At 28.4% G+C, this 57,671-nt stretch carries 53 protein-coding genes (1 of these 53 running past the window's edge); 5 read left to right on the forward strand and 48 right to left on the reverse strand.

The annotated features are described in order from the left end of the window. Positions 1–113 precede the first annotated feature (113 nt). From I2E98_RS07855 to I2E98_RS07960, 22 genes are all read right to left on the reverse strand, one after another. A complete protein-coding gene (locus I2E98_RS07855; protein WP_195468400.1) occupies positions 114–2,213 on the reverse strand; it encodes a polyribonucleotide nucleotidyltransferase in 2,100 nt (699 codons plus the stop codon). 84 nt (positions 2,214–2,297) lie between these two features. Further along, the gene (gene rpsO / locus I2E98_RS07860) at positions 2,298–2,561 is read right to left on the reverse strand and encodes a 30S ribosomal protein S15 (RefSeq protein ID WP_133014141.1); all 264 of its coding nucleotides are present in this window, start codon (positions 2,559–2,561) and stop codon (positions 2,298–2,300) included. Positions 2,562–2,726: 165 nt separating this feature from the next. Next, complete coding sequence (locus I2E98_RS07865; protein WP_195468401.1) at positions 2,727–3,665, reverse strand: bifunctional riboflavin kinase/FAD synthetase; 939 nt, start codon at positions 3,663–3,665, stop codon at positions 2,727–2,729. A gap of 11 nt (positions 3,666–3,676) precedes the next feature. Then, positions 3,677–4,555, reverse strand: coding sequence for a tRNA pseudouridine(55) synthase TruB (truB, locus tag I2E98_RS07870; RefSeq protein ID WP_195468402.1), 879 nt, complete (start codon positions 4,553–4,555; stop codon positions 3,677–3,679). Positions 4,556–4,558: 3 nt separating this feature from the next. Next, positions 4,559–5,530 carry a bifunctional oligoribonuclease/PAP phosphatase NrnA gene (locus I2E98_RS07875; protein WP_195468403.1) on the reverse strand — a complete coding sequence of 324 codons (972 nt, stop codon included), beginning with the start codon at positions 5,528–5,530 and terminating at the stop codon, positions 4,559–4,561. A gap of 1 nt (position 5,531) precedes the next feature. Further along, entirely contained in the window at positions 5,532–5,882 is a 351-nt protein-coding gene (gene rbfA / locus I2E98_RS07880; RefSeq protein ID WP_195468404.1) for a 30S ribosome-binding factor RbfA, read from the reverse strand. A 12-nt stretch (positions 5,883–5,894) separates the two neighbouring features. Beyond that, positions 5,895–7,955, reverse strand: a complete 2,061-nt coding sequence (gene infB, locus I2E98_RS07885; protein WP_195468405.1) for a translation initiation factor IF-2 — start codon at positions 7,953–7,955, stop codon at positions 5,895–5,897. Between the two features lie 15 nt (positions 7,956–7,970). Beyond that, the gene (locus I2E98_RS07890; RefSeq protein ID WP_195468406.1) at positions 7,971–8,285 is read right to left on the reverse strand and encodes a ribosomal L7Ae/L30e/S12e/Gadd45 family protein; all 315 of its coding nucleotides are present in this window, start codon (positions 8,283–8,285) and stop codon (positions 7,971–7,973) included. Then, on the reverse strand, positions 8,278–8,544 hold the full coding sequence (locus I2E98_RS07895) for a YlxR family protein (protein ID WP_133014148.1): 267 nt from the start codon (positions 8,542–8,544) through the stop codon (positions 8,278–8,280). The genes I2E98_RS07890 and I2E98_RS07895 overlap by 8 nt, the downstream gene beginning before the upstream one ends. A gap of 13 nt (positions 8,545–8,557) precedes the next feature. Next, the gene (gene nusA, locus I2E98_RS07900) at positions 8,558–9,616 is read right to left on the reverse strand and encodes a transcription termination factor NusA (protein WP_195468407.1); all 1,059 of its coding nucleotides are present in this window, start codon (positions 9,614–9,616) and stop codon (positions 8,558–8,560) included. Positions 9,617–9,633: 17 nt separating this feature from the next. Then, a complete protein-coding gene (gene rimP / locus I2E98_RS07905; RefSeq protein ID WP_195468408.1) occupies positions 9,634–10,092 on the reverse strand; it encodes a ribosome maturation factor RimP in 459 nt (152 codons plus the stop codon). Between the two features lie 265 nt (positions 10,093–10,357). After that, positions 10,358–11,542 carry a pyridoxal phosphate-dependent aminotransferase gene (locus I2E98_RS07910; protein WP_195468409.1) on the reverse strand — a complete coding sequence of 395 codons (1,185 nt, stop codon included), beginning with the start codon at positions 11,540–11,542 and terminating at the stop codon, positions 10,358–10,360. A gap of 24 nt (positions 11,543–11,566) precedes the next feature. Beyond that, positions 11,567–13,000, reverse strand: a complete 1,434-nt coding sequence (gene lexA / locus I2E98_RS07915) for a transcriptional repressor LexA (RefSeq protein WP_243251028.1) — start codon at positions 12,998–13,000, stop codon at positions 11,567–11,569. Between the two features lie 241 nt (positions 13,001–13,241). Continuing rightward, complete coding sequence (gene gltA, locus I2E98_RS07920; protein ID WP_195468411.1) at positions 13,242–14,639, reverse strand: NADPH-dependent glutamate synthase; 1,398 nt, start codon at positions 14,637–14,639, stop codon at positions 13,242–13,244. Beyond that, positions 14,639–15,529, reverse strand: coding sequence for a sulfide/dihydroorotate dehydrogenase-like FAD/NAD-binding protein (locus I2E98_RS07925; RefSeq protein ID WP_195468412.1), 891 nt, complete (start codon positions 15,527–15,529; stop codon positions 14,639–14,641). The genes gltA and I2E98_RS07925 overlap by 1 nt, the downstream gene beginning before the upstream one ends. A 135-nt stretch (positions 15,530–15,664) precedes the next feature. Next, positions 15,665–16,831, reverse strand: coding sequence for an iron-containing alcohol dehydrogenase (locus I2E98_RS07930; RefSeq protein ID WP_148323087.1), 1,167 nt, complete (start codon positions 16,829–16,831; stop codon positions 15,665–15,667). A 187-nt stretch (positions 16,832–17,018) separates the two neighbouring features. Then, the gene (locus tag I2E98_RS07935) at positions 17,019–17,990 is read right to left on the reverse strand and encodes a bifunctional oligoribonuclease/PAP phosphatase NrnA (RefSeq protein WP_195468413.1); all 972 of its coding nucleotides are present in this window, start codon (positions 17,988–17,990) and stop codon (positions 17,019–17,021) included. A 100-nt stretch (positions 17,991–18,090) separates the two neighbouring features. After that, a complete protein-coding gene (locus I2E98_RS07940) occupies positions 18,091–19,428 on the reverse strand; it encodes an ABC transporter substrate-binding protein (RefSeq protein ID WP_195468414.1) in 1,338 nt (445 codons plus the stop codon). A 183-nt stretch (positions 19,429–19,611) separates the two neighbouring features. After that, positions 19,612–20,439: a carbohydrate ABC transporter permease gene (locus I2E98_RS07945; RefSeq protein WP_195468415.1), complete on the reverse strand. Its 828-nt coding sequence runs from the start codon at positions 20,437–20,439 to the stop codon at positions 19,612–19,614. A gap of 11 nt (positions 20,440–20,450) precedes the next feature. Further along, positions 20,451–21,323 (reverse strand): sugar ABC transporter permease, encoded by an 873-nt coding sequence (locus I2E98_RS07950; protein ID WP_195468416.1) that lies wholly within the window; start codon positions 21,321–21,323, stop codon positions 20,451–20,453. Beyond that, on the reverse strand, positions 21,317–22,360 hold the full coding sequence (locus I2E98_RS07955; RefSeq protein ID WP_195468417.1) for an ABC transporter ATP-binding protein: 1,044 nt from the start codon (positions 22,358–22,360) through the stop codon (positions 21,317–21,319). Before I2E98_RS07955 ends, I2E98_RS07950 begins: the two co-directional genes overlap by 7 nt. A gap of 413 nt (positions 22,361–22,773) precedes the next feature. After that, positions 22,774–22,923 (reverse strand): hypothetical protein, encoded by a 150-nt coding sequence (locus I2E98_RS07960; protein WP_166484650.1) that lies wholly within the window; start codon positions 22,921–22,923, stop codon positions 22,774–22,776. Between the two features lie 161 nt (positions 22,924–23,084). Here I2E98_RS07960 and plsY point away from each other — a divergent pair, with 161 nt between their 5' ends. From plsY to I2E98_RS07980, 4 genes are all read left to right on the forward strand, one after another. Continuing rightward, a complete protein-coding gene (plsY, locus tag I2E98_RS07965) occupies positions 23,085–23,675 on the forward strand; it encodes a glycerol-3-phosphate 1-O-acyltransferase PlsY (protein WP_148323084.1) in 591 nt (196 codons plus the stop codon). 56 nt (positions 23,676–23,731) lie between these two features. Beyond that, the gene (locus I2E98_RS07970; protein WP_195468418.1) at positions 23,732–24,019 is read left to right on the forward strand and encodes a DUF1294 domain-containing protein; all 288 of its coding nucleotides are present in this window, start codon (positions 23,732–23,734) and stop codon (positions 24,017–24,019) included. Between the two features lie 230 nt (positions 24,020–24,249). Next, positions 24,250–24,672, forward strand: a complete 423-nt coding sequence (locus I2E98_RS07975; RefSeq protein WP_195468419.1) for a hypothetical protein — start codon at positions 24,250–24,252, stop codon at positions 24,670–24,672. Between the two features lie 84 nt (positions 24,673–24,756). Continuing rightward, on the forward strand, positions 24,757–24,906 hold the full coding sequence (locus I2E98_RS07980; RefSeq protein ID WP_195468420.1) for a hypothetical protein: 150 nt from the start codon (positions 24,757–24,759) through the stop codon (positions 24,904–24,906). A 38-nt stretch (positions 24,907–24,944) separates the two neighbouring features. Here the strand turns inward: I2E98_RS07980 and I2E98_RS07985 are convergent, their stop codons facing one another. The 4 genes from I2E98_RS07985 to I2E98_RS08000 form a co-directional block, all read right to left on the reverse strand. Then, positions 24,945–25,748: a class I SAM-dependent methyltransferase gene (locus I2E98_RS07985; RefSeq protein ID WP_195468421.1), complete on the reverse strand. Its 804-nt coding sequence runs from the start codon at positions 25,746–25,748 to the stop codon at positions 24,945–24,947. Positions 25,749–25,838: 90 nt separating this feature from the next. Further along, positions 25,839–26,750, reverse strand: a complete 912-nt coding sequence (locus I2E98_RS07990) for an AEC family transporter (RefSeq protein ID WP_195468422.1) — start codon at positions 26,748–26,750, stop codon at positions 25,839–25,841. A 96-nt stretch (positions 26,751–26,846) separates the two neighbouring features. Beyond that, on the reverse strand, positions 26,847–31,193 hold the full coding sequence (locus I2E98_RS07995; RefSeq protein ID WP_195468423.1) for a PolC-type DNA polymerase III: 4,347 nt from the start codon (positions 31,191–31,193) through the stop codon (positions 26,847–26,849). A gap of 171 nt (positions 31,194–31,364) precedes the next feature. Continuing rightward, positions 31,365–32,714: a hypothetical protein gene (locus I2E98_RS08000; RefSeq protein WP_195468424.1), complete on the reverse strand. Its 1,350-nt coding sequence runs from the start codon at positions 32,712–32,714 to the stop codon at positions 31,365–31,367. Between the two features lie 197 nt (positions 32,715–32,911). Here I2E98_RS08000 and I2E98_RS08005 point away from each other — a divergent pair, with 197 nt between their 5' ends. Beyond that, positions 32,912–34,294, forward strand: a complete 1,383-nt coding sequence (locus I2E98_RS08005; RefSeq protein ID WP_195468425.1) for a (p)ppGpp synthetase — start codon at positions 32,912–32,914, stop codon at positions 34,292–34,294. 77 nt (positions 34,295–34,371) lie between these two features. On the opposite strand, the gene I2E98_RS08010 is transcribed toward I2E98_RS08005, so the two are convergent. From I2E98_RS08010 to I2E98_RS08115, 22 genes are all read right to left on the reverse strand, one after another. After that, positions 34,372–35,304, reverse strand: coding sequence for a hypothetical protein (locus I2E98_RS08010; RefSeq protein WP_195468426.1), 933 nt, complete (start codon positions 35,302–35,304; stop codon positions 34,372–34,374). 139 nt (positions 35,305–35,443) lie between these two features. Further along, positions 35,444–36,388, reverse strand: a complete 945-nt coding sequence (locus I2E98_RS08015) for a ribonuclease Z (protein WP_195468427.1) — start codon at positions 36,386–36,388, stop codon at positions 35,444–35,446. A 28-nt stretch (positions 36,389–36,416) separates the two neighbouring features. Next, positions 36,417–37,157 carry an NERD domain-containing protein gene (locus I2E98_RS08020; protein WP_195468428.1) on the reverse strand — a complete coding sequence of 247 codons (741 nt, stop codon included), beginning with the start codon at positions 37,155–37,157 and terminating at the stop codon, positions 36,417–36,419. 154 nt (positions 37,158–37,311) lie between these two features. Next, entirely contained in the window at positions 37,312–38,016 is a 705-nt protein-coding gene (locus I2E98_RS08025; RefSeq protein WP_207737586.1) for a GNAT family N-acetyltransferase, read from the reverse strand. A gap of 123 nt (positions 38,017–38,139) precedes the next feature. Then, a complete protein-coding gene (fliB, locus tag I2E98_RS08030; RefSeq protein ID WP_195468429.1) occupies positions 38,140–39,285 on the reverse strand; it encodes a flagellin lysine-N-methylase in 1,146 nt (381 codons plus the stop codon). Positions 39,286–39,493: 208 nt separating this feature from the next. After that, entirely contained in the window at positions 39,494–40,738 is a 1,245-nt protein-coding gene (locus I2E98_RS08035) for a hemolysin family protein (protein ID WP_195468430.1), read from the reverse strand. Between the two features lie 145 nt (positions 40,739–40,883). Then, positions 40,884–42,149, reverse strand: a complete 1,266-nt coding sequence (locus I2E98_RS08040; RefSeq protein ID WP_195468431.1) for a cytosine deaminase — start codon at positions 42,147–42,149, stop codon at positions 40,884–40,886. A gap of 12 nt (positions 42,150–42,161) precedes the next feature. Then, positions 42,162–43,415 (reverse strand): cytosine permease, encoded by a 1,254-nt coding sequence (gene codB, locus I2E98_RS08045; protein ID WP_195468432.1) that lies wholly within the window; start codon positions 43,413–43,415, stop codon positions 42,162–42,164. Positions 43,416–43,730: 315 nt separating this feature from the next. Beyond that, positions 43,731–44,780 carry a flavodoxin-dependent (E)-4-hydroxy-3-methylbut-2-enyl-diphosphate synthase gene (gene ispG, locus I2E98_RS08050; protein WP_195468433.1) on the reverse strand — a complete coding sequence of 350 codons (1,050 nt, stop codon included), beginning with the start codon at positions 44,778–44,780 and terminating at the stop codon, positions 43,731–43,733. A gap of 10 nt (positions 44,781–44,790) precedes the next feature. Then, entirely contained in the window at positions 44,791–45,810 is a 1,020-nt protein-coding gene (gene rseP, locus I2E98_RS08055) for an RIP metalloprotease RseP (protein ID WP_195468434.1), read from the reverse strand. Continuing rightward, positions 45,811–46,983: a 1-deoxy-D-xylulose-5-phosphate reductoisomerase gene (locus I2E98_RS08060; protein WP_195468435.1), complete on the reverse strand. Its 1,173-nt coding sequence runs from the start codon at positions 46,981–46,983 to the stop codon at positions 45,811–45,813. A gap of 9 nt (positions 46,984–46,992) precedes the next feature. Beyond that, complete coding sequence (locus tag I2E98_RS08065; RefSeq protein WP_195468436.1) at positions 46,993–47,973, reverse strand: AI-2E family transporter; 981 nt, start codon at positions 47,971–47,973, stop codon at positions 46,993–46,995. 133 nt (positions 47,974–48,106) lie between these two features. Continuing rightward, positions 48,107–48,901, reverse strand: coding sequence for a phosphatidate cytidylyltransferase (locus I2E98_RS08070; protein ID WP_195468437.1), 795 nt, complete (start codon positions 48,899–48,901; stop codon positions 48,107–48,109). 18 nt (positions 48,902–48,919) lie between these two features. After that, on the reverse strand, positions 48,920–49,678 hold the full coding sequence (locus I2E98_RS08075; protein WP_195468438.1) for an isoprenyl transferase: 759 nt from the start codon (positions 49,676–49,678) through the stop codon (positions 48,920–48,922). A gap of 201 nt (positions 49,679–49,879) precedes the next feature. Next, positions 49,880–50,437 (reverse strand): ribosome recycling factor, encoded by a 558-nt coding sequence (gene frr / locus I2E98_RS08080; RefSeq protein WP_195468439.1) that lies wholly within the window; start codon positions 50,435–50,437, stop codon positions 49,880–49,882. 13 nt (positions 50,438–50,450) lie between these two features. Next, on the reverse strand, positions 50,451–51,161 hold the full coding sequence (pyrH, locus tag I2E98_RS08085) for a UMP kinase (protein ID WP_195468440.1): 711 nt from the start codon (positions 51,159–51,161) through the stop codon (positions 50,451–50,453). Between the two features lie 69 nt (positions 51,162–51,230). Next, entirely contained in the window at positions 51,231–52,145 is a 915-nt protein-coding gene (gene tsf / locus I2E98_RS08090; protein ID WP_133014183.1) for a translation elongation factor Ts, read from the reverse strand. Positions 52,146–52,231: 86 nt separating this feature from the next. After that, positions 52,232–52,933 carry a 30S ribosomal protein S2 gene (gene rpsB / locus I2E98_RS08095; RefSeq protein WP_195468441.1) on the reverse strand — a complete coding sequence of 234 codons (702 nt, stop codon included), beginning with the start codon at positions 52,931–52,933 and terminating at the stop codon, positions 52,232–52,234. 371 nt (positions 52,934–53,304) lie between these two features. Then, positions 53,305–54,081: a GTP-sensing pleiotropic transcriptional regulator CodY gene (gene codY, locus I2E98_RS08100; RefSeq protein WP_195468442.1), complete on the reverse strand. Its 777-nt coding sequence runs from the start codon at positions 54,079–54,081 to the stop codon at positions 53,305–53,307. 161 nt (positions 54,082–54,242) lie between these two features. Beyond that, positions 54,243–56,342, reverse strand: coding sequence for a type I DNA topoisomerase (topA, locus tag I2E98_RS08105; protein ID WP_195468443.1), 2,100 nt, complete (start codon positions 56,340–56,342; stop codon positions 54,243–54,245). Between the two features lie 48 nt (positions 56,343–56,390). Continuing rightward, complete coding sequence (gene dprA, locus I2E98_RS08110; protein WP_195468444.1) at positions 56,391–57,446, reverse strand: DNA-processing protein DprA; 1,056 nt, start codon at positions 57,444–57,446, stop codon at positions 56,391–56,393. 14 nt (positions 57,447–57,460) lie between these two features. Beyond that, positions 57,461–57,671, reverse strand: partial view of a YifB family Mg chelatase-like AAA ATPase gene (locus I2E98_RS08115; protein WP_195468445.1) — the 3' portion only. Its footprint extends 1,313 nt past the window's final position; the window shows 211 of its 1,524 coding nt (coding positions 1,314–1,524); its start codon lies off the right edge, out of view; it ends in the stop codon at positions 57,461–57,463.

Consider the following 57,671-nt stretch of genomic DNA (forward strand, 5'->3'; position numbering starts at 1 on the left):
ACAAAAAATGGCTGAAAGCTAGATTTTATCTAACTTTCAGCCATTGAAATTTTTATACTTTCCTATACATTAAAAAAAAGAGAATTATTTTAAATTCTCTTTTAACATTTTTATTATTCAGTTACTTCATCTTGTGGAAGAGCATCTTTTCTTGAAAGGTTAATTCTTCCTTGAGAGTCTATTTCAGTTACTTTAACTAAAATTTCATCTCCAACAGATACAACATCCTCAACCTTTTCTACTCTCTTCTTATCTAATTTAGAAATATGACAAAGTCCTTCTTTATTAGGTAAGATTTCAATAAATGCACCAAATGCAGCTATTTTAGTTACCTTTCCTAAGTAAACTTCACCTGCTTGAACTTCCTTAGTTAATCCTTCAATAATTCTAATAGCTTCATTTACTCCATCATGATCTGGTGAAGAAACAAATACTGTACCATCTTCTTTAATATCAATCTTAACACCTGTATCAGCTATTATCTTATTAATAACTTTACCACCTGCTCCAATAACATCTCTTATCTTTTCTGGATCGATAGAAATAGTTGATGTTTTTGGTGCAAATTTAGATACTTCTGATTTTGGTGCTGGTATACACTCGTTAATTTTATCTAAAATGTGTAATCTAGCTTTTCTTGCATTTTTAATTGCTTTTTCAATTACATTAAAGCTTAATCCCTTAATCTTAGTATCAACTTGAATTGAAGTTATACCTTCAGTTGTACCAGCTACTTTAAAGTCCATATCTCCAAAGAAATCTTCGATTCCTTGTATATCAGTTAAAACTTCTTCTTCGCTTAAATCTTCTGATGTTATAAGACCCATTGCAATACCTGCTGCTGGTCTCTTAATTGGAACACCTGCATCTAATAATGCTAATGTAGATCCACAAACAGAAGCTTGAGAAGTCGAACCATTTGAGCTTAATACTTCTGAAACTAATCTAATTGTATATGGGAATTCTTCTTCTGAAGGAATAAGTGGTTCTAAAGCTCTTTCTGCTAAAGCTCCATGACCTATTTCTCTTCTACCTGGACCTCTTAATGGTTTAACTTCACCAACAGAGTAAGCAGGGAAGTTATAGTGATGCATATATCTCTTAGATTCTGTTTCACCTATACCATCTATAATTTGAATGTCTCCAACAGCTCCTAAAGTAGCTACAGTCATAACTTGAGTTAATCCTCTTGTAAATAAACCTGTTCCATGAGTTCTTGGAAGTAAATCTACTTCACATGAAATCTTTCTTATTTCGTCAAAAGCTCTTCCATCTGGTCTTCTAGAATGGTTTAAAAGCATATCTCTAACTACTTCTTTTTGCATGTTATAAACTATTTCTTTAGAATCTGCAAATGTATCTGGGTACTTCTCTGCAAATTCTTCAGTTATTTTATCGTTTACTGCATCCATTGCTGCATTTCTTTCATCTTTATCAGTAATCCACATAGCTTCTTTGATCATTTCACCAGCGAACTCTTGAATATCCTTTGTAAGTTCTGCATCTGGTTTATAAAGAACAGGTTCATCCTTTTCTTTTCCGAACTTAGCCATTGCTTCTTCTTGGAATGCAACTATATCCTGACACTTTTCAAAACCATATTCAATTGCTTTAATCATTGTATCTTCTGGTATTTCATTTCCACCAGCTTCAATCATCATAACTCTTTCTTTAGTTGCACAAACAGTTAATTGAAGAATACTTTCTTCTCTTTCTTTTGAAGTAGGGTTTAAAACAAAATTTCCATCGATTAATCCAACTTGCACTGCTGCAACTGGAGTTGTAAAAGGAATACTTGATAGAGATAATGCCATTGATGCTGCATTAATTGCTAGAATTTCTGGTAAGTTATCTTGTTCTACAGATACAACTGTACAAACCACTTGAACATCATTTCTATATCCCTTAGGGAATAATGGTCTTAATGGTCTATCTACAGCTCTTCCGAAAAGAATTGCATTTTCTGAAGGTCTACCTTCTCTTTTTATAAATCCACCTGGTATTTTACCAACTGCGTATAATCTTTCTTCATATTCAACACTTAATGGGAAGAAATCTATTCCTTCTCTTGGTTTTTCTGAAGCATTAACATTTGTTAATATTACTGTATCTCCATAGCTCATAAAAATAGCTGCATTTGATAACATTCCAACTCTACCAAACTCAACCTTCATATTTCTACCAGCTATATTTCTTTCTAGTATATTAGTCATTTAATAACCTCCCTTCAGGTTTTACGGTTCTACTAATTTAATTTTTTTAAAATAATAGAGCGGATAAAACCCGCTCTATAAAGACTATCTTCTTAAGCCTAATTGTGCTATTATAGCTCTGTATCTTTCGATATCTTGTTCAGCTAAGTAATTTAAAAGACCTCTTCTTTGTCCAACCATCATTAAAAGCCCTCTTCTTGAGTGGTGGTCTTTTTTGTGAACTTTTAAGTGTCCAGTTAATGAGTTGATTCTTTCAGTTAAAAGAGCGATTTGAACTTCTGGTGAACCAGTGTCTCCTTCGTGTCTTCCGTATTGTTTGATTAATTCTTGCTTTCTTATTGCGTCCATAATGACACCTCCAATTAATTTATCCCCTATTTCCAGGAAAAGAGAAATCACCCTCAAATCTTAGAAGTAGGTTCTTCATGAAATATTATAGCAAAGTAAGTCTATCTTGTAAACATAATTTATAATTTTAAATTTTTTTAGATTTTATCATCTAATAATAAAAAATTATATATTATTTTGACCTATGACTTCACTACTTTTCTCTGCAAATTTTTTATCTTTTTTTAATTGTTCAATCAATTCATTAAGATTATTAAATTTTATTTCATCTCTTATTCTATCAATAAAATAAATATTAATTTCTTTTCCATATATATCATTACTAAAATCTAATATATAGGTTTCTACAGTTAATTCTTGCCCATCTACAGTAGGATTATTCCCTACAGAAGTAATTCCTTTAAAAATTTTTTCATTAATTTTTACATTAGTATAGTAAACCCCTTTTTTAGGAATAACTTTTTCTTTATCAATCTCTAAATTGGCAGTTGGAAAACCTATAGTTCTTCCTAGCTTTTTACCATCTATTACTTTTCCAGAAAGCATATATGGTCTAGATAACATATTAAATGCTTTTCTTACATTTCCTTCTATTAACTCTTTCCTAATTGTTGTAGAACTTATTATTTCACCTTGAATTTTACAAGGTTCCATTACATATAATTTATACTTATATTCTTCCTCGAACTTTTTTAAAAGCTCAATATCACCTAAATTTTTATAACCAAATTTAAAATTAAATCCTACGACAATTCCTTTTACATTGTAAGTTTTACATAACCATTTAATAAAGTCATCTGGCATCATTTTCATTATTTTTTCATCAAAATCTTTAAATGCCAGTATATCTATACCTTCTTTTTGTAAAACTTCAATCTTTTCTTCGTTAGTCATAATCAATTCTATTTTGTTATTAATATTTATAAATGTTCTAGGATGATTTTTAAAAGTAAAAACAACTGATTTACCACCATTTTTCGCCGCTAAATTTTTAACTTTTCTCACTAATGACAAGTGTCCTAAATGCAATCCATCAAAGCTACCAAGAGCTATATAATTATTTCTACTTTCTTCATCAAAAGCCTTGTTATCATATATTAGCATTATTTTTTCTCCTATGTGATTAGTAACTTCTCTATTTTAAAGCCAGCATTATTTCTTTCACCTAGGCCTATAAAATTATTATTTTCATCATACACTCTATATAATCTATTATTAATAATCTTATCTTTAGTAAATCTATTATCAGCAACTCTTACTCCATTTATAAGAAGTTTTACATACTTTCCATGGACTGTAATTGCTTCATATTTGCTTAATGCTTCTTCCATTGTTACGATATAGTTACCTATATTTCCTTCTGTTAAATCATTAATATTAATTGACTTTTCTTGTGAAAATACAGAAGTTTTTGATCTATTTAGTTCTGTCATAGTTCCAAAAACTCCTAGCTTTTCTCCTATATCATAACATAGACTTCTTATATAAGTACCTTTAGAACATGTAACTTTCATAGAAACATAAGGGTTATTTATTTTAATATCTTCAATATTATAGATTTTTATTAATCTACCTTCTCTTTCTACTTCTATCCCTTTTCTAGCTAACTCATAAAGTCTAACTCCATTTTGCTTTAAAGCAGAATACATAGGTGGAACTTGAGAATATTCTCCTATAAACTCTCTAATTACATCTAATATATCTTCATTCCTTAAATTAGAAGTGTCCTTCTCTTCTAAAATTTCTCCCTCTAAATCATAAGTAGTTGTCCTAATTCCCAACTTAAAAGTAACTTCATATACCTTCTCTGAATCCATGATATAATCTATTATTTTAGTTGCTCTCCCAATGCATACGGGCAATACTCCTGTGGCTTCTGGATCTAATGTTCCAGTATGTCCAACCTTTCCTGTTTTAGCTACTTTTTTTACTACTCTAACAACATCAAAAGATGACATTCCTTTTGGTTTAAAGATATTTAAAATACCATTCATATCTTACAACTCTTTCTGTATTTCATTTAATATTTCGTATTTAGCTTCTTCCATTGACATATTTTTAATTTTTATACCAGAAGCTCTTATATGACCACCGCCACCAAAAACTTCTGCTATTTTTCTTACATCAACATAACTCTTAGCTCTTAAGCTAGCTTTAACACCATCTTCAACTTCTTTTAATAATAATGTTACTTCAACACCTTTAATTTGAAGTCCATAAGAAATTATATCTGATGTATCTCCTATATCAATTCCTAAATCTGCTGTAAAATTTTTATCTATTTCTAATAAAGCAACTTTTCCATTTAAAATAAGTTGCATATTACTCAATGCTTTTCCAATTAGCTTTATTCTGCTAAAATCCTTATTATCAAAAAGACTTTGATAAATAAAAGTATTATCTACACCTATTTTCTTCAATGTTGCAGATATCTTATGTGTTCTTTCTGTTACGTTAGAATGTCTATATGCACCTGTATCCGTTACTATTGAAGTATACATACAAGTTCCTATATCTTTTATAACGCTATTTTCTTTTTCAAAACTTATTCCCATTAAATTTAACAGTTCAAATACTATTTCTGCTGTTGCAGCTGCATTTGAATCTATATAATTAACATCACCGTATTTATCATTTGAAAGATGATGATCTATATTTACTATTGTGCCAGTGAACTCTTTTAAATTTGCACTTACTCTCTCTAAATTTCCACAATCAAGCACTACTACAATATCTGTTTCGTCTACAGGCTCTGTAATTTCTCCTGTAATTTCATCTGATCCTTTTAAAAACTTTAAATTTTCTGATAAAGTATCTTTTGATATTATGTAACAATCCTTGTTTAAACTCTTTAAAGCGTTAAAAAGTGCAAGAACACTACCTACTGCATCACCATCAGGTGATACATGGTAGGTAATGCCTATTTTTTTACTTTCTAATATAAACTTTGCAATTTGACTTAATGTCATATTACTTTTCTTTTACCTTTTGAATTAATTCTTCAATATGCATTCCATAATTGATTGAATCATCAATTTCAAATATTATTTGAGGATTGTATCTTAAATTAATTCTTTGACCTATTTCTTTTCTAATATATCCACTAGCATTTTTTAGAGCAATAAATGTATTGTTCTTTTCTTCATCATCTTTTCCAAATATACTTACAAATACCTTTGCATATCTTAAATCTTTAGTTACTTTTACATCAGTAACTGATACCATGGCAGTAAGTCTTGGATCCTTTATTTCATTTCTTATTATATTACTAATTTCTCTTTTTACTTCTTCGTTTATTCTTCCGCCTCTATAGTTAGCCATTTAAAACACCTCTTAAAGCTCTTTTCTTTTAATAGCTTCCATTGTAAATGATTCTATAATATCGCCTTCTTTAAGATCGTTGAACTTTTCAACACTTAAACCACATTCATATCCTTTAGCTACTTCTTTAGCATCATCTTTGAATCTCTTTAATGAAGCTAATGTTGATTCGAATATTACGATACCATCTCTAATTACTCTAACTTCAGAATTTCTTACAATTTTACCATCTATAACATAACAACCTGCTATAGTTCCTACATTTGAAATCTTATATGTCATTCTTACTTCTGCTTTACCATTTATAACTTCTTTATATTCTGGTTCAAGCATACCAATCATAGCAGATTTAACATCTTCAATTGCATCATATATTATTCTATATGTTTTTATTTCAATGTTTTCTTTTTCTGATTGAACTGTTGCATTTGAATCTGGTCTTACGTTAAATCCAATAACTAAAGCATTTGAAGCTGCAGCAAGTGTAACGTCTGTTTCTGTTATAGCACCAACAGCACCATGTATTACTCTAACCTTAACATCATCAGTAGATAATTTCTCTAAAGATTGTCTTATTGCTTCAACAGAACCTTGAACGTCCGCTTTAACAACTATAGCTAATTCTTTAACCTTTCCTTCTTGGATTTGACTGTATAAATCTTCTAAAGATACTCTATTAGAAGCTTGGTGACTATCAGCTTTAATCTTTTGCTTTCTAACTTCAGCCATATTTCTTGCAGTCTTTTCATCTTTACAAACTATAAATCTATCACCAGCAGCTGGCACTTCAGAAAGCCCTAATATTTCAACTGGAATAGATGGTCCAGCACTCTTTATTTTCTTTCCTCTATCATCAAACATAGCTCTTATTCTACCGTAAGTAGAACCAACTAAGATAGAATCACCTACATTTAAAGTACCATTTTGAATAAGTAGTGATGCAACAGCTCCTCTACCCTTATCTAATTTAGCTTCAATTACAGTACCCTTAGCTTTTCTATTTGGATCTGCTTGTAACTCTTGCATTTCAGCTGTTAATAGAACCATTTCTAATAAACTTTCTAAATTTTCACCAGTCTTAGCTGAAACTGGAACACAAATAGTATCTCCACCCCAGTCTTCTGAAACTAATCCATGCTCAGTTAATTCTTGTTTAACTCTATCAACATTTGCACCTGGTCTATCAATTTTATTTATTGCAACGATCATAGGAACCTCTGCTGCTTTACAGTGGTTAATTGCTTCCTTTGTTTGTGGCATTATACCATCATCTGCAGCAACAACTAATATAACTATATCAGTAACTTGTGCTCCTCTAGCTCTCATTGCAGTGAAAGCTTCATGTCCTGGAGTATCTAAGAATGTAATCTTTTCTCCATTTAAAGAAACTGTATAAGCACCTATATGTTGAGTTATTCCACCAGCTTCACTAGCAGTAACTTTTGCATGTCTTATAGCATCTAAAAGTGATGTCTTACCATGGTCAACATGCCCCATAATTGTTACTATTGGAGGTCTCTTAACTAAGTTTTCTTCAACAACATCAGTTTCTTCTTCAAATGCTTCTAATTCTGTTCCTTCTTCTTTCTTTTCAACTAAAACTTCGTATTTTTCACAAAGTTTTTCAGCAGTAGAGAAGTCTATTTCTTGGTTAACACCAGCCATTACACCTAAGAATATTAAATTCTTAATAACATCATTTGTTGGCTTACCAAGCTTTTCACATAATTCTTTAACTGTTATTGTTTCACCAATTTCAATTACTCCACATGCAGCTTCAGCATTTCTTTCAACTTCTTCTTGCTCTAACTCTTTTTTAGTCTTTTTCTTTTTTCTTACACCTTTATTAAGTGACTCAGCAAGTTCTTCTTCATATTCATCAACTAAACTTTTCTTGCCTTCACTATTACTAGTGTCACCTAATAGTTCTTTTATTAGTGTTGCATCTTCATCTTCTATTACACTCATATGATTTTTAACTTCAACACCAAATTCTTCCATTAATAAATTTATTAAATCTTTTGAGCTAACGTTAAGCTCTTTTGCCAATTCATATACTCTAATCTTTGACAATAAAATCACCCCCGGTTAATTTCTTCCTTCTTCATTTTGGTACAAGGATATTAACTTTTCAGCCATGTTTTTATCCACTACAGCTAAAACTTTTAGTTCCTCTCTTCCAATTGGGTTACCTAGTTGTTCTTTAGAAAAGCCTTCTATAAGAGGAATTCCCTTTTCAGCACAGTGATTTCTGAACTTCTTTTTTGTACTATTAGAAGCATCATCACTTAGTATTACAAGATAAAAACTACGTCTGTTACGTTGTTCATCACATTTGCTATACCCTTCTATTAAATTCCCTGATCTTTTAGCAAGACCTAAAAAATTAAAAAACTTATTCATTAACTATCTCTTCCCTTAATCTGTTGTATATTTCTTCATCTATTGCAACATCAAGGTTTCTACTTAATCTTTTTGCTTTAAATGCTTTTTCTAAGCACTCAATACTTTTGCAAATATAAGCGCCTCTTCCTGCTTTTTTTCCTGTTAAATCAACAGAAACTTCACCCTCTTGGCTTTTTACAACTCTAATAAGCTCCTTCTTAGGCTTCATTTCCATGCAACCTGTGCACATTCTTAAAGGTATTTTCTTTACTTTCATAAAAAAATCCCCCTTATTCCTCTATAGCTTCTGCTTGTGACTTACTCTTTATATCTATCTTCCAATTAGTTAATTTTGCTGCTAATCTTACGTTTTGACCTTCCTTACCAATAGCAAGTGATAATTGATTATCATCAACAATAACTTTAGCAGATTTAGAATCTTCATCAACTGTTACACTTAGAACTTTTGCTGGACTTAAAGAACTTGCTATAAATTCTTCTGGGTTTTTACTCCATTTGATTATATCAATCTTTTCACCTTTAAGTTCATTTACGATATTTTGAACTCTTGCTCCCTTAGGACCAACACAAGCTCCCATAGGATCAACATTTTCATCATGAGATACTACTGCAATTTTACTTCTTGATCCAGCTTCTCTTGAGATGCTCTTTATTTCAACAACACCTTCATATATTTCTGGAACTTCTAGTTCAAATAATCTTTTTACTAATCCAGGATGTGTTCTAGATACTATTATTTGAGCACCTTTAGAAGTATTTTTAACTTCTACAACATATAATTTAATTTTTTCATTAAATTTATACTTTTCTCTTGGAATTTGTTCATTTGGTCCAATTGCTGTTTCAAGCTTTCCAATATTAACAAAAACATTACCTTTATCTTCTCTTAAAACTGTTCCAGTTATAATATCATATTCTTTTTCTTTATACTCATTATATATGATACTTCTTTCAGCTTCTCTTATTCTTTGAGTTACTACTCCCTTTGCAAGCTGTGCTGCAACTCTTCCAAAATTCTTTGGAGTAACTTCAAAATCTACCACATCATCTAAATCATATGTAGGTTTTATTTCTTGAGCTTCTTCTAATCCTATTTCAGTAACATTATCAAAAACTTCTTCAACAACAATCTTTTGAGAATAAACATGTATTTCTCCACTTTCTCTATCAATTGTTACTTTTACATTTTGTGCTGAAGATGTTGGACCAGCATAATTTTTCTTATATGCTGCAACTAACGCATCCTCAATTGTTGTAAATAATAAATCTTCACTAATACCTTTATCTTTTACTATTTCTTTAAGAGCACCTATAAACTCTTGGTTCATCTTAAATACCCTCCTTACTATATTTCCCCTTCAATATTTGCACTTTTAATTTTTTCTTTTGGTATGCTTATTAAAGTGTCTGCTTCAACTATTATATTTTCTTCATTAACTTCTTTTAAAATACCTTTAACACTTTTCTTTCCATCGATAGCTTTTGCAAGCTTAACCATTACTTCTCTACCTACAAATCTCTTATAGTGAGCTTCAGTAAATAATGTTCTATTTAAACCTGGTGATGAAACTTCTAAGAAATAAGCTTCTGGTATAGGATCTTTTTCATCCATAAGATCACTTACTCTTCTTGAAAGAGCTTCACAATCACTTAAAGTGATGCCGCCTTCTTTTTCTATATATATTCTTAAATAATATTCTCCATTTTCCTTAACATATTCAACATGATATATTTCATAGTTAAGTTCATCTGCTATGGGTTTAACCATTTCATAAATTTGAGTCACTAAGGCATCATTCTTCATAATTATCCTCCTTTGCAATATTCAGTTTTTTAGGTAATTTAAAAAATAGATATGTAAAAACGCAACTAAAAAAGTAGTTGCGTTCAAATAGAAAGAGCGGGAACAAGCCCCACTCTTCATTTTCTAGCTATTAGTAAATTACTTCTTAATATATCTTATCATACTTTACTAATAAATACAAGGGGCTATAGCAACATTTAAGTTCCCCATTTTAAACTTGCCCTAATTTGTATTTTTTTATTCAATATAATACTCTTTAGTTATATTATTTATATAACTTTATAAGCTCATCAAAAGCTTTTAGAGATTTTTCAATCTTATCATAAGATATACAATAAGATAATCTAAAATATCCTGGGCATCCAAAAGTTTTTCCTGGTACTGCTAATATATTAAACTTTTTAGCATCTTCACAAAACTTAACATCATCTTCTATTGGTGATTTTGGGAAAAGATAAAATGCTCCATCTGGTTTTAGACATTCAAATCCTATAGAAATTAAGTGATTATATAATAAATCTCTATTTTTCTTATAAATATTAACATCAACTTCTAATTTTAAACTTTCTTTTATTACTCTTTGGAAAAGTGAAGGTGCATTAACGAATCCTAGAATCCTATTTGCTATATTTAAAGCTGCTGTTACATCTTCAAAAGTATTCATCTTAGGATTAATTACAATATAACCTATTCTTTCACCTGGTACTGATAATGACTTACTATATGAATATCCTATAAATGAATTATTATAATAATTCAATATACAAGGTACTTTAATATTATCATATATAATTTCTCTATATGGTTCATCTGAAATTAAATAAATATCTTTATTAAATTCTAATTCCTTTTCCCTTAATATAGCCGACAATTCTCTTATTGTCTCTTCACTATATATAACTCCACTTGGATTATTAGGAGAATTAATAATTATAGCTTTAGTCTTATTTGATATTTTCTTTTTTAACTCTTCTAAGTTTAATTGAAAACTATTTGTGTTTGCTGATACAACAGTTACTATACCATCAAAATTCTTAACATAATTAACATATTCCCCAAAGAAAGGTGCAAAAACAATAACCTCATCCTCTGGATCTAAAATGCTTTTTAAAATTACATTTAACCCTCCAGCAGCACCACAAGTCATAACTATATTTTCACATTTTAATTCAAGATTATATTCTTTTCCTAAATGATTAGCTATAGCTTCTCTAACATCTTCATATCCCGAATTATTCATATATCCATGAATAAAATTAGGCTTTTCCTCATTAAGAATTTTATTTATTATCTCTTTAATCTCTTCTGGTGGTTCTACATTAGGGTTACCTATACTAAAATCAAAAACATTTTCTTCCCCATATATACTTGATAATCTCTTTCCTTCTTCAAACATCGCTCTAATAGTAGAACTATTTGAAACCATAGTTCTCATTTTGCTTGAAATCATTTTCTAGCCCCCTTATCTTAATAATTAATTAAATTTATTTTTTATTACCCCAATAGCTACACCTAATATACTTACTTCCTTTCCTTCTAAATATATCTCACTATATTTAGGGTTTGCTGGAACTAACATAGGCTCTTTACCATTTAATTTTAAAGTTTTTAAAGTTGCTTCTCCATCTAAACTAGCAGCAACAATATCATTATTCAATGCAGTATTTTGTCTCTTAATAACAACTAAATCTCCATCATTTATATTTTTCTCAATCATACTATCACCTTTAACATGTAATATGAAAGTCTCTTTTCCTCTTTCTAACCAACTCTTAGGTAAATTAAATTTTTCTTCTACCTCATCATTAATTTCGATAGGATTACCTGCTGCTATATTACTATATACATCAACTTCAACTAATTCCTCTTCATTAAATATAGTATTATCATCTAAATAAATCTCTTTCACAGTGGAAGAACTATCCATATTAAATTCAACTATATTTTTATATTTCAAGTTCACATATTGGAACTTTTCCATATAGTTTTTTTCTTTATTTTTCTCTTCTTTAAATTCCTTCTTAAAAGAAAAACTTCTTCCTTTAAAATCAGCTCCAAGTGTTTTTAACCTTCTACCTTTTACTAACCAACACATTTTATTATTATAAAATTCGTTATTTAAAATAAAAACAAATGATGAATGTGCATTATTAGAATATATACTTTTTACAAATTCAATTTCACCTTTAGTTAGTGCCTCTACCTCATCTAAAATTATGTGTGTGTATTTTTCTTTATAGTCTTGTCCACATTTTATTGCAAATGATACTTTATCATAAGAATCGTAATATCCATTAGCTCTTAATATAGAAGTATATAATTCCTTAAGGGTATATATAGAATCTCTACTATATGAATTTTTTATTAATCGATATTTTCTACCTTTTCTTTCAACTTCACTATATTCTTCTCTTGTAAAATTACATGCCTTTATCCACATAATTTCATCATACAAGTCTTCAGTTTTAATCTTATTAATAACTTTAGATTTTTTTGCTAAAAATAATAATTCATTATGAAATTCTTTTGTTTTTATAAACTTATATGCTTCTTCAAAAGAAATAGCTTTTAAATTCAGTTTATTTTCTTTCATGTATCTTCCAGAAAAATCTTTTATTAATACATTTATTAAGTTAAACTCAACTCTTGACTTATCTATAGTAAATAGCGAATAAAAATCACTTACTTTACTTTTTTCTTTATATAAACTTTTACTATTTTCTAACTTTTCACTATTTGAAGATAAATATAAAATCTTATCCTCATTATATATACAATAATTGTTTTCTAAATTTATAACCCTATGCAAAGCTGCTACTGTCTTTCCTGTTAATGATTTTCCTTTCATCAATGAAAAACCCATATTTTTATTATTTATGAATCTATTTTGATTTTTTGTTAATTTCATATTTATACCTACCATCATACTTCTCATAAGCGAGATTCTAAATTTTAATTTTAGTTAATTTAAGTTAACTGAAACTCCAAATTTTAATTTGGTTAGTTAAACTTACGCTATGGTGTACTCATTCGACCTTTAGGCGAAGGAGTTTCATTGTATTATAAAGAAAAACCCCAAAGAAAGAACATAACTTTGGAGTTATAAAATAATTTTATTCATTTATTGATAAAAAGTCAATTAATTCTGATTATTTATTACTTAAATATTCATCTATTGCAGTAGCTGCTTTTTTGCCTGCTCCCATTGCTAAAATAACAGTGGCAGCACCTGTAACTGCATCTCCTCCAGCATAAACACCTTCTTTTGTTGTAAGACCTGTTTCTTCATCAGCAACTATGCATTTCCACTTATTAATTTCTAATCCTTTAGTAGTTGAGGAAATTAATGGATTAGGAGATGTTCCAAGAGACATTATAACAGTGTCTACATCCATAATAAACTCAGAATTTTCCTTAACAACTGGTCTTCTTCTTCCAGAAGCATCTGGTTCTCCAAGTTCCATTTTAACGCACTTCATTCCCGTAACCCATCCTTTTTCATCTGTTAAAATTTCTGTAGGATTAGTTAATACATCAAATATTACACCTTCTTCTTTTGCGTGATGAACTTCTTCAAGTCTTGCTGGTAATTCTGATTCACTTCTTCTATATACAATATGAGTCTCCGCACCAAGTCTTAATGCTGTTCTAGCTGCATCCATAGCAACATTTCCTCCACCAACTACAGCTACCTTCTTTCCAACCTTAACCGGTGTATGGTATTCATCTTTAAATGCTTTCATTAAGTTTACCCTTGTTAAAAATTCATTTGCTGAAAATACTCCATTTGAATTTTCACCTGGTATTCCCATAAATTTCGGTAGCCCTGCACCTGATCCTATAAATACAGCATCAAATCCTTCCTCTTCAATCAATGAATCTATTGTAACTGTTCTTCCAACAACTACGTTAGTTTCAATTTTAACACCTAACTTTTTAATATTTTCAATTTCAGATTTTACTACCTCTTCTTTTGGTAATCTAAACTCAGGTATACCATAAACTAAAACTCCACCAGCCTCATGTAAAGCTTCAAATATAGTAACGTCATAACCTTTCTTTGCTAAATCTCCTGCACAAGTAAGCCCTGCTGGTCCAGAGCCTATTACAGCTACTTTTTTACCTTTTGATTCTTCTTTATCAGAAAGATCAACGTTATGATTTCTTGCCCAGTCAGCTGTAAATTTTTCTAGTTTCCCAATAGCAACTGGTTCACCTTTTATTCCTAATACGCACTTTCCTTCACATTGAGATTCTTGCGGACATACTCTTCCACAAACAGCTGGTAATGCACTATACTTTGCAATTTCTTTTGCTGCACCTTCAAAGTCTCCCTCTTTAACATGAGATATAAATCCTGGTATATCTATTGATACGGGACATCCACTTACACACCTTGGATTTTTACATCCTAAACATCTACTCGCTTCATCTAAAGCTCTTTCTTCATCATATCCTAAGCAAACTTCATCAAAGTTTTTTGCTCTTACACTAGCTTCTTGTTCCCTTACAGGTATTCTCTTCATTCTATCTACTACTTTATTCATTACTTATGACCTCCGCATCCGCAACCTTCTCTATGATGTGTGTCGCCTTCCTCTAATTTTAGGATAGCTCTTCCCTCTTCACTTTTATAAAGAGATTGCCTTCTCATACTTTCATCAAAATTTACAAGGTGCCCATCAAACTCTGGACCATCAACACATGCAAATTTAACTTCATCTCCTACCGTAACTCTACAAGCACCACACATACCTGTACCATCAACCATAATAGGATTTAAACTTACAGTGGTTTTTATATTAAGCTCCTTAGTAAGCATTGACATAAACTTCATCATTATCATTGGTCCTATGACAACGGCATGGTCATATTTCTTTCCTTTATTATTTACTAAATCTAATAAACAATCTGTAACTCTACCATTAAATCCATAAGAACCATCATCAGTAGATATATATAAATTTTTAGCTACTTTTCTCATCTCTTCTTCTAATATTACTAACTCTTTATTTCTAGCCCCAATAATAACATCAACATCAATATTATTATCATAGAACCATTTTACTTGTGGATAAACAGGTGCTGCACCTACCCCTCCCGCTACAAATAAAACTTTTTTCTTTCTAAGTTCATCTAAGTCTTCATGTACAAACTCACTTGGCTGACCTAATGGTCCAACAAAGTCTTGTACATAATCACCTACTTCAAATTTAGCAAGCTCTTTTGTGCCATATCCAACTGTTTGAAAAACTATTGTAACAGTTCCCTTTTCCCTATCATAATCTGCAATAGTTAAAGGGATTCTTTCACCCTTATCATCATTTTTTATAATAATGAATTGTCCAGGCTGAGCTGATTTAGCTACTCTTGGCGCCTCAATATCCATTAAATATATGTTTTCAGTTAATAATCTTTTACTTGTTATCTTATACACCTTAATAACCCCCATAATTTTCTTATGTTATATTTTATAACTAAATTTTAAGTTTAGAATCTTTATTATAAGTTTAAGAATGCACTTTTAAATTTGTTTACTTAAAAATGCATTCTTAAATCAATAAACTATTTATTAAAAGTCTACTTTATTTCCATAGAATGTACATGAAAGAAGTTTTTCCATAGTTTCATCATCAATTGTTCTTGGATTTGAGCCTGTACATGCATCTAAAACAGCATTATGAGCTATATGTTTAACATTATCCAAAAACTCTTCCTCAGTTACTCCATATTCCTTCATTGACACTGGAATATTTAAAGCTCTATTAAATTCATTTATTTTTTCTATTAGTGAATCTGTTAACTCTGCATCAGTATTTCCTTGTAACTTTAACATTTTTGCTATATCAGCATATCTATCTTCACATTCTAATCTATTATATTGAATTACATATGGTAAGAAAATTGCATTAGCACATCCATGTGGAATATGGAATACAGCTCCAACTTTATGAGCCATTGAATGTACTATTCCTAGTAAAGCATTACTAAAGGCCATACCAGCTAAACATTGTGCTTCATGCATTAAATTTCTAGCTTCTACATCACCTTCAAAAGACTTAACTAAATATTCATTAACCATATCAATAGCCTTTAAAGCTAATGGATCTGAAAAATTCGATCTTAATGAAGCTGTATATGCTTCTATTGCATGTGTTAATGCATCCATTCCAGTATGTGCAACAAGTTTAGCAGGCATTGTTTGTGCTAATTCTGGATCAACTATTGCAATATCTGGAGTTATATTAAAATCAGCTAAAGGATATTTAATTTTCGCTTTATAGTCAGTAATTACAGAAAAAGCAGTTACTTCTGTTGCAGTTCCTGAAGTTGATGGTATTGCTACAAATTTAGCCTTTTGTCTTAATTCAGGTAAACCAAAAGGTACGACTGCTTGTTCAAAAGTAAAATCAGGATACTCATAAAAAATCCACATTGCTTTTGCCGCATCTATTGGTGATCCTCCACCCATAGCTACTATCCAGTCCGGTTCAAAATCTCTCATTACAGCTGCTCCACTCATAACAGTTTCAACTGATGGATCTGGTTCTACTCCTTCTATTAACTTAACTTCTATTCCAGCTTCTTTTAAATAACTTTCTACTTTATCTAAGAACCCAAATCTTTTCATTGAGCCTCCACCAACAACTACTACAGCTCTTTTTCCCTTTAAAGTTTTTAATACTTCTAAGGAACCTTTCCCATGATAAATATCTCTTGGTAATGTGAATCTTGCCATATTTTTTCTCCTCCTTAAAACCTTTCATAAATACATCTTTATACACTATTTTAAAATTATTACTTAATTTGTAATATAAATTAATTATACCATAAAATTACTAAATTGAAATATATTTTTATCCATAAAAAGATACCTAAAGACAACTTTCATATAAAGTTAACCTTTAGGTATCTTTTTTTACATTTTATTCTTTTCCTATGTTTTCTTCCTTATACTTTTTAGAATTATTATCAAGAGCTTCTATCATTTCATCAACCTTTTGCCAATTTTCAAGAGATGCCCCAGCCGCTAGCATATGGCCTCCACCTCCAAAGCTAGATGCAATATCATTAACTCTAGGCCCATTAGATCTTAACTCACAGAAAATTGAACCATCTTCTTTTTCTACAAAGAAATTCCAATTATTTATTCCTGAAGTATCTTGAAGCGCATTTACCATTCTAGCAGCCTTTATTGGTTCTAATCCATATTTTTTAGCTATCTCATTTTTTACTTTTAAGTATGCCATTCCATTTTCAGTAGTTACATAGTTACTATAAATATATCCTAAGAATTTTAATTCTGCTTCTTCTCTTTTATACATATTTGCGTAAATCTCTTTTGTTTCTAAATCAAAAGTAATTTTAGATAGTTTTTCAAATAAATTAGTTGGATTATCTATATATAAAAATCTTCCTGTATCTCCAATTATACCTGTAAATAAAGCACGTCTTCCTTTTTTATCTATATTCAACTTATCTTTATTAGCTAAATATAAATCTAAAATCATTTCACTACAAGAAGAATAATTAGTATCTACCCATGTTAGATTTTCAAATGGAGCATCAAAAGGCTTATGATGATCAATTTTAATTATATAACCACAATTATTAAATGATTGGTTATCAACTCTTTCCTTATTGGCTACATCTACTATAATAGCTAATGAGTCTTCATTTATCTCTATTTCATCATCCATAGTATTTATATATTCTAGGTTTTTTGAATGCTCTCCTAATAATACTACTTTTTTATTTGGATATGTATTTTCAATAATACTCTTTAATGCAGTTTGAGAACTATAAGAATCTGGATCTGGAAAAACATGACGATATATTGCTATAGTATCATACTTCTCAATTTTATTTATTATATTTTTCATTAATTTTTCTTTCATTTTTAATACCTCCTAAAAATAAAATTTAAATATTCAATAAAAAAATCCCCTACTTAGCAAGGCTAAGCAGGGCATAAATTAATTTATAATTTTTAATATCTTATTCACGGCTTATTGAAATCTCAACTTGAGATTCCATTTCCTTTAACATAGCATCAATATCATCTGAAGGTCCATTTAAATATGCTTGAACCTTTTCATCAGCAACAGTTCTAGCTGATTGAGCATTATTTATTGCTGGACTGAAGTAAGCGTATTGTAAAGAATCTTTTGCTACTTCATAAATCTTACCATATAAAGAATTACTATCTGCTACTAATTCTTGAACTAATGTAGAGTCTTCTGCAGACTTTCTAACTGGTAAATATCCAGTTGCACTTGCAAACTTAGCAGTATTTTCAGTGTTAGTTGCAAATTTGATAAATTCATATGCAGCATATTGTTGTTCCGCTGGAACATCTGTAGTTACAAATAAAGAAGCACCTTGTTGAATAACAGCTTTATCTTTACCTTCAAAATAAGGAACTTCTACTATAGCTATATCAAAAGCACCATTAGTATTTATATGTGCAAATCCAGCTGAAGAACCTTGATACATTAATACTTTTTGATTTGAGAATGGATCTGATAAGAATTTTTCTTCACTAGTTGTTGTTCTAAAGCCACCACTTTGAACTTGTTTTCTGTAGAATTGCATAAATTCTTTTGACCAATCGTTAACAACGTTAATTTTTCCATCTAATTCAACAAAATCTTTTCCATCTTCTTTTAAAGTAGAAATAAATGCATTAGAGCTTGAATCAAATCCAAAACCTGGTATTCCTAATTGTTCTTTTGATTTTTGAGATATTTCAGCTAATTTTTCAAAAGTTAAATCTTTTAAATCATCAACAGTATATCCTATTTTCTCTAATAAAGTTTTATTAACATATACAACTTCTGTAGATTTAGTCATTGGGAATCCATAAATCTTATTTTCTCCCCATTGTGATAATTCTTTTACAAAATCCGGAACAAAATCATTTTTCAAATCTTCTGCCATTCCTACAGTTTCATTATTAACATAAGGTGTTAAGTCTGCAAGCTTATTATTATTAATTAAACCTGTTGCAATATCTGGATAAACATTTATTATAGCTGGTAAAGTATTTGCTTGAGAAGCTACTATAACTTTTTTGTTTAAATCTGGTATATTACCTTGTGCTGAAGCCTTTACTGTTATTCCTAACTCATTTGAACTATTGAAGTCATCAATTATACTTTGTAACACTTCTGCTTGTTTTCCATTCATATAGTGCCACATTTCAATTGTAACTGGATTTTGTAATTCTGTCACTATTTCTTGTTCTTGACTTGAAGAATCACCTTTTGAGCAACCTGTTAATGCTGTAACTGCAAGTGCTCCAGCCATTAAAGATGCTAATAATCTTTTTTTCATTCGTTTCACCTCTAAAACCTAATTTATATATATTTTTTTAAGAAAAGATTATTAAAAGATAAAGTATTTAATTTCATATACACATAATTAAAGCATTTATAATAATAACTTTTATATAAATAATCAAAGCATTAATACTTCATCTTTTAATTAAAACTTCTCCTATAAACTTAATAATTTTGATTATCCTTTTGTTCCCCCAATAGATATACCATTCATAATCCTTTTATGTAAGAATATATAAACAACGATTATTGGCATTGTAATTACTGTTGATGCTGCCATTAATAATTCATAGCTATTTCCTACATCAGATTTGAAAGCTGTTAAACCATTTGCAAGTAATCTCATATTATCACTATTTGTAACAAGCAATGGCCATAAGAATGCATTCCATGAATTTATACCTACTAATATACAAATTGTAATAATTGATGGTTTAGCCATTGGAACTACTATTCTCCATAAGAATTTCCAATCACTTGCTCCATCTACTTTTGCTGCATAATATAATTGCTTTGGAATCTTTAAGAAGAACTCTCTAAGCATATATATGTATAAAACATTTGCCATATATGGAACAAATAATGCTGCATAAGTATCAGTCATTTTTAATTGTGATATAGTTTTAAAATTAGTTACTATCAATACTTCTCCTGGTATCATCATTGATGCTAAGAAAAGCGCAAATATAAAGTCTCTACCTTTAAATTCAAGATGTGAGAACGCAAATGCTGATAATATTGAAATTATAACTGTAGTAATAATACTTAAAGCTGTAACTACAATTGTATTTATAAAATATCTTCCAAAAGGAGCCATTGATAAAGCTTTACTAAAGTTACTCCACATAAACTTATCTGGCACCATTGTAGGTGGCGTTTGAATAACTTCAAAGCCTGACTTTAATGATGAAGCTATCATCCAATAAAATGGAAATAACGTTATTAAAGCAAAGACTACTAATAAGAAGTATTTAATGGCTACCTTAAAATTATTTTTATTTTTCATTTTTACACCTCTTAGTAATGAATCTTATTACGAGTAACTGTTTTTTGTACTAAAGTAACAGTTAATATTATAATTAATAGAACTACTGATGCAGCAAATGCTAATGGGAAATCCTGATCATCGGTGAATCTATCAATTATATACATAACAACAGTAGAAACTGCACCATCTAGTGTATTTTTACCAAACAGAACATAAACTTCTGTGTAAACTTTAAAAGCAGCAATTAAACTAATAACATATGTATAAACTATCATTGGAGAAACTAATTTAACTGTTATTTTTCTAAATATAGTTCCGTTTGTAGCCTGATCAATTTTAGCTGCTTGATAGTATTGTGGATTTATTGAAGCAATACCTGTAGTTAATATTAAAGTGTTAAACGCTAAACTCTTCCATACGGCAAATATAACAACAGCTATCATTGCATACTTAGGATCATTAAGCCAATTAATAGGAGCTATTCCTATCTTCTCTAATAAGAAGTTAATTATTCCATAATCTGAGTTAAATAACCAAGACCATACCATACCTATAGCAACTAATGAAGTTACGTATGGTAAGAAATAAATACTTTGAAATATTCCTCTTACTTTTTCACTTTTAATATTAGCTAATGAATTAGCTAATATTAATGAAATAAATACTGATAATGCCGGAACTACAGCCGCATAAATTACAGTGTTTAATAATGATTTTAGGAATCTTTGATCCTTAAATAAATACTTATATGCTTGAAACCCAAATCGAAAGCCATCACGTTTAGTTTCATCAAAACTAAAAATTATTGTATTAATTATAGGATAAAATACAAAAACAGCAAGTATTATAAGTGCAGGTAGTAAATAAATATATCCTTTAAATTTATTTGTCTTCTTTAGCATTTTGTTAAGAACTCCTCACTTTCAGCGTCAAAAACATAGCTCTTACCTGTTTTTGGCTTAATAATTAGTTCAGCACCTTCGTCAATAAAGAATTCTTTATCAACTAACATTTTATATGTAGCACCTTTATGCTCTAATGTTAATAATCTTTCTCTACCTAATATTTCTACTGTAATAACCTTAGTTCTTAAACCTTCTTCTGCTACCTCAAAATCTTCTGCTCTTACACCTAAAATAACCTTAGACTTATCCTTAGGTAAGTTCTCTATTTTTAATGAATCTATAACACCTTTTCCATCATTACATTCTAAATTAATAAAATTCATTTCTGGACTTCCTATAAAAGATGCAACAAATTTATTTACTGGATTCATATATATATCACTTGGTGATGAAACTTGTTGAATTGCACCATCTTTCATTAATACAATCTCATCTGAAATACACATTGCTTCTTCTTGGTCATGAGTTACAAATATAGCAGTAACCCCTGTTTCTTTTTGAATTCTTCTAATTTCTTGTCTTGTTTCAACTCTTAACTTTGTATCTAAGTTTGATAAAGGTTCATCAAGAAGAAGAATATCTGGCTTCTTTGCTAATGCTCTTGCAATAGCAACTCTTTGTTGTTGTCCCCCTGAAAGTTGAGCTGGCTTTTTATCTAATTGGCTTTCAATTTTTACAATCTTAGCAACTTCTATAGCTCTCTTTTCAGCTTCTTCCTTATCCCACTTTAAATTTCTTAAAGGAAATAATATATTTTCTTTTACAGTCATATGTGGATAAAGCGCATAATTTTGGAATACCAATCCTATTCCTAATTCTTCTGGCTCTAATCCTGTTACATCTCTATCTCCAAAATAAATCTTTCCACTATGTGCTTTATGGATTCCTGAGATAGTAAATAATGTAGTTGATTTCCCTGATCCTGAAGGTCCTAATAATGATACTAATTTTCCTTTCGGAATTTGTAACGTAACCTCATTAAGTGCCTTAAAATCTCCAAATTTTACAACTAGGTTCTCTAGTCTTATTCCCATTGATACTTCACCTCATGTTTTTTTTAATACATATACTATTAAATACAAAAACCGCTAGATTTTCGCGCTATTACAGAATACGACAATAACTTTGTCTTTGTCAACGTTTTTCCCACTTTCCGCTCTTTGTATTTTAAATTTTTTATCAATAATATTAAATTAATCCATATTATTCTAATTTCCATACATTTATATGTAAATTTAACCTATATTTAAAATTTTATCTACAAATACCCTACTAATATTATCGATATAAATTTAGTACTCAAATTTATTGGTAATGAGTAATATTAATATAAGTTTTTATATTTTTAATATAAAAATTTCATATTACTTATACTTTCCTAATTATATTTTTTTATGTTTACCATTTTTTTCTCCAATGTTATTACTTATATTTTTTTCATTAATTGTTATTTAATTAACCTACTAATTATATCTTTAACCTCTCTTTTAATATTCTTATAATAATATTTATAAAAATTTTTAATTTCGTAAACGTTCTCCAATATAGCATCACAAGTAATAAAAGTTATAATAGCAAATTCATCCCATTTATCCATATAAGATTTACCTCTCACTTCTTAATGTTATATTGTATGTTACTCTTTATATTATTGCTATTAAGACTATAAGCTTAGTAACTTTTTATTTATAAATATTTCTTGCATAATTTAATATTCTTAAATATTATATTTATGTAAAGATATATAAGGAGGTATATATGCTACCATTATTAATTGTTTTTTCATATCTTATGGGATCAATTCCTAGTGGATATATTTTAGTAAAAAAGAAACTTAATAAAGATGTAAGAGAATATGGAAGTGGTAACATTGGTGCTACCAATGTTAGAAGAGTTGCAGGTGAAAAACTTTCAAAAATAACAGCAATATGTGATATGATAAAAGCCATTATTCCAGTACTATTAACACGTATTTTAATTTGGAGTGATATACTAAAAACTGATGCAAGTTTAAGTTTATCATTAGTAGCCATTGCCGCAATATTAGGACATAACTATACTATCTTTTTAAAATTTAAAGGTGGTAAAGGTGTAGCTACTTCTGCAGCTGCTTTTATGATAGTTCTTCCTATACCTTTTTTAATTACAGCTGTAATTTTCTTCGGCTTAAAATTGGTAACAAAAATTGTTTCAATTCGTTCTTTAGCTGCTGGTGTTACATTATTTTTATCAACTCTTTTATTAGGCTATAATAAATATTATGTTTATGCTACTCTTTTTACTTGCCTTTTAGTATTTTGGAGACATAAAAGTAACATTGCTAGATTAATTAAAGGTGAAGAAAAATAAATTTTATAAAAACACTGAATTATATTTATATCAGTGTTTTTTCTTTAGGAGGTTTTATGAAATTTATATTTGTTTATATAGTATTTACCAACATACTACTTTTTACTCTTATGGCCATAGATAAACAAAAAGCTAAGTTGAGACAATGGCGAATAAGTGAAAAAACACTTTTTATATTAGCTCTTATAGGTGGTAGTATTGGAGGAATACTTGGAATGTATACTTTTAGACATAAAACAAAACACTTAAAATTTACATTAGGATTTCCAATTATTTTTTTATTTCAGTTAATATCTATATTCTTATTTTTGAACTCTAACTTTTCAATCAAACTTTTTTATTAGAAATTTATTACTGTGGTTACAAAAAATAAAAGACGTTGCATTTTTTATTGCAACGCCCCATAATCACTTCTAGCTACTTAGTAACTAGATGATTACATTAATATTCTATACTATTATTAACTTTTTATTCATTACTTATTAATATAAAATAAATTGTACAACCTTTTAATTTATATTATAATTATTCTAAAAACTAAATATATTAATATTTTTTACTTCGGGGTGATTCTATGAACTTTTTAAAAGGTACCTATGGATTTGATTTATTATCAATAATATTAATTCTATTATCTTGTATACTTAACATTTTTGATTACAGTAGAATTTTAGGTACACTTATTTTAATTTATGCTGTATATAGAGCATTTTCAAAAAAAATATATAAAAGAAAAAATGAATATAATGTTTTCTATACATACACAAATAAATTTTTAAAGAAATTTGGCAAATCTATTCCTTATAATTTGCCTGTATATGATTTAAATAATTTATCTTATATATTTGAAAGCATTAAGTTTAAATATACTCAATATCGTAACTATAAAATTACTAAATGTCCTAACTGCAGACAAAAACTTAGACTTCCAAGAGGTAAAGGTAATATAGTTGTTACTTGTAAAAAATGCTCAACTAAATTTGACTTTAGAACTTAATAATTAATAACTATAAATAATTATTTTATTATGTGGAATATTATTAATATTCATAGTATTGCTATTTTATTGGAGGTAATAAAAATGAAAAAAACTTTATTTATTATTCCATTAATGTTTGTTGCTTTAACTTGTAGTTCTTTAAACTTATATGCAGAAAATATTAAGAATATTAATAAGACTACCGTTATATATCCACAAAAAAGAACACCAATTAAATGGTGGGAAAACTAAAATAAAAAGGGTCTTTATGGCCCTTTTTATTTTCTATGTTAATTAATAGGTTTTTGACCTTTTGCTATTAAGTTCAAAAATATTATTGTGCATTTTTCTCTCTCAGAACTATCACTACAAATCCTCATAATTTTAGCTAATCTTGGATTGCTCCTACTAATCATTTTAATTATCTCTGGTGGCACTTTATTATCTCCAAGAATATTTTTTATTCCAACTAAGTCACTATGAATAGTTACTGCTTCAAAATCTAATTTTTCAAACCCAGTATATTTTAGTATTTTAATAAGTTTACGTCCAATTTCTCTATTCCATCCTGCCTTTTTTTCTATCTGATTAATGAATCCTCTTCCACTTTTAAATAGCATTTCTGGATCACTTACTCCATGCATTCCTCTATCTGAATCAATAATTGCAACTATTCCACCAGGTTTCAATAATCTATATATCTCCTTTGTTGCTTCAATAGGACTTTCTAAATGTTGAAATACAAATCTACAAACTACAAAGTCATAACTATTTTCTTTAAGACCACTATTTTTTATAGAGCCAAACTTAAAATTAAGTCTATTTCCTTCATATTCACTTAAACGCTCTTTAGACATATCAAATAATTTTCTATCAACTTCTAAAGCAGTTACTGAGCTATGTGGTAAATTTTCTAATAATAATTCAGTATATATTCCTGTACCTGAACCAACATCTAATATACGCATTCCATCCTTAAGTCCTAGCCACTTTAATGTTCTAAACTCTTTTTTCCAACCTAATTTAGCTTGAGTTTCAAGTCTATTTACTTCATTATTAAACCCAACAATATTATAAATCGAATTATAGCTCACCTTAATCTCCTTTAATACTTACTTAGATATATCTTATGTTATTCATGTAATAATTGTTCGTATGTTTATTTTATTTATTTTATTAAATTTCTATAATATAAATTTAAGTAAAAGTGGAAAGGTAATTAAAGAAAATAGAGTTGTAATAAAAATAATAACAGCAGAATATTCTTTTTCCTTATCAAACTTTTCTGCTAAAATCGATGTCATTGCAGCTGCTGGCATTGCTGTAATTATAGTCAATGTTTTAACTACTATTGAGTTATCATTTATTATTTTTGAAATAATAATTAAAACAACTGGTAATACTAGTAATTTTAAAATACTACTATAATATATAGTATAATCTCTCAAGTAATTAAGTATATTACTATTTCCTAATATTACACCTATTATTATCATTGATAGAGGCGATGTTACCCCACCCACTAAGTCTAATGTAGAATATACTACTTCTGGAATACTGATATTAAATATTAGTATTATTAATCCAATTATAACTGCTATAATAGATGGATTTAAGAAAACTTTTTTTAAATCTTTTTTCTCTATATTTCCATTAAACAATATAATACCATAGGTCCATAATGCTATTGTAAAAAACATATTAAAAATAGAGGCATATATAACTCCCTCTCCTCCAAATATGCTATAAATTATTGGAAAACCTATAAAACCACAATTTGAAAAAATATTTGCAAACTGCATTATTATTTTTTTATCTGACTTTATTGGAAAAAGTGCAATATAAGATATGAATGTAGTAGTTATTAAAACTATTGGACTATAAATAAAACATTTTATAATATTATTCTTTAGCTGATTATCCATATCAAATATAAATGAAGAAATAACTAAACAAGGTAGCGTGATTTCTAACAATATATTAGTTAATCCTTTATTTATCATTGGAGTTATTATTTTTTTTTTACTTCCATATACACCTATAATCATTATTAAAAATAGAGATATTACTTTATTTATTATTACTGTTAAATCCATTATTTTTCCCCCTAAACTTTATTATCAATTTAATTATACACTATATTAAACAAAAAAAGGCTAATCACTAGTGATTAGTCTTTTTAAGTATTTATTTTAAAATAATGATAATTGATTTGTTTCTGACATACCTTCTAAACAACCATGATTGCTTAAAGTCTCAATTACAGTTTTAGATACCTTTGATCTCAATCTTAAATCTTCCTTTGAAATAAATTCACCATCTTTTCTTGCTTCTGCAATTGATTTGGCTGCATTTACTCCCACACCTTGTAATGAACTTAGAGGTGGTCTTAATGCATTGTCTACAATTAAGAATTTAGTTGCATCTGATTTATATAAATCTACCTTAAGCATTTTAAATCCTCTTTTATACATTTCAAAAGAAAGCTCTAAAACAGTAATCAACCCTTTGTCTTTTACAGTTGCTTGATTACCAAGTGCATATAATTCTTGAAGCTTTGCATGAACTGCAGTTTCTCCTTTACAAATTAAATCTGCATCAAAATCATCTGCACCTCTTACTGTAAAGTAAGTTGCATAATATGCAAGCGGATAATATACCTTATAATAGGCAACTCTAACAGCCATCATAACATAGGCAACAGCATGACCTTTAGGGAACATGTACTTGATTCTCTTACAACTTTCTATATACCAATCTTCAACATTATTTTCTTTCATGGTTTTCTCAAACTCTTCTGTTAATCCCTTACCTTTTCTTACACTTTCCATTATAGTAAATGCAGTTTTTGGTTCAACACCTTTATACATAAGATAAACCATGATATCATCTCTTGTTGCAATACAATCTCTTAAGGTAGTATATCCTTCTTTAATAAAGTATTGTGCATTATTCAGCCAAACGTCTGTACCATGTGATAAACCTGATATTCTCACTAGGTCTGAGAAAGTTTGTGGCTGTGTATCTACAAGCATTTGTCTAACGAATTTTGTTCCGAACTCTGGTAACCCATAAGATCCAACTTCACATTCAAGCTCCTCTTTCGTAATACCTAAGGCTTCTGGTGATGTAAATAAAGACAGTACTTTTTTATCATTTAAAGGTATAGTCTTAGGATCTAAACCTGTTATGTCTTGAAGCATTCTAAGTACTGTCGGATCGTCGTGACCAAGAATATCAAGCTTAAGTAATCTACCGGAAATAGAATGGTAATCAAAGTGTGTAGTTGTTACATCTGATGTTGAATCATCCGCTGGTCTTTGTATTGGTGTAAAATTATATACATCAGTATAATTAGGAACAACCATTATTCCTCCTGGATGCTGACCAGTAGTTCTTTTTATCCCTGTACATCCAATAGTTAATCTTTCAATTTCTGCTTGCGAAACTATTTGATTATGTTGGTCTAAATATTTTTTAACAAATCCATATGCTGTTTTTTCTGCAACTGTACCTATTGTTCCAGCTTTAAATACATATCCCTTACCGAATAAAACCTCTGTATATTTATGAATATCAGCTTGGTTATCACCAGAGAAGTTTAAATCTATATCTGGTTCTTTGTCTCCTTCAAATCCTAAGAAAGTTTCGAAAGGAATATCATGACCATCTTTTATATATGGTACTCCACAATCTGGACAATCCTTATCTTCTAAGTCTGCTCCAGAACTTACAGATCCATCTAAGAAGAAATGTGACTTCTTACACTTAGGACAAACATAATGTGGTGGCAATCCATTAACCTCTGTTATATCTGACATGGTTGCAACAAAAGATGAACCAACTGATCCTCTCGATCCAACTAAATATCCATCTGAATATGACTTTGCAACTAATTTTTGTGCAATTAGATATAGTACCGCATATCCATTATTAATAATAGAATTTAGCTCTTTATCTAATCTTTTTTGAACTACCTCTGGAAGGTTATCTCCATATATAGAATGAACCTTATTCATTGTCATATTTCTAATATCATCATCTGCTCCATCAATTTTAGGAGGATAAGTTTCATCTGGAATAGGTTTTAAGTTTTCTTCTACAGATTCTGCAATTGCCTGTGGATTTTTAACTACTACTTCTTTAGCAATATCACTTCCTAAGTATGAAAATTCCTTTAACATTTCTTCTGTAGTTCTAAAATAAAGCGGAGCTTGATTATCTGCATCTCCAAATCCCTGTCCAGCCATAATTATTCTTCTAAATGCTTCATCATGTGGATCTAAGAAATGAACATCACAAGTTGCTACAGTTGGCTTATTAATTTCTTTTGCTAAATCATAGATTTTTCTATTGATTTCTCTAAGTTCATCTTCATCTTTTACTGAGCCCTTTTCTATCATATAAGCATTATTACCAATAGGTTGAATTTCTACATAATCATAAAAGCTCATTACTTCCTTTATTTCTTCATCACTTTTTCCACCTATTACAGATCTATATATTTCTCCTGCCTCACACGCTCCTCCAATTATAAGACCTTCTCTCATTTCCATAAGTCTAGATCTTTTTGTTCTTGGTCGTCTAAAGAAATTATCAATATGAGCTTCTGAAACAAGCTTATATAAATTTCTAATTCCAGCTTGAGTTTTAGCTAAGATTATTATGTGATAGGTTGGTAGCTTTTTAATATCAACTTTTTCTAAGAATACTTTATTTAATTCTTCTAAAGTTTGTATTTCAAAATCTTCTTTTATTTTCTTAAAACATTCTACTAAAATATCTGCTGTTGCTTTAGCATCATCTACAGCTCTATGATGACTTTCAAGCTTAACCCCTAGATGCTTTGCTACAATATTTAATTTCACAGATTTTAATTCAGGATATAGGAATCTGCATAATGGAACAGTATCTACTATAGTTGGATTAAAATCTAAACCTAAATCATTACAATTTTTAGATATAAAGCTACAGTCAAATGCAGCATTGTGGGCAACAACAACTGAATCTCCTATAAATTCTAAAAATCTTGGTAATATATCTTCTATTCCTTCAGCATCTCTAACCATATCATCATTAATTCCTGTTAATTCAATAATTTTATATGGTATAGGTCTTCTTGGATTTACAAATTCACTAAAGTTATCTACAATAACTCCATTTTTAATTTTTACAGCACCTATTTCTATTATCTTATCATTTTTAGATGAAAATCCTGTTGTTTCTAAGTCAAATACAACATATGTATCATCTAAATTTTGACCTTTCTCATTTAAAGCTAGTGGCACTCCATCATCTACTAAATATCCTTCTACTCCATAAATAACTTTTATTTTATTTTTCTTAGCAGCTATTTGTGCATCTGGAAAGGCTTGAACTCCACCATGGTCAGTAATTGCTATAGCAGGATGACCCCATTTTGCAGCTCTTTCAACAATTTTAGAAACTGGAGTAACACCATCCATTGCACTCATTGTAGTGTGACAATGAAGTTCAACTCTCTTTTCTTCAGCTCCATCCATCTTCTCCATCTTTTTCATTTTTAAGATGTCTCTACCCATTATTACAACTTCTCTTTGATATGTATCATATACGGCTTCACCTCTAACCTTACAGTAAAGACCCTTTTTAACATTATCAAGAACCTCATCTTTTTCCTGAGGTTTTAAGAAGCATTTAACTGTTATAGAGCTAGTATAATCAGTAATATAGAATGTTAAAATTATCTTACCTGTTTTAGTTTCCATAGTATCAACTTTAAATACATCTCCTAAAACAGCAACATATCCTGATCTTTCATTTATTTCATTTATTGGAGTAGCTTCAATAGAAATATTTCTACCATATATTGCATTTTCAGCTTTTGGTTCTCTCTTATAACTATTTTCTTTCTTTTCATATGTTTTCTTTTCAGCTGGCTTTTTCTCTACTGGTTTACTTACAGAACTTGAGGCTTTGCTCATTTCTTGAACTCTAGCCTGCATAGCTTTGTTTAACAATTCTTTTTCTTCTTTTTCTCTTGCTGCATAATCTATTACTACTTCCATAGTAGGATCATATTTTATTTCAAACTTGCAAGTTATTCCAAACATTGCTTCAACAGTATTTTCTAAGTCTTTTTCCCCATTCTTACTCTTTAAATGTTGTGTTAACTTATCATATCCATTGAATACAGATACCTTATTATCATTAACTTCTTTTCTACAATTTAATAAAAGAGTTTTACATAATGGAGTCTTTTTCATTGTATCTGAAATACATTCAATCCAATGATTTTGTATAACTTCATCTAATGTGATATCTGAAGCATCTCTATAAAAAACTATTTCTACAGTAATTCTTATCATTAATGTTTTACAAATAATCTTTTTAATTAGTTCTTCTTCTTCATGCGCTAATTTTTCTTTTCCTCTTAAAATAACTTTTAAAATCATACTTTTTCTTAAAAGTTGGAACTTTATAATTTTAAGTTCTTTATCTTCTAAACTTTCATGTTTATTTATTTCAAGGGTTAGCTTTTTTATAATATCGTCACTCAATCTTATACCCCCAAATCTTTTAAAATTTTCAACTACACCATTATAGCACAAATTTATTTTTGTTAAATAACTACTATAAATTTCATTTTAATATAAAAACTGTACCAAACTATATAAACATACTAATAAATTGTTTATATAATTTTAATACAGTTATTTTATAAACTAATTCTATTCTAAAGCTTTATTATAAACAGCATCTATACCATTTATAAACTCTTCATAGGAAGTTTGTACAAATACATCTGGTATTATTCCTCTAAACTCATCATCTGCTCTTTCTATTAAAGAAGAGTTTCCTGTTTCAGAGACAGAATAGAAAAACACACTGTCTGTATTAGGTGATTTATACATTGCAACTTCTGTAAATCCTCCTACAGGTCCACTTGTTTCTTCTCCATATATTGTAATATTAAAATTATTTAATAAGTCTTCAACAGCTTTAAGTGCAGCTGATGCTGTAGCTGGACCAATTAAAACTCTTATATCTTTAGATGATAAATACTCTTTATTTTTCACTATCCAAGAATTTAATAATTGACTATTTCCACCCCCATTTTTTCTTAAATCAATAATAAATTTATCAAATTTATTATCATTATTTTTCATAAACTCTATCATTTCATCTCCAAACTCTGAAAACACCGGCATAGAACTTGTATTAAGGAAATTCTCATTAAATTGCCTATTGGTTATAGTTGAATCTGCACATGTATTATATTGAAAATACGCAGCTTTATTTTCTTCATCAATATTATACCAATAATATTCACTTTGTCCTTCTGGTACATTCCTTAAAGAAGTTGGTGGATAATTTAATAGTTTATCACCTATCTTCACAAATTCATAATTTTCTATATCTCCACTTTTAATTATAATAGTTTCTATTTCTCCATTCTCTAATTCAAAAGTAAAATTTGCAGACTCTCCATCTACAACTTCTAAATACTCTAATGCTGTTTGTTCCAATGGATATTGATTAAATACTTTTTCTTCTATATGCTTTTCTGTTTCACAAGATTCAATTTTCATATATTTATCTCTGACTTCCTCAATAGTATATTCATTAATTTTTAAAAGCTTTGCTCCTATTAATTTCTCATACTCTTTTTCAATAATTCCAACTCTAAAATCATTTTGAATTTTACCAATACCTATTGGAAAATATTTTAAGTTAACTTCAAAACCTGGATTAATATTTGTATGACTATTTCTTACCTTAGCTAATAATTCATTAATTCTATAATATATAGTTTCATTTGACATATATTTAGAATTTAAATCTTCTATTAACTCATTGCAACTATTAGTCCATTCCTCCTCTGTAACAAAATGAAAAAAACCACAAGCCTTTTTATGCATAGTATCTCTCATAAAAATTACATCTTTTTCTACCTCTGAATATAAAGAATTCAATGTTTTTTCTTCTAAATTTGTACTAATACCCTTATTTAACGTACCACAAGATATAAGCATACCCATAAATAAAAATATTACTATCAAATTATATACTTTTTTCATAAAATATCCCCTTTTATTTAGTATTTAATTTAATTTTACCAAATTACATCTTATTAAACTATAATTATTGTAACTTTTGTAAATTATTACAAAATATTATTTTTCATTATATTTTCCTTTAATATTAAAACTAGATATATTAAATAATAATTTGTATAATGTTATTTGTATAATAGATAAATAGAGGTGCAACAACTTTGAATATAAAAGAATTTGACTATTTAGAAATAGCATTAAATGAATTAAAAAATAATAAAGATGATTTACTTAAAGCATCTTTAAATTTAGAGAACTTTTTTCTAGAATTATTAAACGAAAGTTATTGTGAATTTTCTAATATTAGTTCTAGAGTTAAATCTATTGAGAGTCTAAGAGAAAAAATACTTAGAAATCATTACTATAAACGTTATGATGAACCAAAAAAACTTATATATAAATTAAGTGATCTTATAGGAATTAGAATTGAATGTAGATTTGGTGATGATGAAAAAAAGATTTATCGTTTCCTAAAGAAATGTTTTAATAAAAAAGCTGATGAAGACTATTACTATAGCGATAATAGTAGTAATATTTTTCTTAAGCTTTCTGGAAAACAACCTCAAAAACAAAAAAATGGATTCACTATTTACAGAATTGATGGTAAATTTGTCTCTAATGATTTAGTAATCCCCTTTGAACTTCAAGTAAAATCACTTACAAATATGTTTTGGAGTGAAATTGAGCATCAAATAATATATAAAAATTCTAACTATATTATAGAGGATCAATTTTTAAAAGATATAATGAATTCTATAAAAAATAATTTAACTATGATAGATAATCAACTATTAACAGTTTTAAAACATGTAGAATCAAAGAAATCTAAGACTAGTACTTCAAATAAAAGACATCTTCAAGAAATAGTATCAAAATTTATATATGATATGTTCTCCGTAAAAATGAAAGAATCAATCCATATGAATATTAATTTTAAGGATTCTTGCGAAACTATAGTTGAATATGTATTCTTTAAAAATAATATTTCAAATGATTCTGATTATACTAAAGTTTTAATAAATGCTTTAAACAGATTAAATTTAATTTCTGATGAAAAATTAGACTTTAATTCTTATTTAAACTTTGAAAGAAATGTAGTATATGATGATTCTTTCAAAAAAATTATGGGTGAATATTTTGAAAGTGTAATTAATAGTGAGTTTAATTGGAATTTATTTTTTAGAATTCTATTTACATTAGAGCCTTTAGATAATGTAGGAGACTTTGAAAAGTTTTTATCTTACCTTAAAGCTAGTTATACAGAATCTAAATATATAAATAAACAAAAGGATATTTTAATATCTAGATTTAGTAACGATTTCTTAATAATTGATGATTCTATTAAATCTCAAATTGCCAAAACTTTAGTTTCTATTGATAAAATAGATATAGTATACGAATATTCCATGGAAGAGGTTAATGATATTGTTGAATACATTTATAAATATATTTATGATAACATAAACACTATTGAGCAATGGTTCAAAAATTCTGATGCTATATTGCTGCATTTACACAATGAAATATTAGAAGTATTAGATTAGCTTAAAAAATCTTATTATTTAGATCCTTAATAGTAAAAACTGGATGCTACTTTTTTTAGTATAGCACCCAGTTTTAATTATAAAGCTTCTATCAATAAATTAAATTCTTTTTTCTTCTCTTTTAACTCTATTTCTAGACTATCATATCTTCTTTGTAACTCATTCATAACACGTTCTACTTTTATTTTTACTTCTTCAATACTATTTAGTGCATCATTAATTTTATTTTGCACAGAAATATCAGTAAATATATTATCTAAAAACAAATCTAATGTTACTGTAATTGTAGAAAATGATATATTATTTAATTTAATATCTCCAAGTTCTTTATTGAAACTACTAATTAACTCTTTAATCTTATAAAATTTATCATTAGCTTTTTTTATTTTATTATGTTTAACTATAGATGACATCATATCCCCTCCTACAATATCTAAAATCCCCCAATTCTTAGCATTTTTTAATTCATCTTTTGCATAGCTTACTTCTCTAATTAATTTTTTTCCAACTTCATAAACTTCCTTAATTTTTCTACTTTCATTAATGATATTATTAATTCTTTTATCTAAATTTAATATTTTTTCTTTAGCATCATAACTTCCATAATCTTTTATCAACTTAATCTTTTCATTTATTACTTTATTGTATTCTTCTTCACAATTATCTAATGTTTTTAATTTATTTCTTTTAATAACTAAGTCTTTTTTTAGAATATTTATGTTTGCCAACAATTCGTCATATTTTGATTTTACTATTAAATACTCTTGTTCTTCTTTTTCTAATTTATTTTCTTTGTTATTTAACACTGTAGCTATTATATTTGAAACTGAAAACTTATTTAAATTATCAACATCTTTCTTTTCCTTTTTTAAATCTTTTTCTAAATCATATAACTTTTTTTCATCCTTTTCTAATTGATCTTCTAATATATTTACTTCTTCCTTTAGCGATTTTTTCAATTTTATAAACTCTTTTAGCTTTTCTAATTTCTTATTTATCTCGTTATACATTTAATTCCCCCACAATTTATATTAAATTAATTCTAATATTATTTATATTACTAATTTTAATTTTAGTTCTATTATTAGTTAATTCTCTACTTTTATAAATATATTTCCCTGTTATTTAATAAAGAGTCTTAGCTTCTCCTTACTGAGAAAAGCTAAGACTCTTTATTAATCTGTCTTCACCAATTATTATATTCTCAAAAATATTCCTTGCATTATCTTCATATAATTTTGGCTCTAACATAGCTGGAGTAAAATGAGTTAAGAGTAGCTCTTTACAATTACTATCACTAGCAAGCTTTGCTGCTTCAGCAAATGTCATATGCTTATTTTTAATAGCTTTTTCTAAGTCATCATTATTTCCATATGTACCTTCACAAATAAATAAATCACTTTCCTTTATAAAATTAATCATTTGATCTTGCGGCCTACTATCTGTAATTAAACTTAATTTTATTCCCTTTCGCTCATCTCCAAGAACCATTTCTTTTTTATATTCTTTACCTTCATATGTAATAACCTCTTCATTCCCTTTTTGTAGCTTATTCCATAAAACTTTAGGAACATTATTCTCTTCAGCTTTTTCTAATGAAAACTTTCTGTCACGTTTAAAATAAAAGCTGTATCCTAAGCATGGAGATGAATGATCTACTTCTAAAGTGCTTAATCTTATTTGTCCATTTTCATTTACTACTTCTAAATTTTCTTTACCTACATTCAAATTAACTTCTTTAGGATTTTCAATTATATTAACTTCATAGGGTAAATACTGTGCAATAACTCTAAGTCCATTTACTACTTCTGTTATTCCTTCTGGTCCTATTATTGTTAATGGCTCTACTCTACCACTATTACCTATAGTAGATAAAAGCCCTGGAAGTCCAACAATATGATCTCCATGACAATGAGTTATACAAATTACATCAATTGATTTAAAGCCCCATCCTACCATTCTCATAGAAACTTGCGTACCCTCTCCACAATCTATAAGAATTTTTCTTCCTTTAAAATTTAAAAGGCTAGCAGATAAATTTCTAAAGGGCATTGGCATTCCTCCTCCACAACCTAATAAACATAAATCAACCATTACTATCACCACTTTTCTATATCTTATACTAAATATTAATTTTAAAAGTACATTCTGGATAATTTTTGCATCTTTTAATTTTTCCATATTTTCTACTTTTCTTTTTTAGCTTTCCACCACATCTTGGACATTTATTTTTTCTTAAGCTCTTTTCGGCTTCTTTGATATTTCTTTTTACATTTTTTACATGAACTACTCTTTGCTTAAAGGAATCAATATTAAGTTCATTAATTTTTTTATAGATATAATCAACTTCTTCCTTTGTAAACTCTTTTTTTCTACTTCTTTTAATTACTTTATTTACCTTATTGTAATATGTAACTATAGTTTCAGTATTAACTTTCAATTTTGATCTTTTAGTAAATAAAATTATGGAGTTTATTTTCCTATATCTTAATGTTGGTACAACATCTTTCAATGCCTTAATGTGTCCATTATTTTGTTTTATTGGATTTCTTAATACTTCTTTATTATTAAATAGTATTTGATTCCAACTATCATCATATTCATTTCCAGTTATTATTCCCTTATAATTCTTTGTTTCAATAACAAATAATCCATATTGTGATATTACTATATGATCTATTTGTGTAGTTCCTTTTGATGTTTTTAAAAGTAAATTATTTATTACTTTATATTTTCTTTTATTTAATTTACTTAATCTTTTAGATACAAGTTTTTCACCAACATATCCTTTTACTTTTGATTCATATGATTTTATTAATATTAATATAGTTATTAATATTAATACTGCTATTCCCACATTCATTTGTTTTCCTAATCTTTCTATTTATTTTCTAATATTATTTTGCCATTTCAAATAGTTATTGTAAATATTTATATCAATGTTATTTGATAATACGCTTAAATTACAAAAGGAATAGTATTACCTTTTAATACTATCCCTCTTTTTATAAATAATTCTACTTATAACCCTTTCTCTTCGCCCATTCCTCATATAGTATTCCATAAAATAACTCATCATGCCATTCATCTTTAAACCCTGTAAACTTTCTATTTTTTATAATATGCCCCTCTCTTCTCATTCCTAGATTCTCCATAACACGATATGAGCCATAATTTTCTGCATCACAGGTTGCATATACTCTGTGTAATTTTAAATCTTCAAATGCAAATCTAACTAGTTCCTTTCCTGCTTCTGTCATATATCCCTGTTTCCAATAATCCTTATGAAGTATCCACCCTAACATACCTTCATATAATCCATCATTTAAGTAAATACCACATCCTCCTATAACTTTTCCATTTTCTTTTAATGTAATAGCAAAATCATATTGTGTACGTGGATTTTTATCTATATTAGATATACAATCATCTAAAAATTCAATAGTATCTTCTTCACTATTAGGTCCCCATATCATATATTTTATATTTTCTAAGTTACTTGCATATGCATGTACATCTTCAAAATCCGCATGACTAAATTCCCTTAATATTAATCTTTTAGTTTCAAACTTCTTATTATTTTCCATATAACACCTCTCCTTAAAATAATAGTTTTCTCTTTCATTTCCAACAAAAAGAACATGACCTTTTTCTATAATAATTGCTGCTGCACGATATCTAAACCATTTATTTTCCTTAGTAAATCCACAATCATACTTCATTTATACCTACCCCTTTTCTATTCTCATATACCTTTTTAATACAATCTCATACACTAAATATTATAATACAAAAAATGTGTTACTAAAGAATTAAATAAATTCCTTAGTAACACATTTCACTATTTATATTTCTGATTCTAATAAATTTTTAAACACCTTATTATGTTCTATATCTTTACTTAAACTTTGTATAACTCTTATAATTAAATCTTCGTTTATTTCTTTATTATTTAAAGCTATTCCAATTATATAAGCTTTTATTATTCTATAACTATTAATTAATATATTTATACTTAAATTTAAACTTTCTCCCCTATTAAGTGGAATTAAATCTTTAAATATTTGATTTACTAAATAATTTTCTAAAATATAAGAATATTTTTCTATTAACTTTAAGATACTTTTTTCATCATTTATATACTTTACAATATCATTTACTTTTAAAATTCCTTTTTTATATTCTTCAACACATTCCTTTAATCTAATACTTCTTATATTTTTTATTAACTCTTTATCTAAAAGACTTAAATAAAATTCATTACTTTCATTTAAATCTAAAATTTTTAAAGAATCGAAATCAATATTCCCTTCACCATATTCCCCTAAAAGATCTTCTATTCCCTCAAAATCTTTTTCATTATAATACTCTTCAATTTTAGTATAAAAGGACTTCAAAATACCCAATCTTTCTTCAATAGAAAAACTCCTATTTTGAATTATATTTATAGAGTTTATTCTTATATCCCAAAAATATTGAAGTAAACTATCAGTACCTTCAAATGCTTCTGTATCAATAATTCTTCTTATTTCAATAGCACTTTCATCTATTTCCTCTTCAGTTTCAATAAACTCCATTTTTTCCTTATTTAAAAATGCTATATTACAAATTTCTTCACAAGATGACAATCCTGATTTTTCATATACATCATCTATAATATTATAGACTCTAGGAAATCTCTTGCATGTTATACAAAGATTTTCTTCTCCGATTCCTCCATGAATATCACAAAGTAAGTTATCATTTAAAAATGGACATTTATTATGTTCTTTTAAAATCATAAAACCTTTATTTAAATAATCTTCACTATTTTTATTTTCTCTAAACTTACCTTGTACTAGTTCCTTAAGCTTCCCAGTACAGTTAGTATATTTTTTATATGTATCCTCATCTATATTTATATCCCATCCTGCACAACATGTATCTGCACAAGCTGAACCAATACATTTAAAAGTTAACATATATTTTGGCATAAACATATTTACTTTCATCTTTTGCTCCAATCACTATAGTAACTACTATATATTTTTATTTCTTTTCTATAATACATCAAAACATAATTATATCATATTATTTTCTTCAATTATTATATTCTTAATATGCTTTTATTTTCATATTTTATAAGTTTTAAGCAAAATGCAATTGAAAGTCTCATTCCAATTGTATTTTGCTTTATTTAAAAACTTAATTATCTTATTTCTATTTATTTCTTTCTACTATTATTTCTTTTACTCTTCTTTCCTCTATTTTAGAAATAGAAATACTTAAATCTTTATATACAAAAGATTCCCCAACTTTAGGTAAATATCCAAACGCCTTTATAACCCATCCATTAACAGTTTGTACTTCAAAGTCATCTATTTCTTCCTTCATGTTAAATTCCTCAAAAAAATCAGCTAGAGAAACACTACATACAACAGAATATTTACCTTCATCTAACTCTTTAAAATACTCCACAATCTCATCATGCTCATCCCATATTTCCCCTACTAATTCTTCTAATACATCTTCTAATGTTATAATCCCCATAGTTCCACCAAATTCATCTATAACTACAGCCATATGATTTTTAAGATATTGAAACTTCTTTAAAAGTTCTGATATCTTAGTATTTGAAGTTACATATACTATTGGTTTTATAATACTATCAATAGTAGCTTTCTTTTCATCTAATGCATCATAAAAATCTTTTTCATGGATTACTCCAATTATATTATCTATATTATTTTCGTAAACAGGAATTCTTGAAAATTTATTTTCCTTAAATACTTTTCTTGCTTCTTCTATTGTAGCTTCTTTAGATATTGAAATTAAATCAACTCTTGAAGTTAATATTTGATCTGCATCTAAATCATTAAATTCTATGGCTGAACGTATTAACTTACTTTCATGTTCATCAATTCCACCTTTTATTTCAGCTTCTTCTACAATAGTTAATAACTCCTCTTCTACTTCTATTGGGATTTCCTCAACTTTTATCACCTTAGAAATGGTCTTTTTCCATAATCCAAATAAAAAATTAAGTGGAGTAAATACAACCAATAATATTCTTAATATTGGCGTAGAAAACATTGCAAACCTTTCAGGACTCTCCTTTGATAAACTTTTAGGAGATATTTCCCCAAATATTAATACAACTATAGTCATAACGATTGTTGATATTGTTACACCTACATCTCCATAATATCTAGTAAAAACTATAGTCGCTATTGATGCTGATGCTATATTCACTATATTATTACCTATTAATATAGTTGAAAGAATACTGTCAAACTTTTTAGCAAGCTTTAATGTATTTTCTGCCTTCTTACTTCCATTTACAGCTAAGTTCTTTAATTTAATTTTATTTAAGCTAGAAAAAGCTGTTTCAGTAGCTGAAAAATAAGCTGACATAATAATAAGAATAGCAATAACAACAATTAATATCAGGGCATTATCATCCATTTAACTCATCACTCCATTTTATAAATATTTTATTTTACTAACAATATATGTTGTATAAATTAAAATATTATATAAAATAATCTCATTAAATTTAAATAAAAAAATAAAATAGACGAACTATTTTAATTCGTCTATTTTATCTCTACTATCTTTTAAATGTTACTTCTTTTTCTTCATTTGCACTTATAAATGACTTGCTTGGAATAGTTTTAGCTATAACCTTTCCTTCTCTTATTGAATATAAAACTTCAGCTCTTCTTCTAACTGCATCATAACCACTTTCAGCATTTAATAATATTAAATTACCTGGCTTTCCTATTTCTATTCCATATTCATCTTCAATATTTAAAGTTCTCGCACTATTAGTTGATATAAACTTTAATGATTCATTTATATCATCATAGCCCATCATTTGGCATACATGTAATCCAAAATGAACTACTTCAAGCATATTTCCTGTTCCCATTGGATACCATGGGTCAAATATATCATCATGTCCAAATGAAACATTAATTCCAGCTTCATTTAGTTCCTTAACTCTTGTAATACCTCTTCTCTTAGGATATGTATCAAATCTTCCTTGAAGGTGAGTATTAACTAAAGGATTTGAAACAAAGTTTATTCCTGACATTTTTAATAATCTAAATAACTTATATGTATATGCATCATTATATGATCCCATTGCTGTAGTATGGCTAGCTGTTACCTTATTCTTAAGTCCAGTTTCTAATGCTCTTGCAGCTACTACTTCTAAGAATCTTGATTGTTCATCATCTATTTCATCACAATGAACATCTACTAATACATCATACTTTTTAGCTAGTTCAAATATTTTATTAATAGACTCTACTCCATATTCTCTTGTAAACTCAAAGTGAGGTATAGCCCCTATTACATCTGCTCCTAACTTTATAGCTTCTTCTATTAATTCTAATCCGTTAGGATAAGAAAGAATTCCTTCTTGAGGGAAAGCTACTATTTGTAATGTAACATAATCCTTAACTTCTTCTCTTACTTCAACCATAGCTTTTAATGCAACTAAGCTTTCATCTGTAACATCAACATGAGTTCTTATAAATTGAATTCCATTAGCTACTTGCCATTCTATTGCTTTTTTAGCTCTAGTTTTAACATCTTCCTTAGTTAAAAATTCTTTTCTTTGAGACCATCTTTCTATCCCTTCAAAAAGAGTTCCACTTTTATTCCATTCTGGCTCTCCAGCTGTTAAAGTAGTATCTAAATGTATATGTGGTTCTATAAAAGGAGCAGAAGCTAAAGCTCCATTTCCTTCTATAATTTCTTCATCATTTATAACTTCTAAATTAGAATCTATTTCAGTAAATTTCCCATCTACTATTCTTATGTCAAATAATCCTTCTCTATCTAAAAGTCTTATATTTTTAATTAACATATTATCATCACCTTATTTATCAATTACTTTTGTTCCTATTACATAAACTACCATTGTTGTTAATATTGCATTTACAGCTATAACTCCAACTGTTACAACATTTGCAACAATAAATCCTGTTAAGAAAGCTACTATTGCTATCCAATTTACTTTCTTAAATTGCGCATTTTCAATATTATCATATTTTCTTTTCTTTATAAAGAAGTAATCTGCTATTATTATTCCACCAACTGGAGGTAACATTGAGTTTAAGAAAGTTAAGAATGCTGTAAAGTTATTGTTTAACCATATTGCTCCTACTGTTCCTATAAGTCCGCCTATGATTACCATTTTCTTTTTAGGTAACTTAGTTATGTTTGCTAATCCAAGCCCTGATGTATAAATTGCATTATCATTAGTTGTCCAAATATTTAATCCTAAAACTAATATTGCTGGTATTACTAATCCTTGTGAGAACATTACATCTGCTATATCAGAATTTCCTGTAACCATTGCTCCAACTGCTCCAAATAAGAACATTAAAGAATTTCCTATAAAGAAAGCTACTACTGTTGTACCTACTGCTACTTTTTTATCTTTTGAGAATCTAGCAAAGTCTGGAGTTGCTGTTCCTCCACTTATAAATGAACCAACACATAAAGTTACTGCTGTTACTAATGTCATTTTAGTAGTTGGTTCTATATTCATTAAACCTTGTACCCCACCTACAGAGTTAGTTGCCATTATTGCTGATGTACTTCCCAAAATTGCTATTGCTGGTACTGCTATTGCACTTAATATTGTTAAAGACTTCATTCCAAAATAAGCTGTTGCTGTCATTAATAATCCTGTTATTGCTACTAATACATATAAATTTATGTTAAATCTATTTGCTACTGGTATTGCAAACATAGCTATTCCAACACCAAACCATCCTATTTGTGTGATACTAGTTACAAATGATGCAACATATGAACCTTTTTCGCCAAATGAGTATCTAGCAAGTAAGTGCATCGAAAGTCCTGTGTCTGCTCCTATATATGCTAATAATCCTGTATAACACGCTAAAATTAAGTTTCCTAAAAATACTGCTATGAAAAACTCCTTTAATGATAAGCCTGTCCCTAAATTTCCTCCTGTTAACATACTAGCTGAGAAGAATGTAAATCCAAGCATAACAACGAACATCGAAAAGAATCCCTTTTTATCCTTACTATGTACATGAGTTAATGCATAATCATGATCCTCTTTACTAACCTTTGTCTCCATATTTAATTTTGCTTCCATTTTTAAATCTCCTTAAACATAAAATTTAAAAACCAGTGCCCAAGTTATAAAAAAACGACCTTTCTTTAATATAGAAAGGTCGTTACTACTTAAAATTAGATATTATAATAGAATTATATTATTATAATATCTAAAACTTCATCTGTCGTACAATATCCGACCTTTTTAATCTCTCTGGATTAAGTTTAAAGGACTAGTTTTCTTGAAGCTATTATATACTTACTTGTCGAATTAAGTCAACTCTTTTTTTTAATTATAAAAACACCTCCGGCTATTATCCATATAATGGATATTCCCCGGAGGTGATTACATTTTTTACAAGTTTTCTATTTCCTTCATTAACTCTTCAATAAGATCTTCTTCTTTAACTTTTTTAATTATTTCACCCTTTTTGAATATTAATCCTTCACCTTTTCCACCTGCGATACCAATATCTGCTTCTCTTGCTTCTCCAGGACCATTTACAACACAGCCCATTACTGCAACTTTAATATTTTTATCACAGTTCTCAAGTCTCTTTTCAACCTCTTCAGCAATCTTTATAAGGTTAATTTGAGTTCTTCCACAAGTTGGGCAAGATACAAATGTCATTCCTTGCTTTCTTAAACCTAAAGCAATTAACATTTCCTTTGCTACTTTGATCTCTTCTATTGGATCGCTAGTTAATGATACTCTTATAGTATCTCCTATTCCTTCTGCTAATAAAGTTCCTATTCCAAGTGTTGATTTTATAGTTCCTCTAAAGACAGTACCTGATTCAGTAACTCCTAAATGAAGAGGATAATTACATTTACTACTCATTAATCTATAAGCTTCAATCATCATAGGAACATCTGAAGACTTGATTGAAATAACTATATCATAAAAACCTAAGTCTTCTAATATTTTAACATGTCTTAATGCTGATTCAACAAGACCTTTAGCAGTTGGTTTCCCATCTCTCTCTAATATATCTTTTTCTAAAGAACCAGAATTAACACCTATTCTTATTGGAATATTCTTAGCCTTACAAGCTTCTGTAACAGCTTTTACTCTCTCTACATTTCCAATATTACCTGGATTAATTCTAATTGCACTAATTCCATTTTCAACACATCTCAATGCTAATCTATAGTCAAAATGTATATCTGCAACTACAGGCATTGGAGAACCTGCACAAATATCCTTTATTGCTTCGGCTGCTTCCATATCTGGAACAGCACATCTTATTATTTCACAACCTGCTACATGAAGAGCTCTTATTTGATCCAATGTAGCTTCTACATTTCTTGTATCTGTATTAGTCATAGATTGAATTGACACTGGTGAATCCCCACCAACATAAACCGATCCAACCTTAACTTTTCTAGTAAGTTTTCTTTCCATTTTTTCACTCCTATAAACTAATAGGGAATAATATATCCTTTAATGTTACTACTATCATAAATCCTATTAGCACCATAAATCCTACATAATTTACTGCTCCAACTATTTTATCTGGAACTTTTCTTCTAGTTATAAGTTCAATTAATAAAATAACTGTCCATCCTCCATCTAAGGCTGGGAAAGGTAATAAATTAAATACTGCTAAGTTAATGCTAAGGAAACCTAAGAAATATGTTAATGATAATAAACCACTTTTAGCAACTTCTGTTGACATTTTTATTATTGTAACTGGACCACCAACATCAGTCTTAAAGTTTACTTTTCCAGTAACCATCATTACTAAACTCTTATAAGTTTGAGTTACTAATGAAATAGTTTCATTAAATGACTCTTTAATTGACTGAATTATTGTTGGATTTTCAACAGGTGTATAAGAAAATCCTATTTGATATATTTGACTTCCATCTTCCTCAACTAATCTTGGAGTAACAGTAATATTTTCTTTATTGCCATTTCTATTTACTACTAAATCTACTGAATCACCTTTTGCCATTTGAATTCCCATTGAAATATCAGTAGTAGTAAATACCTTTGATCCATCTATACTTAATATTCTATCTCCAACCTCTAATCCAGCTTCTATAGCTGCAGAGTTATCAACTAATTTACTTATTACTGGTTCTGTATACCCCCTATTACTTATTATAATCGCAAATGCAATAATTGCAAATATAACATTCATTGTAACACCAGCTATTATAACACTAATTCTTCTTAATGGTGATTTGCTAGAAAAACTTCTCTCATCGTCAATATCTTCTTCTTCACCAAGCATTTTTACATATCCTCCAATAGGAAATAATCTTAATGAATATTGAGTTTCCTTCCCCTTTTTAGAAAAAATCTCTGGTCCCATCCCAATTGAAAATTCTTCTACTTTTATTCCATTAGCCTTAGCCATAATAAAATGTCCTAACTCGTGAACAATTATTAATAAACTAAAACCTAATATAGCCATTATAATATACACTTACTTCACTCCTAACTCCCATTTCATTCTTATATACTCTCTAACCTTTTTATCTAACTCTATAATATTATCTAGAGTTAATTCATCATAATAATTTTCTTTAAATACGTTCATACATTCTTCTATTATTTCTGCAATTTGTAAGAATTTTATTTTTTCCTTTAATAATAAAGCTACAGCCTCTTCATTAGCACCATTTAATATTGTAGGTGCTAACCCTCCAATTTTACCTGCTTCATATGCAAATCTTAAACATTTAAATGTTTCTAAATCTGGCTTTTCAAAAGTTAATGCACCTAATTCATAAAAATTAACTGGATTTGCTATCATAGCTTTTCTTTCTGGATAGTTTAATGCATATTGAATAGGTAACCTCATATCTGGAGATCCTAGCTGAGCAATAACGCTAGCATCCTTATATTCAACCATAGAATGAATTATACTTTGTGGATGAACAATAACTTCAATATTATCATAGTCACAATCAAATAAGAAATGAGCCTCTATAACTTCTAGTCCTTTATTCATTAATGTAGCTGAATCTATAGATATTTTTTGTCCCATGTTCCACTTTGGATGTTTAAGAGCTTCTTTAACTGTTACATCTTTCAAGTCCTCAATAGTCTTTCCTCTAAATGGACCTCCAGATGCAGTTAGTAATATCTTGTTTATATCTTTATTTTTATATCCACTTAAGCTTTGGAATATAGCACTATGTTCTGAATCTACAGGTAATATTTTTACGTTGTTTTCCTTTGCCTTATTCATGACAAGTTCTCCAGCAACAACTAATGTTTCCTTATTAGCTAAAGCTATATCTTTTTTGGCTTCTATTGCTGCCATTGTAGGTTTTAACCCTATCATACCCACTACTGACGTTACTACAGTATCAATTTCTTCTAAAGTTGCAACTTTAATCAATCCATCTATACCATTAAAAACTTGTATATTAGGATATTCCTTACTACAAAATTCCTCAATAGACTTAGCTGAATTTTCATCCATCATAGCTACATATTTAGGTTCAAATTCTCTTATTATTTCCTTAATCTTATCAACGGAAGAATTTGCAGTAATCCCAATAAGATTAATTTTTTCATCTGAATTTCTTATTACATCTAGAGTCTGAGTTCCTATGGAACCCGTTGCCCCTAAAATTGAAATATTTTTCATTAATACCTCCTATAATGTTCCTTCGTATATTATATCTTTTGCAATTAAACAGTATATAGGTCCTATTAATAATCCTATTATTCCGAATACTTCTGCACCTATATACATTGAAAGCATTACTACTAATGGATGGATATCTAATTTAGAGCTAAGAAACTTAAGTTCTAATATTTCTCTTACTACTTGCAATAATAAATATAATGCTATTAATCCAACTACTAGTAAGTATTCCTTCATTATTATATTGTATATTATAATTGGAATAAATACAATTATAGTTCCTACATATGGTAATATATCTAATATACCACATACAAAACCTAAAAATATAGCACTAGGAACTCTTAAAATTTTAAATCCTATAATAGTAATAATCATACATATGATTACTAACTTTAATTCAATTTTTACTACTTCTCTCAAATTATTCTTTTTTACTCTTATAGTATCTACAATATCATAAGGTAATAAACAATTTAATAATCTTAAAAATAATTTTTTATCAATCAAAATAAAATACACACAGATATTTGCAATTATGTAAGATAGAATACCTTGCCCTGTTACTGCTAAACCACTTTTAAAAGTTAAGGAAGTTAAACTATGTGAATTACTTGTTATTATTTTTTCTATATCAATATTAAATACCTTACTAAGATTTTCTATAAACTCTTTTATTCCATCTAGATGTTCACTATAAAAACTTTGTACTAAATCTATTATAGAGTTTCCAAAATAAAATATAAAACAAAATAAAAATATATTTATTATTAAAATAGTCAAAGCCCCAGTAATCTCTTTTTTATTAATTACCTTTTTTATAATATCGTATACCGGTGTTGATATAACCATTAAAACTAAAATAGTCATAAAAGGCTTAAAATAATTTTTTATTATAAATGTTATAATTACAAATATTAATAATAAAAATAATAAATCAACTAATGTCCTATATTGATAATGTTTTTTATACCCATTATATAACCTCATTTTTCCTCCTAATTTAAATTAATCTCGCAACATATTACATTATTAATTTATTAGCATGTCTTGTAATTTAGACTATATTTCAATTATAAAACACAAAAGGATACAAGAGTTAAACTATTGTATCCTAATCTTATTAAATTCCTACTATAAATGTTAAATAGTAAAAAACAACTACTGCATTAAACAAAATAGAGTCAAATCTATCTAATATACCACCATGTCCTGGAATAAGATTACTATAGTCTTTTAGACCAACAAATCTTTTAATAGATGATGCAACTAAGTCTCCAAATTGGCCCATTATTCCACATAGCGCTCCTATTAAGAAGAAATGAATTATATTTACTTGTGGAACATATGCACTAACTGCTATACCAAATAATCCACATCCAAGAGTAGCACCTAAAAATCCACCAATTGAGCCTTCAATTGTTTTCTTAGGGCTTACCTTTGGACAAAGTTTATGCTTACCAAAGAATCTACCAAAATAGTAGGCTACTGTATCAGAAAGCCATGATCCAATAAATATTAGCCATACTAAAAATTGTCCACCAACTTTTTCATTAACTAATAGAATAAAGCTGAATAATATTACAACATAAATAAATCCTAAAAAAGTTATAGCTACATCTACAAATGAATATTTTAAATCAATTATAGGTATTATTAATGCTATTACCATAGATATAACTAAAATATACATCATCTTTTCAAAATCATTATTCAATGCATAATAAATAACCAGTAATATATAACTAATTATAGGAATACTTTTTATTTCCTTTGTCTTTAATGCATTATAGAACTCATATAATCCACATACAGATAATGCTATAGTAAATAACTTTAGTGGTAATCCACCTAAAAGTACAAAAATCAATAACGGAGCAAGTACAATAGCTCCTAAATATCTACTATTTAACTTCAAACTTCTAACCTCCTTTAACTATACTCCACCATATCTTCTATCCCTATTTTGATAATCATATATCGCCTGTTGTAAATCTCTTTCACTAAAATCTGGCCAATTTACATTTGAATACCAAAATTCTGAATATGCACATTGCCATAATAAGAAATTACTTATTCTTTGCTCACCTGAAGGTCTTATTATTAAATCTGGATCTGGGCAATTATTTGTATATAAATAATCTGAAAATCTTTCCTTTGTAATATCTCCTTTATTTATCTTCCCATTTTCAATATCAGTAACTATATTTTTTACAGCTCTTACTATTTCATCTCTTCCCCCATAATTAAAGGCAACATTTAATACTAATCCTGTATTATTTTTTGTTAACTCTATAGAATCTTCAATTTCTTTTCTACATTCCTCTTGAAGTTGACTTATATCACCTAAAACTCGTAATATAACTCCATTTTTATGTAGCTCTCCAACTTCACTTTTTAAATACTGAACTAATAATTTCATTAAAGCATTAACTTCATCTTTTGGTCTTTTCCAATTTTCAGTTGAAAATGCATATAAGGTGATAAATTTTATGCCTAATCTATCAGCTTCTTTCACTATTCTTCTTATAGTTTCAACTCCTGCTTTATGTCCCATAGTTCTAGGCATGTTTCTTTGCTTTGCCCATCTTCCATTTCCATCCATGATTATTGCTACATGTTGAGGAATATTTTTCTCATCTAACTCTATATTTAATTCTTCATTATTCTTACTAGCTTTAAAAAAATTAAACATTTCCTTTCTTGCCTCCAATTTACTTTATATAAAACCCGTATCCTAAAGTTTTTCTTAATTATTAAAATACTTTTTTAATTTTAAAATATAAATTCTTTTTTATTATTAACTAGCTAACTTTAACACAGTAAGTCATAATTTTATCGCATTAGTTAAAACTTAGAATTTCAATTAAGAAAAAAACCTGCTAAATAGCAGGTTTTAAATTGACATAATCTCTTTTTCCTTAGCTACAACAAGTGAATCTATTTCTTTAACAAATTGATCTGTTTTCTTTTGAACAGCTTCTTCACCTTTTTTAACTTCATCTTCTGAAATATGTCCATCCTTTTTTAATGCCTTAATCTTTTCATTAGCATCTCTTCTTATAGATCTAATTGCTACTTTAGCATCTTCACCTAACTTTTTAACATTCTTAACAAGATTTTTTCTTGTTTCCTCTGTTAATTCAGGAACTAATAATCTAATTATAGATCCATCGTTAGATGGGTTAATTCCTAGGTCAGATTTTAAAATTGCTTTTTCTATATCCTTTAATAATGACTTATCCCAAGGAGTTATAACTAACATTCTTGGCTCTGGAGCAGAAATATTACCAACTTGTTCGATTGGACATAATCCACCATATGCTTCTACTTGTATTCTATCAAGCATCTTTGGATTAGCTCTACCAGCTTTTAATGTTGTTAAATCTGAAGTTAAAACAGAAATAGTCTTTTGCATTTTTGACTCTGCTGTACTTAATAATTCTTTTATCATATAATCCTCCCTATTATTTAGATACTATTGTACCTATTTTTTCTCCTTCCATTACCTTTTTGATATTACCTTCTTCACTAATACCAAAAACTAATATTGGAATATTATTATCCATACATAATGTAGTTGCTGTTGTATCCATTACTTGTAATCCTTGTTCAATTACTTCCATATATGTTAGTTTATCATATTTTTTAGCATCTGCAAACTTATTTGGATCCTTATCATATACACCATCAACATTTTTAGCAAGTAAAATTACATCTGCTTCTATTTCAGCTGCTCTTAATGCTGCAGCTGTATCAGTTGAGAAATATGGATTTCCTGAACCAGCCCCAAAAATCACAACTCTTCCCTTTTCTAAATGTCTAACAGCTCTTCTTCTTATAAAAGGTTCCGCTATTTCTTTCATTTCTATAGCAGTTTGTACTCTTGTTTTAACTCCTATACCTTCTAAAGCATCTTGAAGTGCTAATGCATTTATACAAGTAGCTAACATTCCCATATGGTCTGCTGTAGTTCTGTCCATACCTTCACCAGTTCTACCTCTCCATATGTTTCCGCCACCTACAACTAAACCAACTTCAACATCCATATCTACTAAAGTCTTAACTTCTCTTGCAATTCTTCCTACTATATCAAAGTCAAATCCAAATCCATTTGCGCCTGATAAAGCTTCACCTGATATCTTTAACATTACTCTCTTATATTCAATATTTGCCATTGTAATCCCTCCTGCTATATATGTACTCTTTTCCTTAAAAAAAGAGAACACCAAAGTGTTCTCTTGATATTACATACCCATAGTCTTAGCAACTTCTGCAGCGAAGTCTTCTTCAACTTTTTCGATACCTTCTCCTCTTTCGAATCTAGCGTATCTTGTAACAGTTATTGGAGAACCAACTTCTTTAGATTTTTCTTCTAAGAATTTAGATATTGACTTATCTCCATCTTTAACCCATGCTTGATCTAAAAGACAAACTTCTTTGTAGTACTTTTGAATTCTTCCCATTACCATTTTTTCAACGATATTTTCTGGTTTTCCTTCATTTAATGCTTGAACTCTGTAGATTTCTTTTTCTTTTTCTAAAGCTTCGTTATCTACTTGTTCTCTGCTTAAGAATAGAGGATTTGCAGCAGCAACTTGCATACAAACTTCCTTAGCAACTTCTTCTAAAGCAGCAACGTCTGTAGATTCACTAGCAACTTCAACCATAACACCGATTCTTCCACCACCGTGGATGTAGCTAGCTATAGCTCCGTTTTCTATGTTGAATTTAACAAATCTTCTTACTGTCATGTTTTCGCCTAATTTTGCGATTAAAGCTGTTAAAGCTTCAGTTACAGTAGATTCACCATCAAATTTTTCAGCAACTAATTCTTCAACAGTTGTAGCTGAAGTGTTAGCAGCCATTTCTGCAACTTTTGTTGCAAATGAAACGAATTCTTCGTTAGCAGCAACGAAGTCAGTTTCACAGTTAACTTCTACCATAGCAGCAGTTTTCTTGTCAGCTGAAACGAAAGTCTTAACGATACCTTCAGCAGCAACTCTACCAGCTTTTTTAGCAGCAGCAGCTAATCCCTTTTCTCTTAAAAATTCAACAGCTTTTTCTATGTTTCCTTCTGTTTCAACTAAAGCCTTTTTGCAGTCCATCATTCCTGCACCAGTCATTTCTCTTAATTCTTTAACTGATTTAGCAGTTATCATTATTGAATTCCTCCTTAACATTAAATGTAAACCATATTTTAGGTTAAAAGGTAAATGAAGTTTCCCTCACCTACCTCTTAAAATTATTATTCAGCTAATTGTTCGCCTTGTCTTCCTTCGATGATTCCATCAGCTAATTTAGCAGTTATTAATTTAACAGCTCTGATAGCATCGTCGTTTCCTGGAATTACGTAATCAACTTCTTCTGGGTCACAGTTAGTATCAACTATAGCTACTACTGGGATTCCTAATATTTTAGCTTCTGATATAGCGTTCTTTTCTTTTCTTGGGTCAACTACAAACATAGCTCCGATGTTGTTAACATCTAAGTTAGTGATACCACCAAGGTTAGTTTGTAATTTTTCCATTTCACCTTTTAACTTGATTACTTCTTTCTTAGGTAAAACATCAAATGTTCCATCTTGTTCCATTTGTTGTAATTCTTCTAATCTCTTAATTCTAGTTTTGATAGTTTTGAAGTTAGTTAACATACCACCTAACCATCTGTTGTTTACGAAGTGCATGTTTGATCTTATAGCTTCTTCTTGGATAGCTTCTTGAGCTTGCTTCTTAGTTCCAACGAAAAGAATGTCTTTTCCTTCAGTTGATACTTCTCTGATGAAGTTGTAAGCTTCTTCTACCTTCTTAACTGTCTTTTGAAGATCTATTATATATATTCCGTTTCTTTCTGTGAATATATATGGAGCCATTTTAGGGTTCCATCTTCTTGTTTGGTGTCCAAAGTGAACGCCTGCTTCTAATAATTGTTTCATTGATATTACTGACATTTTGTTACCTCCTGGTTTTTCCTCCACAGCCTTCATTCTTATAAAGCTTCCTAAAATTAGGCACCAACTTTATAAATTAGGATGTGTGCGTATTTATTTACCTAGGTTAGTATATCATAAGCTTTATATCCTAGCAACATATTTTTTGCATATTTTCTCTTTCACGTCATAAAACTATAAATTTATTATATTGTTAGCATAAAAAACTCATTAACTCCTAACACTTTAAAAGATTCACTATATATTATATCCCAATTTAAAAATATAAAACTAAATTTAATTATCTATCCCTTTATTTACTTAATTTTTCTTTTGTTTTTATTACATCTTTATAATAAAAAAATAAGCTATACTTTTGTATAGCTTATTTTTTATCTTATCTTATTTAACTCTTCTACTAATTTTTCATTTAAAATCTTAATATGAGTTCCTTTCATTCCTAAAGATCTTGATTCAATTACACCTGCACTCTCAAATTTTCTTAAAGCATTTACAATAACACTTCTTGTTATTCCAACTTTATCTGCAATCTTAGATGCAACTAATAGACCTTCATTTCCTTCTAACTCATTGAATATATGCTCTACAGCTTCTAACTCTGAATAAGATAAAGTTCCAATAGCTAATTGAACTACAGCTTTCTTTCTAGCCTCTTCTTCTAATTCATCTTGTTTAGCTCTTAACATTTCCATTCCAACTATAGTTGTACTATGTTCTGCTAATACTAAATCTTCATCCGTAAATTCTTTTCCAAATCTTGCTAAAAGCAATGTTCCCATTCTTTCACGATTTCCTACTATCGGCACTATAGTAGATACTTTATTTGAAACTTCACAAGCACCTTCTCCTTTAAATACACAATTACCATTACTCTTAGAATTTGCTAGAGTTTCTGTAATCTTTAATAGACTTTCATTATATCCTAATGGAAATCTACCTTCTTCTAAAACATACTTTTTCATTATTCCGCACTCAAAGTCTGTTGAAAAAGTATGTCCTAAAACTTTTCCTTTTCTACTAATTATATATACGTTACATGCTAATACTTCACTTAAAAGCTTGCATATATCATCGAATACTACTGGATCTGCGCCACCCTTTTGTAGTATTTTATTTAATCTTCTAGTTTTATTTAATAATGATGACAATTAAATACTCCCCCCATCATAACCTTTATCACTCAATTGTTAATTTTCAAAATTATCAAAATTTTGAGATATTATTTCTTAATCTTATACTATCATATAAGATTTTTTTTTACAACAATTTTTACATCCTTTCGACAAGAGTTATGACAAATATTGTTTATTTACTTATCATCTTTCTTTTCAGCATCCTCTTCTAAAGGCATTGTATTTCCACACTCAGTATTTGAACATACAGCATATTTACCCTTAGTCTTTGAATACTTAATAGTCATATAGCTACCACATTTTGAACATGGTTCTTTTATAGGTTCATTCCAACTTACGAAGTCACAATTTGGGTAATTAGAACATCCAAAGAATTTCTTTCCTTTTTTGCTTCTCTTCGCTAATATCTTTCCTCCACATTTTGGACATGGAACATCTAATTCCTCGACTATTGGTTTAGCATTATGACATTCAGGATATCCTGGACATGCTAAGAATGCACCATATCTTCCACGTTTTATAACCATCATTCTTCCACATTTATCACATGGAACATCACTTACTTTATCTTCAATTACAACTTTCGAAATTTCTTTTTCTGCTTTATCTATAGCTATTTTAAGCGGTGCAAAGAATTCTCCTACTACTTCCTTCCATTCTTCGCTACCCTCTTCGATATAGTCAAGTTTTCTTTCCATATCAGCTGTAAAATCTACATCAACTATTTGTTTAAAATAATCTGACATTATATTATTTACTATAAAACCTAATTCAGTTGGTACTAAATTTTTCTTTTCTCTTGAAACATAATCTCTACTTAATAATGTAGATATAGTTGGAACGTAAGTACTTGGTCTTCCTATTCCTTTTTCTTCAAGTAATTTTACAAATGATGCTTCTGTATATCTTGCTGGTGGTTGAGTGAAATGTTGTTTTCCTTCTACAGATGCAGGTAATAATATCTCACCTTCCTCTAATACTGGTAATGATACATCATTGTCGTCATCTTCAGTTGTATAATCATATACCTTCATAAAACCATCAAACTTAATAGTTGAACCAGATGCCTTAAATGAATATGCTCCATTTACTATATCAATACTATTTGTATTTAATGAACATGAAGTCATCTGACTTGCAATAAATCTCTTCCATATTAAACTATATAATTTATATTGTTCTGCTGATAGACTTGCTTTTGCTATCTCTGGAGTTATTTCTATATGAGAAGGTCTTATAGCTTCATGAGCATCTTGGATATTTTTCTTTCCTTTATATACCCTAGGCTTTTCTGGAATATACTCCTCTCCATAGCTTTCTTTTATAAAGTCAATAGCTTTTCCTTGTGCCTCTTCTGAAATTCTTACAGAGTCAGTTCTCATATAAGTTATTAAACCTACTGTACCATATCCTTTTACATCGATCCCTTCATAAAGAGCTTGTGCTATAGACATAGTTCTTTTAGTCATAAAGTTAAGCTTTTTAGAAGCCTCTTGCTGTAAAGTACTAGTTGTAAATGGTGGTAATGGATTTTTTAATCTATTACCTTTTTTAACTTTATCTATTCTGTAATCATTTTCCGCTAATTCTCTTATTATTTTCTGTGCTTCTTCTTCAGTTGTTATTTCTACTTTTTTATTCTCATACTTTGTTAATTTTATTGGGAATTTTTTTCTTTCCTTTTTTAAAACACAATCTACTGTCCAGTATTCCTTTGGTTCAAAGGCCTTTATTTCTTCCTCTTTATCACAAATAAGTTTTAATGCAGCTGATTGAACTCTTCCTGCACTTAGTCCCCATTTAACATTTTTCCAAAGTATAGGACTTATTTCATAACCAACAAGTCTATCTAGCACTCTTCTTGCTTGTTGCGCATCAACTAAATTTAAATTTATTTTTCTTGCTTCTTTTATTGATTCTTTCACAGCACTTTTAGTTATTTCATTAAATACTATTCTACACGTATCATCTTCTGAAATTTTTAATATATTTGCTAAATGCCATGATATAGCTTCTCCCTCTCTATCAGGGTCGGTTGCAAGATAAATTTTATCTGCTTTCTTAGCAGCTTTTTTTAATTTAGCTATTAATTCGCCTTTTCCTCTAATAGTTATATATTTTGGATTAAAATTATCTTCTATATCAACACCTAATTTGCTTTTAGGCAAATCTCTAACATGCCCCATTGAGGCTTCAACCGTATAATTCTTCCCCAAATATTTACTAATTGTCTTTGCTTTTGCAGGTGACTCTACAATAACAAGATTCTGACCCATACCATCAACTCCTATTTATCGCTTAGGAGCTTTTACCCCCCTAAAACTCTAACTAATCTTTACGTAATAATTGCCTGGTAGGCAAATAATTTCATTTTCATTTTGCATTTCAAATAATAACTCAAATAAAGCTATCCTGTCAATATTTAGACTTCCAACTATTTTATCTATATGTATAGGTTCTCTACCTATTACATCCAGCAAACATTTTTTAATACTATTTTTAGCATTATTTTTATTTTCTTTTTTAATTATATTAAGAAATTCATATAAATCATCTTTTCCTAAAAAAGGTCGTGCTCCTTGATGAATTAATAAATTACATCCTTTACTAGTTTCATTAAAAATCGGCCCTGGTACAACCATAACATCTTTAGATTGATTCAATGCATAATCCACTGTTATTAGTGATCCACTTCTATTAGATGCTTCTATAACAATTACACCATTGCTTAAACCACTTATTATTCTATTTCGCTGTGGAAAATTATATGACATTGGTTTCGTTCCTGGTAAAAATTCTGATATTAATAGACCTTTTTCAGAAATTTTATCATATAAATATTTGTTGAATCTTGGATATACAACATCTATACCACAACCTAAGACACCTATTGTTTTTCCACCTCTACTTAAAATTTCTCTATGTGCTATTGAATCTATTCCGGCAGCTACACCACTTACAACACCATATGAAATATTATATAATTCAGATGCTATAAACTTAGTAACCTGTTCTCCATAATTAGTATTTTTTCGAGCTCCAACAATAGCAACCATATTATAATCAAATAAAGATATATCACCTTTATAAAATAGAACATATGGTGGATTAGTTATATTTTTTAGTTTTTGTGGATACAAATTAGATGAATATGTTACATACTTTATGTGATTTTTAAATAAATATTCCTCTAATTTTTCTTGTTCTATATTATTTTTAACACTTAATCGCATTAAAAAATTTTTATGCAATAATTTTTCTTTAATTATATTATCAATATTATTATAAATATTTTCTTCATTATTATACTTTTCTATTAACTTTATCTTAGACGAATCAGATATTTTTAATGATATAAACCATATTTTATACTTATCCATATTTTGAATCCTTTCTATATTATTTCTCCAAAAATATTTTTTCTAAATCCGATAGCTTCAATAATATGATAATCCATTACTTCACTACTACAATCTAAATCTGCTATAGTTCTAGCCACTTTTATTATTTTAGTATATCCTCTAAGGGTTATATCATATCTACGATAATATTCCTCTAAAACCTTTTTAGCATTTTTATTAATGTTACATAAATTTAATACATCT

Source organism: Clostridium sp. D43t1_170807_H7, from assembly GCF_015555905.1.
Taxonomy (GTDB): Bacteria; Bacillota; Clostridia; order Clostridiales; family Clostridiaceae; genus Clostridium.

Coding starts and splice junctions, on each gene's coding strand:
- I2E98_RS07855 (WP_195468400.1), bottom strand. CDS start 2,213: ATGACTAATATACTAGAAAGAAATATAGCTGGTAGAAATATGAAGGTT.
- rpsO (WP_133014141.1), bottom strand. CDS start 2,561: ATGGACGCAATAAGAAAGCAAGAATTAATCAAACAATACGGAAGACAC.
- I2E98_RS07865 (WP_195468401.1), bottom strand. CDS start 3,665: ATGCTAATATATGATAACAAGGCTTTTGATGAAGAAAGTAGAAATAAT.
- truB (WP_195468402.1), bottom strand. CDS start 4,555: ATGAATGGTATTTTAAATATCTTTAAACCAAAAGGAATGTCATCTTTT.
- I2E98_RS07875 (WP_195468403.1), bottom strand. CDS start 5,530: ATGACATTAAGTCAAATTGCAAAGTTTATATTAGAAAGTAAAAAAATA.
- rbfA (WP_195468404.1), bottom strand. CDS start 5,882: ATGGCTAACTATAGAGGCGGAAGAATAAACGAAGAAGTAAAAAGAGAA.
- I2E98_RS07890 (WP_195468406.1), bottom strand. CDS start 8,285: ATGAATAAGTTTTTTAATTTTTTAGGTCTTGCTAAAAGATCAGGGAAT.
- I2E98_RS07895 (WP_133014148.1), bottom strand. CDS start 8,544: ATGAAAGTAAAGAAAATACCTTTAAGAATGTGCACAGGTTGCATGGAA.
- nusA (WP_195468407.1), bottom strand. CDS start 9,616: ATGAACCAAGAGTTTATAGGTGCTCTTAAAGAAATAGTAAAAGATAAA.
- rimP (WP_195468408.1), bottom strand. CDS start 10,092: ATGAAGAATGATGCCTTAGTGACTCAAATTTATGAAATGGTTAAACCC.
- I2E98_RS07910 (WP_195468409.1), bottom strand. CDS start 11,542: ATGATTTCAAGCAAAATGAGAACTATGGTTTCAAATAGTTCTACTATT.
- lexA (WP_243251028.1), bottom strand. CDS start 13,000: ATGAAATTAACAAAAAATCAAAATAGATTCATAAATAATAAAAATATG.
- gltA (WP_195468411.1), bottom strand. CDS start 14,639: ATGAATAAAGTAGTAGATAGAATGAAGAGAATACCTGTAAGGGAACAA.
- I2E98_RS07930 (WP_148323087.1), bottom strand. CDS start 16,831: ATGGCAAGATTCACATTACCAAGAGATATTTATCATGGGAAAGGTTCC.
- I2E98_RS07935 (WP_195468413.1), bottom strand. CDS start 17,990: ATGAAAGAAAAATTAATGAAAAATATAATAAATAAAATTGAGAAGTAT.
- I2E98_RS07940 (WP_195468414.1), bottom strand. CDS start 19,428: ATGAAAAAAAGATTATTAGCATCTTTAATGGCTGGAGCACTTGCAGTT.
- I2E98_RS07945 (WP_195468415.1), bottom strand. CDS start 20,439: ATGAAAAATAAAAATAATTTTAAGGTAGCCATTAAATACTTCTTATTA.
- I2E98_RS07950 (WP_195468416.1), bottom strand. CDS start 21,323: ATGCTAAAGAAGACAAATAAATTTAAAGGATATATTTATTTACTACCT.
- I2E98_RS07955 (WP_195468417.1), bottom strand. CDS start 22,360: ATGGGAATAAGACTAGAGAACCTAGTTGTAAAATTTGGAGATTTTAAG.
- I2E98_RS07960 (WP_166484650.1), bottom strand. CDS start 22,923: ATGGATAAATGGGATGAATTTGCTATTATAACTTTTATTACTTGTGAT.
- plsY (WP_148323084.1), top strand. CDS start 23,085: ATGCTACCATTATTAATTGTTTTTTCATATCTTATGGGATCAATTCCT.
- I2E98_RS07970 (WP_195468418.1), top strand. CDS start 23,732: ATGAAATTTATATTTGTTTATATAGTATTTACCAACATACTACTTTTT.
- I2E98_RS07975 (WP_195468419.1), top strand. CDS start 24,250: ATGAACTTTTTAAAAGGTACCTATGGATTTGATTTATTATCAATAATA.
- I2E98_RS07980 (WP_195468420.1), top strand. CDS start 24,757: ATGAAAAAAACTTTATTTATTATTCCATTAATGTTTGTTGCTTTAACT.
- I2E98_RS07990 (WP_195468422.1), bottom strand. CDS start 26,750: ATGGATTTAACAGTAATAATAAATAAAGTAATATCTCTATTTTTAATA.
- I2E98_RS08000 (WP_195468424.1), bottom strand. CDS start 32,714: ATGAAAAAAGTATATAATTTGATAGTAATATTTTTATTTATGGGTATG.
- I2E98_RS08010 (WP_195468426.1), bottom strand. CDS start 35,304: ATGTATAACGAGATAAATAAGAAATTAGAAAAGCTAAAAGAGTTTATA.
- I2E98_RS08015 (WP_195468427.1), bottom strand. CDS start 36,388: ATGGTTGATTTATGTTTATTAGGTTGTGGAGGAGGAATGCCAATGCCC.
- I2E98_RS08020 (WP_195468428.1), bottom strand. CDS start 37,157: ATGAATGTGGGAATAGCAGTATTAATATTAATAACTATATTAATATTA.
- I2E98_RS08025 (WP_207737586.1), bottom strand. CDS start 38,016: ATGAAGTATGATTGTGGATTTACTAAGGAAAATAAATGGTTTAGATAT.
- fliB (WP_195468429.1), bottom strand. CDS start 39,285: ATGAAAGTAAATATGTTTATGCCAAAATATATGTTAACTTTTAAATGT.
- I2E98_RS08035 (WP_195468430.1), bottom strand. CDS start 40,738: ATGGATGATAATGCCCTGATATTAATTGTTGTTATTGCTATTCTTATT.
- I2E98_RS08040 (WP_195468431.1), bottom strand. CDS start 42,149: ATGTTAATTAAAAATATAAGACTTTTAGATAGAGAAGGATTATTTGAC.
- codB (WP_195468432.1), bottom strand. CDS start 43,415: ATGGAAGCAAAATTAAATATGGAGACAAAGGTTAGTAAAGAGGATCAT.
- ispG (WP_195468433.1), bottom strand. CDS start 44,780: ATGGAAAGAAAACTTACTAGAAAAGTTAAGGTTGGATCGGTTTATGTT.
- I2E98_RS08060 (WP_195468435.1), bottom strand. CDS start 46,983: ATGAAAAATATTTCAATTTTAGGGGCAACGGGTTCCATAGGAACTCAG.
- I2E98_RS08065 (WP_195468436.1), bottom strand. CDS start 47,973: ATGAGGTTATATAATGGGTATAAAAAACATTATCAATATAGGACATTA.
- I2E98_RS08075 (WP_195468438.1), bottom strand. CDS start 49,678: ATGTTTAATTTTTTTAAAGCTAGTAAGAATAATGAAGAATTAAATATA.
- frr (WP_195468439.1), bottom strand. CDS start 50,437: ATGATAAAAGAATTATTAAGTACAGCAGAGTCAAAAATGCAAAAGACT.
- pyrH (WP_195468440.1), bottom strand. CDS start 51,161: ATGGCAAATATTGAATATAAGAGAGTAATGTTAAAGATATCAGGTGAA.
- tsf (WP_133014183.1), bottom strand. CDS start 52,145: ATGATAACTGCTAAATCAGTTAAAGAATTAAGAGAAATGACTGGTGCA.
- rpsB (WP_195468441.1), bottom strand. CDS start 52,933: ATGTCAGTAATATCAATGAAACAATTATTAGAAGCAGGCGTTCACTTT.
- topA (WP_195468443.1), bottom strand. CDS start 56,342: ATGGGTCAGAATCTTGTTATTGTAGAGTCACCTGCAAAAGCAAAGACA.
- dprA (WP_195468444.1), bottom strand. CDS start 57,446: ATGGATAAGTATAAAATATGGTTTATATCATTAAAAATATCTGATTCG.